The sequence below is a fragment of the Martinezella rhizogenes genome (assembly GCF_027460065.1).
In the GTDB taxonomy this organism is placed as follows: Bacteria; Pseudomonadota; Alphaproteobacteria; order Rhizobiales; family Rhizobiaceae; genus Agrobacterium; species Agrobacterium rhizogenes_C.
The window spans coordinates 114996-171548 of sequence record NZ_JAPYZZ010000011.1 but is presented as its reverse complement, the minus strand read 5'-3'; the positions used below and the strand labels follow the sequence as shown (position 1 = coordinate 171548).

The 56553-nt window shown below is 60.2% G+C and carries 51 protein-coding genes (1 of these 51 cut by a window edge); 19 read left to right on the top strand and 32 right to left on the bottom strand.

What is annotated here, in order from left to right:
• A protein-coding gene (locus tag O8B93_RS17845) for a LysR family transcriptional regulator (RefSeq protein ID WP_269711257.1) crosses the window boundary here: on the bottom strand, positions 1–866 show its 5' portion. 46 nt of this gene lie to the left of the window's left edge; only the first 866 of its 912 coding nucleotides appear in the window; it begins with the start codon at positions 864–866; its stop codon lies beyond the left edge, outside the window.
• Positions 867–1038: 172 nt separating this feature from the next.
• Between O8B93_RS17845 and O8B93_RS17840 the strand changes: the two genes are divergently transcribed.
• The 6 genes from O8B93_RS17840 (at position 1039) to O8B93_RS17815 (ending at position 8192) form a co-directional block, all read left to right on the top strand.
• Positions 1039–3186 carry a TonB-dependent siderophore receptor gene (locus O8B93_RS17840; protein WP_269711269.1) on the top strand — a complete coding sequence of 716 codons (2148 nt, stop codon included), beginning with the start codon at positions 1039–1041 and terminating at the stop codon, positions 3184–3186.
• 28 nt (positions 3187–3214) lie between these two features.
• On the top strand, positions 3215–4117 hold the full coding sequence (locus O8B93_RS17835) for an iron-siderophore ABC transporter substrate-binding protein (RefSeq protein ID WP_269711256.1): 903 nt from the start codon (positions 3215–3217) through the stop codon (positions 4115–4117).
• Positions 4114–6078, top strand: coding sequence for a Fe(3+)-hydroxamate ABC transporter permease FhuB (fhuB, locus tag O8B93_RS17830; RefSeq protein WP_269711255.1), 1965 nt, complete (start codon positions 4114–4116; stop codon positions 6076–6078). The genes O8B93_RS17835 and fhuB overlap by 4 nt, the downstream gene beginning before the upstream one ends.
• 34 nt (positions 6079–6112) lie before the next feature.
• Positions 6113–6922 (top strand): ATP-binding cassette domain-containing protein, encoded by an 810-nt coding sequence (locus O8B93_RS17825; RefSeq protein ID WP_269711254.1) that lies wholly within the window; start codon positions 6113–6115, stop codon positions 6920–6922.
• 246 nt (positions 6923–7168) lie between these two features.
• Positions 7169–7696: a DUF992 domain-containing protein gene (locus O8B93_RS17820; protein WP_045015650.1), complete on the top strand. Its 528-nt coding sequence runs from the start codon at positions 7169–7171 to the stop codon at positions 7694–7696.
• Positions 7697–7793: 97 nt separating this feature from the next.
• Positions 7794–8192, top strand: a complete 399-nt coding sequence (locus O8B93_RS17815) for a c-type cytochrome (protein ID WP_269711253.1) — start codon at positions 7794–7796, stop codon at positions 8190–8192.
• A 3-nt stretch (positions 8193–8195) separates the two neighbouring features.
• On the opposite strand, the gene recX is transcribed toward O8B93_RS17815, so the two are convergent.
• From recX to O8B93_RS17785, 6 genes are all read right to left on the bottom strand, one after another.
• Positions 8196–8786, bottom strand: a complete 591-nt coding sequence (gene recX, locus O8B93_RS17810; RefSeq protein ID WP_269711252.1) for a recombination regulator RecX — start codon at positions 8784–8786, stop codon at positions 8196–8198.
• Between the two features lie 71 nt (positions 8787–8857).
• Positions 8858–9778 carry an SMP-30/gluconolactonase/LRE family protein gene (locus O8B93_RS17805; protein WP_269344860.1) on the bottom strand — a complete coding sequence of 307 codons (921 nt, stop codon included), beginning with the start codon at positions 9776–9778 and terminating at the stop codon, positions 8858–8860.
• A 34-nt stretch (positions 9779–9812) separates the two neighbouring features.
• A complete protein-coding gene (locus O8B93_RS17800; protein ID WP_269711251.1) occupies positions 9813–10760 on the bottom strand; it encodes an ABC transporter permease in 948 nt (315 codons plus the stop codon).
• Positions 10757–11698 (bottom strand): ABC transporter permease, encoded by a 942-nt coding sequence (locus tag O8B93_RS17795; protein ID WP_269711250.1) that lies wholly within the window; start codon positions 11696–11698, stop codon positions 10757–10759. The genes O8B93_RS17800 and O8B93_RS17795 overlap by 4 nt, the downstream gene beginning before the upstream one ends.
• On the bottom strand, positions 11695–13158 hold the full coding sequence (locus O8B93_RS17790; protein ID WP_269711249.1) for an ATP-binding cassette domain-containing protein: 1464 nt from the start codon (positions 13156–13158) through the stop codon (positions 11695–11697). Before O8B93_RS17790 ends, O8B93_RS17795 begins: the two co-directional genes overlap by 4 nt.
• Before the next feature lie 102 nt (positions 13159–13260).
• The gene (locus O8B93_RS17785) at positions 13261–14277 is read right to left on the bottom strand and encodes an ABC transporter substrate-binding protein (RefSeq protein WP_269711248.1); all 1017 of its coding nucleotides are present in this window, start codon (positions 14275–14277) and stop codon (positions 13261–13263) included.
• Between the two features lie 308 nt (positions 14278–14585).
• Here O8B93_RS17785 and O8B93_RS17780 point away from each other — a divergent pair, with 308 nt between their 5' ends.
• Positions 14586–15821: a GAF domain-containing sensor histidine kinase gene (locus tag O8B93_RS17780; RefSeq protein WP_269711246.1), complete on the top strand. Its 1236-nt coding sequence runs from the start codon at positions 14586–14588 to the stop codon at positions 15819–15821.
• A 1-nt stretch (position 15822) separates the two neighbouring features.
• A complete protein-coding gene (locus O8B93_RS17775) occupies positions 15823–16545 on the top strand; it encodes a response regulator transcription factor (RefSeq protein ID WP_269711245.1) in 723 nt (240 codons plus the stop codon).
• A gap of 60 nt (positions 16546–16605) precedes the next feature.
• On the opposite strand, the gene O8B93_RS17770 is transcribed toward O8B93_RS17775, so the two are convergent.
• Positions 16606–17622, bottom strand: coding sequence for a DNA topoisomerase IB (locus tag O8B93_RS17770; RefSeq protein ID WP_269711244.1), 1017 nt, complete (start codon positions 17620–17622; stop codon positions 16606–16608).
• A gap of 87 nt (positions 17623–17709) precedes the next feature.
• Positions 17710–18939, bottom strand: coding sequence for a PQQ-dependent sugar dehydrogenase (locus O8B93_RS17765; protein WP_269711243.1), 1230 nt, complete (start codon positions 18937–18939; stop codon positions 17710–17712).
• A 184-nt stretch (positions 18940–19123) separates the two neighbouring features.
• Between O8B93_RS17765 and O8B93_RS17760 the strand changes: the two genes are divergently transcribed.
• Complete coding sequence (locus O8B93_RS17760) at positions 19124–19309, top strand: hypothetical protein (RefSeq protein ID WP_269711242.1); 186 nt, start codon at positions 19124–19126, stop codon at positions 19307–19309.
• Here O8B93_RS17760 and O8B93_RS17755 read toward each other — a convergent pair whose 3' ends face one another.
• Genes O8B93_RS17755 through O8B93_RS17745 form a run of 3 tightly spaced genes read right to left on the bottom strand, consistent with a single transcriptional unit; the run spans position 19310 to position 21250 of the window.
• Entirely contained in the window at positions 19310–19936 is a 627-nt protein-coding gene (locus tag O8B93_RS17755) for a class I SAM-dependent methyltransferase (protein ID WP_269711241.1), read from the bottom strand.
• Between the two features lie 8 nt (positions 19937–19944).
• Positions 19945–20613: a pseudouridine synthase gene (locus O8B93_RS17750; protein ID WP_269711240.1), complete on the bottom strand. Its 669-nt coding sequence runs from the start codon at positions 20611–20613 to the stop codon at positions 19945–19947.
• A gap of 49 nt (positions 20614–20662) precedes the next feature.
• On the bottom strand, positions 20663–21250 hold the full coding sequence (locus O8B93_RS17745; RefSeq protein ID WP_269711239.1) for an IMPACT family protein: 588 nt from the start codon (positions 21248–21250) through the stop codon (positions 20663–20665).
• Between the two features lie 61 nt (positions 21251–21311).
• On the opposite strand from O8B93_RS17745, the gene O8B93_RS17740 reads away from it, so the two are divergent.
• Positions 21312–22547, top strand: a complete 1236-nt coding sequence (locus tag O8B93_RS17740) for an NAD(P)/FAD-dependent oxidoreductase (RefSeq protein ID WP_269711237.1) — start codon at positions 21312–21314, stop codon at positions 22545–22547.
• On the opposite strand, the gene O8B93_RS17735 is transcribed toward O8B93_RS17740, so the two are convergent.
• The 3 genes from O8B93_RS17735 to O8B93_RS17725 form a co-directional block, all read right to left on the bottom strand.
• Complete coding sequence (locus O8B93_RS17735) at positions 22539–23600, bottom strand: quaternary amine ABC transporter ATP-binding protein (protein WP_269711236.1); 1062 nt, start codon at positions 23598–23600, stop codon at positions 22539–22541. The genes O8B93_RS17740 and O8B93_RS17735 overlap by 9 nt on opposite strands.
• Positions 23593–24480 (bottom strand): ABC transporter permease, encoded by an 888-nt coding sequence (locus O8B93_RS17730; protein WP_080828532.1) that lies wholly within the window; start codon positions 24478–24480, stop codon positions 23593–23595. Before O8B93_RS17730 ends, O8B93_RS17735 begins: the two co-directional genes overlap by 8 nt.
• Before the next feature lie 218 nt (positions 24481–24698).
• Positions 24699–25697 (bottom strand): ABC transporter substrate-binding protein, encoded by a 999-nt coding sequence (locus tag O8B93_RS17725; RefSeq protein ID WP_269711235.1) that lies wholly within the window; start codon positions 25695–25697, stop codon positions 24699–24701.
• Positions 25698–26061: 364 nt separating this feature from the next.
• Here O8B93_RS17725 and O8B93_RS17720 point away from each other — a divergent pair, with 364 nt between their 5' ends.
• Entirely contained in the window at positions 26062–29037 is a 2976-nt protein-coding gene (locus O8B93_RS17720; protein ID WP_269711234.1) for a PAS domain-containing protein, read from the top strand.
• A 24-nt stretch (positions 29038–29061) separates the two neighbouring features.
• Here the strand turns inward: O8B93_RS17720 and O8B93_RS17715 are convergent, their stop codons facing one another.
• From O8B93_RS17715 to O8B93_RS17670, 10 genes are all read right to left on the bottom strand, one after another.
• Positions 29062–30006, bottom strand: a complete 945-nt coding sequence (locus O8B93_RS17715; protein ID WP_269711232.1) for a 2-hydroxyacid dehydrogenase — start codon at positions 30004–30006, stop codon at positions 29062–29064.
• Between the two features lie 125 nt (positions 30007–30131).
• Positions 30132–32480 carry a polysaccharide biosynthesis tyrosine autokinase gene (locus O8B93_RS17710; RefSeq protein WP_269711231.1) on the bottom strand — a complete coding sequence of 783 codons (2349 nt, stop codon included), beginning with the start codon at positions 32478–32480 and terminating at the stop codon, positions 30132–30134.
• A gap of 107 nt (positions 32481–32587) precedes the next feature.
• Positions 32588–33493 carry a UTP--glucose-1-phosphate uridylyltransferase gene (locus O8B93_RS17705; protein WP_269711229.1) on the bottom strand — a complete coding sequence of 302 codons (906 nt, stop codon included), beginning with the start codon at positions 33491–33493 and terminating at the stop codon, positions 32588–32590.
• 84 nt (positions 33494–33577) lie between these two features.
• Positions 33578–34558 (bottom strand): glycosyltransferase family 2 protein, encoded by a 981-nt coding sequence (locus O8B93_RS17700; RefSeq protein WP_269711228.1) that lies wholly within the window; start codon positions 34556–34558, stop codon positions 33578–33580.
• Positions 34558–35502, bottom strand: coding sequence for a glycosyltransferase family 2 protein (locus tag O8B93_RS17695; protein ID WP_269711227.1), 945 nt, complete (start codon positions 35500–35502; stop codon positions 34558–34560). Before O8B93_RS17695 ends, O8B93_RS17700 begins: the two co-directional genes overlap by 1 nt.
• Complete coding sequence (locus tag O8B93_RS17690) at positions 35499–36497, bottom strand: glycosyltransferase family 2 protein (protein WP_269711226.1); 999 nt, start codon at positions 36495–36497, stop codon at positions 35499–35501. The genes O8B93_RS17695 and O8B93_RS17690 overlap by 4 nt, the downstream gene beginning before the upstream one ends.
• A 17-nt stretch (positions 36498–36514) precedes the next feature.
• Complete coding sequence (locus O8B93_RS17685) at positions 36515–37696, bottom strand: glycosyltransferase family protein (RefSeq protein ID WP_269711225.1); 1182 nt, start codon at positions 37694–37696, stop codon at positions 36515–36517.
• A 61-nt stretch (positions 37697–37757) separates the two neighbouring features.
• The gene (gene exoK, locus O8B93_RS17680) at positions 37758–38549 is read right to left on the bottom strand and encodes an endo-1,3-1,4-beta-glycanase ExoK (RefSeq protein ID WP_269711224.1); all 792 of its coding nucleotides are present in this window, start codon (positions 38547–38549) and stop codon (positions 37758–37760) included.
• A 4-nt stretch (positions 38550–38553) separates the two neighbouring features.
• Positions 38554–39702, bottom strand: coding sequence for an acyltransferase family protein (locus O8B93_RS17675; protein WP_269711223.1), 1149 nt, complete (start codon positions 39700–39702; stop codon positions 38554–38556).
• Between the two features lie 371 nt (positions 39703–40073).
• A complete protein-coding gene (locus tag O8B93_RS17670) occupies positions 40074–41552 on the bottom strand; it encodes a lipopolysaccharide biosynthesis protein (RefSeq protein WP_269711222.1) in 1479 nt (492 codons plus the stop codon).
• A 117-nt stretch (positions 41553–41669) separates the two neighbouring features.
• Here O8B93_RS17670 and O8B93_RS17665 point away from each other — a divergent pair, with 117 nt between their 5' ends.
• Together O8B93_RS17665 and O8B93_RS17660 are read left to right on the top strand one after the other, a co-directional pair.
• Positions 41670–42635, top strand: a complete 966-nt coding sequence (locus O8B93_RS17665; protein WP_269711221.1) for a glycosyltransferase family A protein — start codon at positions 41670–41672, stop codon at positions 42633–42635.
• 51 nt (positions 42636–42686) lie between these two features.
• A complete protein-coding gene (locus O8B93_RS17660) occupies positions 42687–43640 on the top strand; it encodes a polysaccharide pyruvyl transferase family protein (protein ID WP_269711220.1) in 954 nt (317 codons plus the stop codon).
• A gap of 190 nt (positions 43641–43830) precedes the next feature.
• Here O8B93_RS17660 and O8B93_RS17655 read toward each other — a convergent pair whose 3' ends face one another.
• A complete protein-coding gene (locus tag O8B93_RS17655) occupies positions 43831–44820 on the bottom strand; it encodes a glycosyltransferase family 2 protein (RefSeq protein ID WP_269711218.1) in 990 nt (329 codons plus the stop codon).
• Positions 44821–44929: 109 nt separating this feature from the next.
• Complete coding sequence (locus tag O8B93_RS17650; RefSeq protein ID WP_269711268.1) at positions 44930–45208, bottom strand: exopolysaccharide production repressor protein; 279 nt, start codon at positions 45206–45208, stop codon at positions 44930–44932.
• A gap of 343 nt (positions 45209–45551) precedes the next feature.
• On the opposite strand from O8B93_RS17650, the gene O8B93_RS17645 reads away from it, so the two are divergent.
• Complete coding sequence (locus tag O8B93_RS17645) at positions 45552–45818, top strand: DUF6074 family protein (protein WP_269711217.1); 267 nt, start codon at positions 45552–45554, stop codon at positions 45816–45818.
• A gap of 72 nt (positions 45819–45890) precedes the next feature.
• Here the strand turns inward: O8B93_RS17645 and O8B93_RS17640 are convergent, their stop codons facing one another.
• The gene (locus tag O8B93_RS17640) at positions 45891–46787 is read right to left on the bottom strand and encodes a tetratricopeptide repeat protein (RefSeq protein ID WP_174011070.1); all 897 of its coding nucleotides are present in this window, start codon (positions 46785–46787) and stop codon (positions 45891–45893) included.
• A gap of 135 nt (positions 46788–46922) precedes the next feature.
• Positions 46923–47150 carry a 30S ribosomal protein S21 gene (gene rpsU, locus O8B93_RS17635; protein ID WP_006313768.1) on the bottom strand — a complete coding sequence of 76 codons (228 nt, stop codon included), beginning with the start codon at positions 47148–47150 and terminating at the stop codon, positions 46923–46925.
• Between the two features lie 316 nt (positions 47151–47466).
• Here rpsU and O8B93_RS17630 point away from each other — a divergent pair, with 316 nt between their 5' ends.
• Genes O8B93_RS17630 through O8B93_RS17610 form a run of 5 tightly spaced genes read left to right on the top strand, consistent with a single transcriptional unit; the run spans position 47467 to position 52960 of the window.
• Entirely contained in the window at positions 47467–48720 is a 1254-nt protein-coding gene (locus tag O8B93_RS17630; RefSeq protein ID WP_003522141.1) for a sarcosine oxidase subunit beta family protein, read from the top strand.
• On the top strand, positions 48720–49130 hold the full coding sequence (locus tag O8B93_RS17625) for a hypothetical protein (RefSeq protein ID WP_269711214.1): 411 nt from the start codon (positions 48720–48722) through the stop codon (positions 49128–49130). Before O8B93_RS17630 ends, O8B93_RS17625 begins: the two co-directional genes overlap by 1 nt.
• Before the next feature lie 11 nt (positions 49131–49141).
• On the top strand, positions 49142–49456 hold the full coding sequence (locus O8B93_RS17620) for a sarcosine oxidase subunit delta (protein ID WP_003508553.1): 315 nt from the start codon (positions 49142–49144) through the stop codon (positions 49454–49456).
• The gene (locus O8B93_RS17615) at positions 49453–52413 is read left to right on the top strand and encodes a sarcosine oxidase subunit alpha (RefSeq protein WP_269711212.1); all 2961 of its coding nucleotides are present in this window, start codon (positions 49453–49455) and stop codon (positions 52411–52413) included. Before O8B93_RS17620 ends, O8B93_RS17615 begins: the two co-directional genes overlap by 4 nt.
• Positions 52406–52960, top strand: a complete 555-nt coding sequence (locus O8B93_RS17610; protein ID WP_269711211.1) for a sarcosine oxidase subunit gamma — start codon at positions 52406–52408, stop codon at positions 52958–52960. The genes O8B93_RS17615 and O8B93_RS17610 overlap by 8 nt, the downstream gene beginning before the upstream one ends.
• On the opposite strand, the gene O8B93_RS17605 is transcribed toward O8B93_RS17610, so the two are convergent.
• The 3 genes from O8B93_RS17605 to glgX are packed head-to-tail and all read right to left on the bottom strand — an operon-like array spanning position 52957 to position 56518.
• Positions 52957–53997, bottom strand: coding sequence for a DUF2332 domain-containing protein (locus O8B93_RS17605; protein WP_269711210.1), 1041 nt, complete (start codon positions 53995–53997; stop codon positions 52957–52959). The two genes, O8B93_RS17610 and O8B93_RS17605, sit on opposite strands and share 4 nt — an antisense overlap.
• 22 nt (positions 53998–54019) lie before the next feature.
• Positions 54020–54508, bottom strand: coding sequence for a MaoC family dehydratase (locus tag O8B93_RS17600; RefSeq protein ID WP_269711209.1), 489 nt, complete (start codon positions 54506–54508; stop codon positions 54020–54022).
• A gap of 54 nt (positions 54509–54562) precedes the next feature.
• Positions 54563–56518 (bottom strand): glycogen debranching protein GlgX, encoded by a 1956-nt coding sequence (gene glgX, locus O8B93_RS17595; RefSeq protein ID WP_269711208.1) that lies wholly within the window; start codon positions 56516–56518, stop codon positions 54563–54565.
• Positions 56519–56553 lie beyond the last annotated feature (35 nt).

Sequence of the window (56553 nt, the reverse complement as noted above, 5' to 3'; positions counted from 1 at the left end):
TCCGTTTTCCGGTGGGCTATGGCGAGGTCGGACGTGGTAGCGCTTGCCGCAAGCGGCACGTAGCGCACACCGGGCAGCCTCAGGCAATCGAGTGAGCGTGGCACCAAAGCGACGCCGAGGCCGATAGCCACCATGCTGGTAATGGTGGTGTAGTCCCGGCCTTCCGGGCTGATCATCGGCTGGAAACCGGCCTCGTTGCAGGCCTCTATCGTATTGTAGTGAAAGCCGACATCCGGCGGCTGTCTCGGTGTGATGAAGGTTTCCGCGGCGAGGTTCTTGAGATCGAGTTGCAGCGCATAGGCCAAGGGATGATTCTCCGGCAGGGCGGCCATCAGGGGTTCGCGCAGAACCACATGGGTGGTAACCCCTTCCGGGATCGGCGAGGGCGGCCGGATGAAGGCGAAATCCAGATTGCCATCGGCGATCTTGGCCAGTTGCAGCCGCATTTCCATCTCGATGAGTTGCAGCTCCACATCCGGATGCGAGGCGCGGAAACTGGCGATCGACTGGATCAGCAGGCCGGAATAGGCAGCGGAGGCGACATAACCGATGGAGATGCGGCCCGTCTCGCCACGGCCGACACGTCTGAGTGCGGCAAGTGCGGCCTCGGCATTGGCAAGGATCTTCCGGGCATCCTCATAGAGCAGCTGGCCCGGCGTCGTCAGCTTCACCGACCGGCGCGTCCGGTCGAGCAGAGGCATGCCGACAATATCCTCGAGTGCCATGATCTGCTGGCTCAAACCCGGCTGGGCAATGCCGAGGCGGGCGGCGGCACGCTCGAAATTGCGTTCATCCACCAGCGTGGTGAAATAGCGCAGGTGCCGCAGCTCGAATGTATCGGCGCGACCCGCCGGCTTCCTGCCCATCGTTACCGCCTCCCGCGCTAGATTTGAATAATTCCAAGCTATTATCGATGCGATTTTTCATAATCAATAGTTATGAAAAAAACCGGTGTCACTTATTGGATCACGATTTGCACCTTGCGTAATAAGATGACTTAAATTCTCCAGAAAAAACCGCTTTACGGCGGCGCGGGTGATGAAGGGTATTGGCGTGCAGGGAAAATCCAAACACATTTCCATTCTGGCTGGTGGTTGTGCCGCCATTGCCTATATGGCGTTCCTGGCTCCCGCTGCTGCCGTTGCTCAGCAAGCCGGAACAACGGTGCTGCAAACCATCACCGTGGAAGGCAGCAAAAACCAGGATCCCAAGGCACCGGTGAAAGGTTATGTGGCGAAAACCAGCGCCAGCGCCACCAAGACGGGCCGCTCGCTGGTCGAGACTCCGCAATCGGTCTCCGTCATTACCAAAGACCAGATGGATGCGCAGAATGTCCGCACTCTCAGCGAGGCGCTGAATTATGTGCCCGGCGTCGTCGCGCAGCCGTTCGGTGCCGATCCGCGTTTCGATGCGCCGCGTATTCGCGGCTTTCAGGGGAACCAGCTGCAGTTTCTCAACGGCCTGCGGCTGATGCGCACGGCCGGTGCGCCTTCTTATGAGGTCTATGGTCTGGAGCGAGTGGAAGTCATTCGCGGGCCGGCTTCGGTGCTGTATGGTCAGGGCAATCCCGGCGGTCTCATCAATCTCGTCAGCAAGCGGCCGACCTTCGAGCGTTTCGGCGAAGTGGGCGCACAGATCGGCAGCTTCGATTATTACCAGTCGATGTTCGATATCGGCGGACCGGTCGCGGGCACCGACAGTTTCGCCTATCGCCTGACCGGCCTTGCCCGCAACGCCCACACCCAGACGGACAATCTGCAGAACGACCGCTATTTCATCGCTCCGGCGCTGACATGGCAGCCGGATGAGGACACGAAGCTCACGGTTCTTGCCTCCTATCAGCACGATAATCCCAGTTCGCCCTCCGGCCTGCCGGCGGCGCTGACTTATTCGCGACCGGGCTACATGCTGGATCGCAGCTTTTATGTCGGCGATCCCTCCTTTGATACGTCAAACCGCAAATTCACCAATATCGGCTATGAATTCGAGCACCGTTTCGACGAGACCTTCACCTTCCGGCAGAATGCGCGTTATTCCAACTTCGACTGGTCCTACCGGGCGCTCGGCATGTCTTCGACCAGCGGCGGCATGATCGGCAATTTCATCCGCCGGAACGCCACGTTTCAGGACGAGTTGCTGAACACCTTCAACATCGACAACAGCCTGCAGGCGGATTTTTCCACAGGGCCAATCGACCACACCCTGCTCGTCGGGCTGGACTACCGTTATTTCGACAATAACGTCAAAACCGAATTCTGGGCCGCGACGCCGCTCAACCCCGTCAACCCTATCTATGGCGGGCCTATCAGCCTGACCTCGCGCACGCTTTATGCCGATGTGAAGACGGATATTTCCCAGATCGGCCTTTATGCGCAGGACGAGATGGCGATCGAGAACTGGCGCATCACCGCCGGCCTGCGGCAAGACTGGGCAAGTACGGGCGGCACCACATTCAACGGCACGACCTACCGCGCGCTTGACAAGGACGACCACAAGCTGACGGGCCGCGTCGGGGTCAGTTACCTTTTCGATGGCGGCTTCGCGCCCTATGTCAGCTACGCCACCTCCTTCGAGCCGGTGCCGCAGCCGGCTGTCGGCGATGCGCCGAAGCCCACCACCGGGGAGCAGTGGGAGGCGGGCATCAAATACCAGCCAGACGGCTTCGACGGTTTCTTCTCCGCCGCGATCTACGATCTGAAGCAGAAGAACGTCACCACGACGGTGGGCGGGGTGACGCAGCAGATGGATGAGGCACATGTGAAGGGCCTCGAGCTGGAAGGCGTCGCAAGCCTTGCCGACGGGCTCGACCTGCGCGCGGCCTATACCTATATGGACAGCGAGGTTTCCGGCCGTGTGAATAACGGCAAGGAGCTTGATAGCACGCCCCGGCACGCCGCAAGCCTCTGGCTGGATTACACCTTTGCCGAAGACACCGCGCTTGAGGGTTTCGGCATCGGAGGCGGTGTCCGTTATGTCGGCAAGCGTTACGGCGACGCCGCCAATGCCTTCGAAATGAAGGGCCTCGCTTTGCTCGATCTCGGTGTGCATTACGAGAAAAACGGCTACCGCGCCTCGCTTCTGGTACAAAACTTGACTGATAAAGAATATATTTCTAGTTGCTCCACTTTCGGATGCTATTACGGTGACGGAAGAACGGTTATGGGCAAGCTGACCTATCGTTGGTGACGCCATATCAAAGTGAAGCAGCAGGGGCATGACGCGCAAGGATCGATGGATGTCCCCCCTCTGGGGGCGGCGGGAGTTTTTGGCGCTGCTCGCTGCTTCGGCCTTTGCCGGCAATGTGCGGGCAAAGGCAACCCCGCGCATAGCCGCCATCGACTGGGCGATGCTCGAAACCTCTGTGGCACTCGGTATCATGCCGGTGGCGGCGACCGAGCTCATCCAGTTCCGGGCCGGTGCGGTCGAGCCGGAAATCCCCGAAAGCGTCGCCGATCTCGGTCTGCGCGGCGCGCCGAATTTCGAGCTTCTGCAACTCACCCGGCCCGATCTCATCCTGATTTCGCCGTTCTACACGCGCTACACCGGCAGGCTGGAAGCGATCGCCCCGGTGTTTTCGCTGCCCTTTTACGTGAAGGGTGAGCCGCCTTTCGGAAAGGCGCTGGCGGCGGTCACTGCGCTTGGTGAAAAGCTCGGGCGCACCGACGAGGCGCGCAAGGTTCTCATCGAAACCGACGCTGCCATGCAAGCCATGCGGACCCGCCTTGCCGGTTTTTCCGCACGCCCGACCTATGTCATCAATATCGGCGATGCCCGGCATTTTCGTGCTTTTGGTGCGGACAGTATGTTCGGCGATGTCCTTGGTAGGCTGGGCCTTGCCAATGCCTGGGTGGACCGGTCGCAATTCACCTTTGCGGCGCCGGTGCCGCTCGAAAATCTCGCCGCCTCGCCCGAGGCACGTATCGTCATCGTTTCCGATATTCCGGTGGAAGCCCGCGAAAGCCTGCGCAACAGCGCCATCTGGCGCGCGCTCCCGGCGGTGCGGCAAGGCCGGGTGGTGACGCTGGGCAATGTCGGCCCCTATGGCGGCATTACCGCCGGCATGCGGTTTGTGCGGCTTCTGACCGAGGCGCTGACGGCGCAGGGAGAAGCCCTGTGACGGCACGGCCTCTCCAGTTTTTCTTCGGGCTTCTGTTCCTTTTCGCCTGCGGCCTTTCCCTGCATGCCGGCCTGCAGCGGCTGCCTTTCGGCACATGGCCAGGCCTGCCATTCGATATCGCATCCATGTCCATGGATCAGATCATCTTCGCCTTCAGCCTGCTGCCGCGCGTAGTGGTCGCCATCCTTGCGGGTGCGATGCTCGGCCTGTCAGGTGCGCTTTTCCAGCAATTGCTGCGCAATCCGATTGCCGACCCTTCGACGCTCGGCATCTCGGCCGGTGCGCAGCTCGCCATCGTCATCGCCACCCTATTTTTTCCTTCGCTGCTGGATGGCAACCGCGCATGGGTGGCGCTCACCGGCGCGGCGGCTGCGGCCGGCATCGTCTTCCTTCTCGGCTGGCGACGCTCTTTCGAGCCGGTGACCATGGTGGTGTCAGGGCTGTTGGTTGGCATCACAGCGGCTTCCATTTCGGCGGCGCTGACGCTGGCGCAGGGCGAATATCTGATGTCCCTCGTGGTCTGGAACGGCGGCTCGCTCAGCCAACAGGACTGGTCGAATGCCGTTATGCTCGCTTTCCAGCTTCTCGCAGGGCTCGCCCTGACCGGCTTGCTGATAAGGCCATTGACGGTTCTCGGTCTTGGCGATTCCGGTGCGCGATCGCTTGGCGTATCGTTGTTCTCGATCAGGTTGGCGGTCGCATCCGTTGCGGTCGCGCTGGCTGCCTTCGTTGCCTCAGCGGTCGGCCTCGTCAGCTTCATCGGCCTTGCCGCACCGGCGCTCACCCGGGCGCTCGGCGTGCGGCGCTCGTCTTCCGTGCTGTTCGTCTCGCCCCTGCTGGGCGGTCTGCTCCTCTGGTTTTGCGACGGCCTCGTGCAGCTTTTCGCGAGTACGACGGCGGAAGTCTTCCCGACGGGTGCGGTGACGGCGCTGATCGGCGGACCGCTGCTTTTATGGCTGCTGCCGAAAATCCGGCCGACCGACGTTCATCGTGGCGAAGGCGTCGATCTCGTCACAAGACGCCGGCTTGCGGCCCTGTTGCCGGTGCTCGTCATCATGGCGGTGCTGGTGTTTTCTGCGCTCGCCATCGGCAAGGGGCCTGAGGGCTGGACAATGCTCAAGGCCAGTGACCTGCAAACTCTTCTGCCCTTCCGCTGGCCGCGGCTGGTGGCCGCGATAGCCGCGGGCGGTCTTCTCGCCATGGCGGGCGCGCTTTTGCAGCGGCTCACCGGCAATCCCATGGCAAGCCCGGAGGTGATCGGCGTTAGCGGTGGTGCCGGCCTCGGTTTTGCCGCCGCCATCACGGTTTTTCCGGCGGCAGGCCTGTTCGAACTGTTCTGCGGTGCCGGCATCGGCTCGGCGGCCGTCATGATCCTCGTGCTGTTCTTCGCCGTGCGCCGGCATCTGGCTCCGGAAAAAATCCTGCTGGCGGGCATTGCCGTCAGTTCACTCTGCTCGGCGGTGCTTTCGGCGCTGCTTGCCATCGGCGATCAGCGGGCATGGCAGATTCTCGCCTGGCTCAGCGGCTCCGGTTCGACGGCGACCCCGGCTTCGGCGATCTTTCTCGCCATCCTTTCCGTCGTGCTTCTGGTCGTGGCCCTCTCGGTGACCCGCTGGCTGACGATCCTGCCGCTCGGGCGGGACGTGCCGCTTTCCCTCGGTCTGCCGCTCAGTGCCGCGCGCATCGCCGTCATTGCGGTGGCGGGTATTGCCACAGGGGCCGCTTCGCTGCTTGTTGGCCCCTTGAGTTTCGTCGGGTTGATGGCACCGCATATTGCGCTGCGCGCCGGTTTCACCACGCCGCGCGACCACCTGCTCGCCTCTTTCCTGTTCGGCGCGGCGCTGATGGCGCTTTCCGATCTTGGAGCGCGGACGGTCACGTTTCCCTATGAACTGCCGCTCGGGCTTTTTGCGGCTCTGGCCGGCGCGCCTTACCTGATCTGGCTGTCAGGCAGGCGATGATGTTTTTTCCAGTCGATTTACGGAGATGAGAACCATGGGCCAGGCAGCGAATGCGGTCGCTCACGACGATATGCCGCTTTTTTCTCTTGATGGCGTCACCATGGAAGTGCCGGGCAGGACTTTGTTGCAGCCGCTGACGGCACGTTTTGCGACCGGCAAGACTATCGGCCTTATCGGCCATAACGGTTCGGGAAAATCGACGCTGCTCAAGATTTTGGCGCGCATGCAGGAGCCGACCGCGGGACGGGTTTCGTTCGAGGGCAAGCCGTTAAATGCCTGGGGCAACCGCGAATTCGCGCGCAAGCTCGCCTATCTGCCGCAATATACGCCGGCCGCCTCTGGCATGCTGGCGAGCGAACTGGTGGCGCTTGGCCGTTATCCCTGGCATGGCGCGCTCGGGCAATTCAGCAAGGCGGATCAGGAGAGGGTGGACGAGGCGATCGAACTCACCGATACCGTCGCTTTCCGCGACCGGCTGGTGGACACGCTGTCCGGCGGCGAGCGCCAGCGCGTGTGGCTTGCCATGCTGGTGGCCCAGAATGCCGAAAGCCTGCTCCTCGATGAACCCATCTCCGCGCTCGACATGGCGCACCAGCTCGAGGTGCTGTCACTGGTGCAGAGACTGTCGCGTGAAAAGGGCCTCGGCGTCATCGTGGTGCTGCACGATGTCAACATGGCGGCACGTTTCTGCGACGAGATCGTCGCGCTGCATTCCGGCCAGCTGATTGCGCGGGGAACGCCGCAGGAGATCATGACACCGGAGACGCTGGAGCGCATCTATGGCGTGCGCATGGATGTCATGACCCATGCCGCCACCGGCCTTCCCGTTGCCTTGCCGCTTTGAGATGTTGCAGCAAAACAACGGCCAGAAACGCTTGTTGTTGATGGTGATTCCGGGCGCATTTCCCGCCCTAACAATGTCTTAATGCCAGCCTACCGCCATTAGACATTGTTAACTGTTCCGCTTTCATCGCTTCCAATTAAGTTGTTTTGGATCGATTTTTCGGAACAAACGTTAACAGTGCGGAATTCAATATCCGGAGAGGGCAAGAAGGGCTGCTGCGGGTAGGATAAAACAGGAGAAAACAAGATGAAAAAGGCTGTTGCCGTAACTTTTGCCGCATTGACGATGGGCCTTAGCGGAACCGTTTCCGCACTCGCTGCCGACCTTGCAAGATATGAGCCGGCTCCGCAGGAGCAGGACGATCGCAACGGCGTCAAGATCGGTTACCTCACCTGCGATATCGGCGGTGGCGTCGGTTACGTGATCGGCTCGGCCAAGGAACTGGATTGCACCTTCCAGTCCACCATGGGCGCGCGTCGCACGGACCATTACACCGGCGCCATCCGCAAGATGGGCGTTGACCTCGGTTTCACCACGCAGGGCCGTCTGGTCTGGGCCGTTTTCGCCCCGACCGCCGGTTACCACCGCGGTTCGCTGGGCGGCCTCTATCAGGGCGCAACGGCTGAAGTCACCGTTGGTCTCGGCGTCGGCACTAACGTTCTCGTTGGCGGCACGTCCGGCTCCATCCAGCTGCAGACGGTCAGCGTGACCGGTCAGGTTGGCCTCAATCTCGCAGCGACCGGTACGTCCGTGACGCTGACCGCCATGAACTGATCGGCGAAGTGCCCGGTGTTTTGACCGGGCATTCTGTCGCATGTCAAAACACGCCCTCTTCGTTGTCAGACGGAGAGGGCGTTGTATTATCCGGGCCATGATTTTCGTGTCCAAACAAGCCGCAACCACAGCCGCGGTTTTCCTCCAGCTTGCTGCAAGCGCCTTTGCCGAGGGCGATGCGGCGCATGGCGAGAAGGTTTTTAGCCGCTGTTCCACCTGCCATAGCGTGGATGCGCCGCGCACCCGCATGGGGCCGCATCTGATGGGTGTGGTCGGCAGGCCGATGGCTTCCGTGGCCGATTACGGCCATTATTCGCAGGCGCTGAAGGATGCCGGCGCAGCTGGCCGGGTCTGGACGGAGGAGGAACTGCAGAAATTTATCGCCAGCCCGAAGAAGGCGATACCCGGAAATGCAATGCGTTTTTTCGGGCTGTGGAGCGAAACCGATATTGCCGATCTGATCGAATATCTGAAGACTCATCCCCTGCCGCAATAAATGTCAGAGGGGCGCGTCGGAGAGGATGTCTTCCGCCTCTTCCGCCGTCATCGCCATCACCTTCGTGCCGATTTCGAAGCTGAAGCCGTTGCGGGCAAAAGCGGAAAACTCCTTGGCCTTGCGTTTTTCGTCCGGCTCGACACGGCGATAAGGCCCGAAGGCGCGTTTGCGTGCGAAGATGACGGCGGCGATGAGATCGTTGGTCTCCTGCAACGCGGCCGTTGCGGTTTCCCGGGCGACGCCCTTGATCTGGAGTTTTTGCGCCAGACCACGTTTTGACTTGCCGCTGCGCTGGCCGCTTCGCACGGTAATCTCGGCATAGGCCGTATCGTCGAGCGCCTTGATGCCATAAGCGAAAGTCACGGCAAATTCGCCGAGCGCCTTCACCTGCGCCGGGCCGATATCCTCGAATTTTTCCCGGGCCTTGCGCATGATGGCGTCGCGCAGCTGCTTTTCCGTCATCATGCGCTGTTGCAGCCGGTAAAGAGCGGAATTGCGCGCCCAGGACAGCATACGGCTTGTGGGCTCAACGGCCGGCACTTCGCCGTCGAACTCCATATCGTCAGTCAGGAAGGGGCTGGAATCGTCACTCATGGCGCATTTATAGCGCGCTTGAGCCGTCTTGCCAGTTCCCTGCCGGTCTGAATTCTCCTGATATCAGCGTTTCAGGGCGTCTGTGCGCCGGTGGCGGCGACATAAACCGAATAGAGCGATTTCGTTGCGGTGATGAACAGGCGGTTCTTCTTCGGGCCGCCGAAGGTGAGGTTCGCCACCGTCTGCGGCACCTTGATCTTGCCGATCAGCGTACCGTCAGGCGCAAAGCAGTGAACGCCATCGCCGGCGCTGGTCCAGAGGTTGCCGGCGGTATCCAGGCGGAAGCCGTCCGGCAGGCCATTGTCGAGGTTGCAGAATTCCCGGCCGTTGGCGAGCTTCACGCCATCCACCACGTCGAAAACGCGGATGTGGCGCGGGCGGGATATATCGTGGCTATAGGAGCTGTCGGCGACATAAAGCTTCGTCTCGTCGGGCGAGAAGGCAAGGCCGTTCGGCTGCACGAAGTCGTCGATGGCGATGTCGATCTTTCCGGTTGCGGGGTCGAGCCTGTAGACATTGCGGGTCTTCTGCTCCGGTTCGGCCTTGTAGCCCTCGTAGTCGGAAAGAATGCCGTAGGTCGGGTCGGTGAACCAGACGCTGCCGTCGGATTTGACGACGACATCATTGGGTGAGTTCAATCTTTTGCCGCCGTAGCTGTCGGCAAGAACGGTGATCGAGCCGTCGACCTCGGTGCGGGTCACACGGCGGCCGCCATGTTCGCAGGAGACAAGTCGCCCCTGCCGGTCGCGGGTATTGCCGTTGGTGAAGTTGGAGGGCTGACGGAATACGGAAATGCCGCCATCAGGCACCCAGCGCAACATGCGTTCATTGGGAATATCGCTGAACAGCAGGCAGTTGAGATCGGCAAACCACACCGGGCCTTCGGCCCAGCGGCAGCCGGAATAAAGCTCTTCCAGCTCCGCATTGCCAACGATCAGATGGCGGAAGCGGTCGTCGTGGATTTCGTAAGGGGAGGTCTTGTCTGTGGTCATGAGCGTGGTCCGCTTGTGGGCTTGTCGTTTGGGTTCAGCGCGTGGCCTTGCGGCCGCTTGCCAGAAGAATGACGGAAATGATGATGAGGCCGGTGAGGATGAGGCGGATGCCGGCGCCGAAACCATAGGTGTTCAGCATCGATACCACCAGGAACATGAAAAGCGAGGCGCCCCATATGCCGGGAACATTGGAATCCCCGCCTGCTACCGCCGTACCGCCAATGACAACGACGGCGATGGACATCAGCAGATATTCCGATCCCATGTTGAGTGCCGCACCGCCGGAGAAGCTGGCGAGAAGATAACCGGCAATCGCCGCCAGCACTGCGCAGAGCACATAGGTGATGAAGCGTGTTCCATCCACGGGAATGCCGGTCATGCGGGCAGCGAAGGTGCTCTGGCCGATGGCGGCAATCCAGCGACCGTAAAATGTGCGGTCAAGCAGCAGCCAGGCGACGACCGAGAGCAGCAGCGCGACAAGCGCCACATTCGGAATGCCGAAAGAGCTTGATATCGCGAATGTCGCCAATGTTTCCGGCGGCTTGATGCGCAGGCCGCGGTTCGACCAGATGGCGATGGATTGTACGATGAAGCTCATCGACAGCGTCGCGATGATCGGCGGAATGCGCAGGAGCTTGATCAGCGCATAATTGCCGATGCCGATGGCAATGCCGATCAGGATGGCGATCACGAGTCCGGGCAGGATGAGGCTGTCGGACACATCCATGAATTTCAGGGCCAGAGTGCCTGACAAAGTCATCGTCGCGGGAACGCAGAGATCGATATTACCCGGCCCGAGCGTGATGACGAACATCTGGCCGATGCCGACGATGACTGAAAAGGCCGCAAAGGTGAGCGCCGCATGCGACAGCCCGAAGGAGCTGGCGCCGCCGGTGAAGAGCACGGTGACGATCCACACCGCAACCGTTGCGGCAAAAGACCATATCCATGGTTTTCTGGTGAGGGAAGAGAGCCGGCTCATTGGTTTTTCTCCCGCTTTTCGAGACGGTTGAGCAGGATGCGCAGCGCCAGCACGATGATGAGGATCGCCCCCTGAGCACCGATCTGCCAGTCCGGCGAAATGCGCATGAAGGAGAGGAAGGAACCCGCCAGCGTCAGCGTCAGTGCGCCGATGACGGCGCCGATGGGCGACACCCTGCCGCCGACGAATTCACCACCGCCGAGGATGACGCCGGCAATCGACAGCAGCGTGTAACGCAGGGCGATATTGGCATCGGCTGCGGTTGTCAGCCCTACAAGGGCGATGCCCGAAAGCACCGCGAAGAAACCGGCGAGCGCAAAGGTTGCGGCGCGAATGCCGACGACCGACCAGCCGGAGCGCTCGACCGAGCGGAAATTGCCGCCGACGCCGCGCATCAGCACACCGAAGGAGGAGCGCATGACGATGTAATGGGCGACGACCGCAATCAGGATGCTGGCGACGATGGCGATCGGCACGAAAGGCGGTTTCGCCGTCATCAGCGTGCGGATGAAGGCGGGCGCCTGACCGCCGGGCGAGGGCAGGATCAGCACCGCAAGGCCGCCCCAGACGAAACTCATGCCAAGGGTGACGACGATGGAAGGCAGGTTGCGAATGTGGATCACGGCGCCCAGCACGGCGTAAACCGCAATCGCCCCGGCGAAAATCGCAATACCTGTCAGCGGCGAGGTTTGCAGGAAGGTGGCGGTGACGCAGGCGCAGAAGCTGACGAAGGTGCCCATCGACAGGTCGAGATCGTTGACCGACATGATCAGCATCTGCGCAATGGTGGCGAGCGCTATCGGCACCGCCAGATTGAACAGCAGGTTCATGCCGGTATAGCTCATGGCGCGCGGCTGCATGTAGAAAACGGCGGCGAGCAGGAAAGCGAGCGAGGTGGCGGGAATGATGAGACGAAGGGCACTTGCCGAGAGTTTCATGCGTGGTCCTCTCCGGCAAAGGAGGCGGCCAGCACATTCTGCTCGGTAATGTCGTCGCCGACGAGTTCGGCCTGGATGGCGCCGTCGCGGAAGACATAGACCCGGTCGCAGAGACGGATTTCATCCATTTCGGTGGAATACCAGATGAAAGTACGGCCATGGGAGGCTTCGGTTCTCAAGATGTCATAGACCTCCTGTTTGGTGCCGATATCAACGCCGCGCATCGGGTCGTCCATCAAAACGGTGCTGGCGGTGGTGGCGAGCGCGCGGGCAAAAAGCACCTTCTGCTGGTTGCCGCCGGAGAGGGACAGGATCTTGTTGCCCATATCAGGCGTGCGGATTTCGATGCGCTTTTTCCACTCATCGCCGCGTTCGGTTTCCTTCGTCCTGTCCACCATGCCTGCGGATGAAATATCCCTGAGCGAGGCGATGGACAGGTTTTTCAGAATGCTCCACAGCGGGAAGGTGCCGTTCAGGCTGCGGTCACCCGCCACAAAGGCGATATCGGTCTTGCGCGCTGGCAGCCAGCTGCTGTTGCGGGCAAGGTAAAGATCGAGAAGCGCTTCCGTCTGGCCATGGCCGCCTAGCCCGGCAAGGCCGATGATCTCACCGCGAAAGGCCTCGAAGGCAAGGCCTTCGCCGCGGCGCGCTGGCATGGACAGCACCTTTTCGCCCGCCTTGCGGTTTTCGCTTTTCTGCCTGTCCTGCGGTTTGACGACGCTGCCCATGGCCTCCACCAGCGTACGCGTTGTGAATTCGGCGGCTGGCCGGTTAGCCACCACACGGCCATCCTTCATCACGACGATGCGGGTAGCGGTCGAAAGAATTTCGCCGAGAATATGCGATATCAGCAGCACCGAACCCCCGGTGCGGACAAAACGGCGGACATAATCCATCAATTGTTCGGCAAGGCCGGCATCGAGCGAGGAGGTGGGTTCATCGAGGATCACCAGCCTCGGGGCCTGAGGCGTGCGGCAGAAATTGATGGCGATTTCCACCATCTGCCGCTCGGCAATGGAAAGTTCGGCAATCGTCAGCTCGCAATCGATGCCGTGGCCGGGAAAAATCTCGTCGAGCGTCTGCCTGATCATGGCGAGTGCCCGCCCGCGCCAATTTCGCCCGCTGATAGCGGCATGCATGATGCGGACATTTTCGCTGATCGTGAGGTTCGGGCAGAGCGACAGTTCCTGAAACACGCAGCGCACGCCGCTGGCACGCGCGGCCGCGATGCCGTGGCGGTTCTGGTCACCGCCGTAGGAAATGGAGCCTTCATGGGGCGTCAACCCGCCATTGATGACGTTGACGATGGTGGATTTGCCCGCGCCATTATGGCCGACGAGCCCGAGGCATTCCCCGGCACGGATAACGAGATCGGCCCCATCCAGCGCCTTGACCGCGCCGAACACGACCTTCACGCCGCGCGCGGCGACGACTTCTTCCGCCTCGATGATGTCATTCATGAGCAATTACGCCAGTGATCTGAAAAAGGATAATATCGGTGGCTGTTGCGGCGCCCGTTTTTTAGGAGCGCCGCAATCGGTCATATCGAGACTTGGCCGGCCTTATTTGGCCGAGGCGATGGCCTTCTGGGCGTCTTCCTGCGAATATTCCACATTCGCGACGCCGCCCTTCTGGGTGTTCTTGAGGTTCTCCTCAAGATTGCCCTGGTCGATGCGCAGGAAAGGAACGGTCAGGTCCTTTTTCACATCCTTGCCGTCGAGGATTTGCTGCGCCACCCAGAAAGCCAGCGTCGAGACGCCGGGAGCGATGGAGACCGACATGGTCTCGTAGCCGCTCGCGTCCTTCTGCTGTTTCCACCATTGCAGCTCGTCTTCGCGGTTGCCCATCACGATGGTCGGTGTCGGGCGCTTGGCGGCGGCGAAGGCCTGTGCCGCACCATAACCGTCACCGCCCTGTGTCACCACGGCGGCGACTTCGGGAAGGCTCGGCAGAATGCCGGCGACGGCGCGCTGGGCAACGTCCTGCGCCCAGTCACCGTTGACCGAACCAACGATCTTGAACTGCGGGTTCTTGGCAACGGCATCGACTATACCGGCATGGATTTCGTCATCGACCGAAACCCCGGCGAGACCGCGGATTTCGAGCAGGTTGCCGCCCTTCGGCATAGCCTTGGCGAGATAATCGATCTGGCTTGCACCCATCGCCTTGAAATCCACGGCAATGCGCCAGGCGCATGGCTCGGTGACAATGCCATCGAAGGACACGACGGTGATGCCGGCATCACAGGCTTCCTTCACCGCGCCGTTAAGCGCGGTCGGCGAAGCGGCGTTGATGACGATGGCGTCATAACCCTGCAGGATGAGGTTCTGGATCTGCGCGGCCTGCTCGGTTGCCTGGTTTTCGGCTGTCGTGAAGGCGTCAGCGGCGGCAACGTGCTTGTCGGCAACCGCCTGCTTGGTGATCTTGTCCCAGCTGGTCAGCATCGCCTGACGCCAGGAGTTGCCTGCGTAATTGTTTGAAAGTGCAATTTTTTTTGCCGACGTATCGGCGTGAGCGGTGATCGGCAGAGCTGCGCATGCGACAGCGGCCGATGCCAGAAGCATCTTTCTGAAAGCCATTGATTTCCTCCCTGGTGGCTTGCCCTTTCGGGGTCCGGAACCCTCATCTGCCGCAAATCTCCTCGGCGGCAGACGAAATCCCGTTGCACTGGAGCTCCGTTCCCCAGTACAAGCGAGAATGACCAAGAAGATTTGGCTTGTATAGGCGGATCACGGCAATCTTCCTGCGGGTTTCCGCAGAAAGCATGCGGGAACCCGCAGGACGAAACGGCATTGCCGGGCGCAGAATGAATGATGCGGCGTTCTGATGTGTTTAAAACTGCGCCGCCTGATGTCGATTAGGCAGGCGCTTGGGAGGGCGTCCGCACATGCTGGATACGCCGAAAAGCGCTCTTTTCCACCACTATATGGGCATTTCGCGGCTGCTTGCCGGGCAGCTGGAGTTTAACGCCATCATTCAGGCCGTCGCCACCGAGATCACCCATATCATTCCGCACGTCCACCTTGATGTCTGCATCAAGCAGCTGGATGACAAGTACCACATTGCCTATGAAAGCGGTCTCGTCAGCGCCTGGAGCCGCCAGCCGCCGGCACTTCTGAGCGGCAGTCCGATCCGTTCTCTGCTGTCAGGCGAGGTTGAATATCTCCTGAGCGGGGATGCCTGTGCTGATCCGCGGTTTCATTTCGAAGGGTCGTTTTCAAGCCCGATCATCGAACTCAACCTGCATAGCCGCCTGCATGTGCCGATGAAGGTGCATGGCGATATTATCGGCGCGCTGAGTTGCTCCTCCCACCAGTCGGACGCCTATACGATGGAGGATGTGGCGAATGCCCGCGCGGTCGCCGATTTGCTGGCGCCCTATTTTTATGCCATCCGCGCCGCCGAACAGGCCAAACGCTCAGCCATTGAGGAGGCGCGTGCCAATGCCCGCGAAGAGGGTCTGCGGCTCGGCGCGCTGCAATTGACGGAGGCGCTGGAGGCGGAGCGGCAACGCATCGGCATGGACCTGCACGACCAGACGCTGGCCGATCTGACGCGGCTTGCGCGGCGTATCGAGCGCATGAGCCATTCGGCCGATGTTTCCGGCGAGATGCTGGAGCCGGTGGTGCGCAGCCTGCAGCATTGCATGCAGGATCTGCGCGAGATCATCGAGGAGGCAAAACCCTCGATCCTGCAATTGTTCGGCCTCGTTGAGGCGATCGAGACCTATGTGGACCGTTCCGTGCGTGACAGCGGCTCGGTTATAGAGTGGTCGGTTACTGATGAGACGGACGGGCTGGTGGAGAGGCTCGACAAGACGGTGGCTATCTCGCTGTTCCGCATCGTGCAGGAGGCGGCCAATAACGCCATTCGCCATGCCCAGCCGGAAACCATTGCCGTGAACCTCATCGCCGTCGATGGCGGGCTCAGGGTGACGGTCAGCGATGACGGCAATGGCCGCGGTGACGGCGCGGCCTCCGGCGGTCTCGGCATCGGCAACATGAAGACACGGGCGCGGCTGATTTCGGCGAGATTCGATATCGGCGGCAATCGCAACGGGGCGGGCACATGCATCACCGTGACCCTGCCGGAAGGTGCTTTCGATCACCGGGAGGATGTGTGACATGGACGTGCTGATCGTCGAGGACGATGCGTTGCACCGCGCCTATTTGAACGAGGCTGTCAGAGCTGCCCTGCCGGAGTGCGACAAGGTTCTCGAAGCCGCGAATGGCAGGACGGGGGAAAAGCTCGCGCGGGAAAACCGGGCAGCCCATATCGTCATGGATTTGCAGATGAACGAGCGCAACGGCATCGAGGCGGCGCGCACCATCTGGAAGGAGCGGCCGGATACCCGCATCCTGTTCTGGTCGAACTATTCGGATGAGGCCTATGTGCGCGGTGTCTCGCGCATCGTGCCCGAAGGTGCGGCCTATGGCTACGTGCTGAAATCGGCCTCCGATGACCGCCTGCGGCTGGCGCTGCGCAGCATCTTCATCGAGGCGCAATGCGTGATCGACCGGGAAGTGCGCGGGTTGCAGGAAAAGAGCCTCGGCAAGGCGCACGGCTTTACCGATTCCGAATATGAAATCCTCGTCGATGTCGCGCTCGGCCTCACGGACAAAGCGATTGCGCGGCGCCGCAACCTGTCGCTGCGCAGTGTTCAGAACCGGCTGCAGAGCCTTTATGAGAAACTGAACGTGCATCAGGCGCCGGGCGACGATGAAGCGGAAGGCCGGTATAATCTGCGGACCCGCGCCGTGACCGTGGCTTTCTTGCGCAAGCTCCTGAATTACAGCGCTCTCGAAAGAGCCGAGCGAGACTTGGCGGAGTGGGCTGCTAGCCGCTGACTTTTTGTTTTATCGCATTATCCGGACGTAAAACCGCTACGCACTTTTACTGGAAATGCTCTAAGGCAGGAAGGCCAGCAGCCGTCTTTCATCGGCCCTGAGGCCGGAGACGGGTTTTGCACCGACCTTCAGGATGCGGCCGAGTTTTTTCCTGGCTTTTTCTTCTGTGGCGATATCGAGAACGGCCGGGTGCACATAGCTCTTGCGGCAGATGGCGGGCGTGTTGGAAAGTTCGGCTGCCGCCGCCTGGCACATGCCTTTTATGCTCGGTTTTTCACCCGCAGCCACGTGCTCCATCGCGTTGCAGAAGGCCGCTAGCGTTCCGCCCCAGGTGCGGAAGGTCTTTGCTGAAATGCCTTGGCCGCCAATGCCTGAGAGGTAAGCGTTGAGGTCGCTGGAATCGACGGAATGCACCCGGTTTTCGCTATCCTGCCAGACGAAGAGTTCCTTGCCGGGCAGATCGGCAATTTCCTCGAGGATTTTCTGAAGGCGCGGGTGGCGCAACTGCCGTTTCACTTTCTGCCCGCCCTTGGCGGCAAAACGCAGTTCGATGGTTTCACCGAAGGACACATGGCGCTTGAGCAGGGTCGTCGCGCCATAGGTGCCGTTGGTTTCAAGATAGGAGCGGTTGCCGACGCGCAGATAGGCGGCGTCAAGCAGCAGGGTAAGCGCCGCGAGCGTCATCTCCTGCCCATGATCCTGCTTGCCAATATCCGCCATCGCGCGGCGGCGGATGGCGGGCAGCGCCTTGCCGAAGCCCTTGAGCTGGAAGAACTTCGTCTCGCCTCTGAGCGCATGCCAGTCGGGATGATAGCGATATTGTTTTCGCCCGCGCGCATCGAAGCCGGTGGCCTGTAGATGGCCCGCCGGGTCTATGCAGATCCACACATCCCTGTAGGCAGGTGGCACGCCAAGCGATTTGATACGCTTCAGTTCGACGCTATCGGAGAGGAGATCGCCGCCCGGCAGCCGGTAACAGAAACCGCGCCCGCGCTTTTCGCGGGCAATACCCGGCTCCTGATCATTGACATAGGCAAGTCCGATTTTGGCAAGAAGGCGGGTCGGCGGTTGTGACATTGTTTTTCCCGGCAGGTTTCACGCTGCGGCAAACGAAAAACAGGCCGCCTTCGTTCCGGCGGCCTGTCGTTCAGCTCTTGAGTTTTCTCAACCGGCCTTCGCGATCCGCAGAATCTGCGATTCACCACCGCCGCGCTCTTCCGTCACAGCATAGACTGCGCCATCAGGCCCGATCTTCACGTCGCGGATACGCGCCTCAAGCGGTAGGCGGCTTTCGGTCGCGACCTTGTCACCATCGATGTGCAGGATAACGAGACCCTGGCTCACCAGACCACCGACGATGAAGGCGCCTTTCCATTCGGGAATCTGATCGCCGTCATAATAGGCCATGCCGGAGGGACCGATGACCGGGTCCCAATAATAGACCGGTTGCTCCATGCCCTGCCTGGCGGTGACGCCCTCACCAACGGACCGGCCGCTATATTCGACCCCATAGGTGATGACAGGCCAGCCGTAATTCAGTCCCGCTTTCGGCAGGTTCAGCTCATCACCGCCCTTCGGGCCATGCTCCACCGTCCACAGCCTGCCCTGACCGTCCAGTGCTGCCGCTTGCATGTTGCGGTGGCCGTAACTCCAGATTTCAGGAAGCGCATTCTGCTGGCTGGCGAAGGGATTGCCCTCAAAGGCCTTGCCTTCGGTATCGATGCGGAAGACCTTGCCGAGACCGCTCGACAGATCCTGCGCCTGCACGCGCGGTTTTGCGTCCGAACGTTCGCCAACGGTGACGTAAAGCTCCTTGTTCGGACCGAAAACGAGGCGGGAGCCGAAATGTTTGTCGCCGTCATAGGTCGGCATCTGGCGGAAGATCACCGAGACGTTTTCCAGCTTCGCCGCGCCGCCCTCTTCGGTCAATTTCGCGGCGGCCACGGAGGTGCCGTTGCCGCCCTCACGCGGTTCGGAGAAGGAGAAGAATATCTTGCGCGATGTCTCGAAATCCGGCGCCAGCGCTATGTCGAGAAGACCGCCCTGCCCATCGGAGGCGACCGCAGGCACGCCTTCCAGCGCAGGACCGGCCTTGCCGTCAGCGACGATATGCATGGCGCCTTCCTTGGCGGCGACGATCATGCGGCCATCGGGCAGGAATTCCATGGACCACAGATGCGGCAGGCCCTTGGCGACAACGGTTTTTTCAACGCTCGGCTGGGTGGCGGCTTGCGGCGCCCGGGTCTGGCCCTCAAAAGCCGGTTTCTGATCCGGCGCATTCGGCCGTTTGGTTTCGGCGGCCGGGGCGGTCTGGGCGTGGGCGGCGCCGGCCAGCGGCACGGCGAGCAGCGCGCACAGGATCGTCGAACTCAGAAATCGGTTGTTGTGGAACATGGGTCTCCCTTCCATCGTTAAGGTCACGCAGGAAACCATTTGGGGAGGATTTCGTTTCCTTCGAGAGTTTCAAGAAAACTTGATCATTGCGTGTGCAGACGCCACGCTCTTTTCTCACCCGTGCGAATTCATAGGGAACCGCGACGCGTGAGAGACGTTTGGCCTCTGTTACACGGAGGGCGCCATGCAGATCATAGACAACAAGACGATAGACGGGAACAGACCGAAGCCGATCCTCAACGTAGCGGAATTCTGCCGCCGCTACCGGCTGGATAAGGCTGAGGAAGTCAGGCTCAGAAAGCTGTTCGGCGAGTTTGCGTCGCGGCACGAGCTTCTGATGAATGCGCAGCGCAAGCCCAGCTTCCGCTGATCATTCTTCCAGATCGAGAGATTTTCCGAAGATCATGAAAACATCATAACGGGTATTCTTGCCCATTATCTGATGCGAGGGCTTGCGAATGCCCGGCATCGGCTCGGCCCGCAGCGGCCATTTCAGCACCACCCGTTTCGTAGCATGTTCAAGCGCCACCTGCATCAGCTCTACCTGATCGGGATCGGACCCCACCAGTTCCCGCAGCACCCGCATTTCCTTTTTCACCAGCGCCGTATTGTGGCGGGGTGGATGCATGGGGTCGATGACTACCACCTCGGGTGAAAGCTCTTTCAGCAACTGACGGGAATCGCCCTGTAGCAGCGTCATGCGCGACGCTGCCTCGGCATAAGCGCCGCCCGCTTCCAGGGCGCGGCTGATACCATCGGCGAGATGGGCATGCATGGCCGGCGAACGTTCGATAAGGATAACGTCAGCCCCGAGTGATGCGAGCAGGAACGCATCCCGCCCCAGCCCGGCTGTGGCATCGACGATTTTTGGCGTGCGGCCTTTGGTGAAACCGGCGGCTTTCGGCAGAGCCTGTCCGCGTCCTTCGCCGGAGCGGAAACGATGGCCGACCGCGCCGCCGACAAAATCCACCACGAAACTTTCGTTTTCTTCCTTCATTTGCGACCTCAGAACGGGCAGGGCACGGTATAGGCGACGTCACGGCCATCCGGATGGCGGAAGCCTACCTCCTGCGCATGCAGCATCAGACGTGGTGCGGCGGCGAGTGCTTCACCTTCGGCATAAAATTCATCGCCGAGAATCGGGTGGCCAAGCGTCTTCATATGCACCCGCAATTGGTGGGTGCGGCCGGTGAGGGGCGTAAGCGCCAACCTTGTCGCAGGAAGCGGCAATCGCTCCAATACGCGCCAAAGGCTTTGCGCCGGCTTGCCATTTTCATGGTCCACCCGGTGGCGGGGTTTGTTGTCGGGATCGATCGCCAGTGGCAGGTCCACTTCGCCTTCTTCGCCCGCGACCGTGCCCCAGACGATGGCAACATAGGATTTGCGCGTTTCACGCTTCTCGAACTGGGCGGCGATCGCCGCATGCGCCTTGCCGTTCAGCGACATCAGCACGATGCCTGACGTGTCCTTGTCCAGCCGGTTGATCATCAGTGCTTTCGGGAACTGTTGCTGCACCCGCGTCATGAGGCTGTCGGAAAGCGCCGGATCGCGCCCCGGCACGGACAGAAGCCCGCTCGGCTTGTCCAAAACCAGCAAATCGTCATCGCGGTGCACGATGGTGAGCCAGGGGTCGAGCGGCGGATTGTAGATGGGGTTGGAAAGCTTAAGTGACATATAGCTTCCTTAGCACGAATTGCGCATTCGGACAGTCGCTGGAAAATCTCTAGTCCGGAATGTGAAGACTGACGCGCCCGCTGGTCAGGTCGCTCAGAAGCCGGGTCAGCCGTTCGGCTTCTTCGGCCGGAACGAAAAGCAGCATATCCGCGCCGGTGCCGGTGAAATCCTCCTTCTCCAGCCGCAGGTTCGGTGTGGCGGAGAGCCGCGATTTCACCAGCGCCAGATCGGAGAAGGGGCAGCTCAAGGTCGCGCTGACATAGGCGATGACGGGTGAAGTCTCGCCGAGCCGGAGGCAGGCCGCCGCCGTGCCGCCATAGGCGCGCATCAGCCCGCCGCTGCCGAGCAGGATGCCGCCGAACCAGCGGATGACGAGAACTGCGACATTATCCAGCGCCTGACCGTCTATCGCCTGAAGGATTGGCTTTCCCGCCGTGCCGGAAGGCTCGCCGTCGTCGCTGAAACGATAGGTCTGACCCGTTCGCCAGGCCCAGCAATTATGGTTGGCATCGGGGTCTGAATGCGCCGCCAGAAAGTTCTTCGCATCCTCCTCGCCGGTAACCGGTGCGGCGAAGGCGATAAAGCGGCTTTTTTTGATATCCTGCGAAAAGGTAACGGGGCGGTCGAGCGTGAACATCCGCGTTCAATATCGCATATATTCGCGCCCGGAAATCGGTATAAGGCTCCCAACGGCAAAGATGGCTAAGGAGAGGGTTTTGAGCGAGGCGAGGCAGGTCGCGATTATCGGCGGCGGGCCGGCGGGGCTGATGGCGGCCGAGATGCTCTCGTCCGCGGGCCATGCCGTGACGGTGTTCGAGGCGATGCCGACCGTGGCGCGCAAATTGCTGATGGCCGGAAAATCCGGCCTCAACATCACCCATGCCGAAGATTACGACAATTTCTGCCACCGTTTTGGCGAGGCGGAACCGAGGTTGCGTGCGGCTCTCGATGATTTCACGCCTGAGATGCTGCGCAACTGGGCGCAAGGGCTGGGGCAGGACACCTTCGTCGGCACCTCCGGCCGGGTGTTTCCCAAGGTGATGAAGGCGTCGCCGCTGTTGCGCGCCTGGCTTGCGCGACTGGAAGCGCAGGGCGTCACCATCCGGACGCGGCATCGCTGGGTGGGTTTTTCTGGCGACCGGCTGGTGTTTGCGACGCCGGACGGCGAGGTCACCATCAAGGCCGATGCCGTGTTACTGGCGCTCGGTGGCGCGAGCTGGCCACGGCTCGGCTCCGATGCCGCCTGGGTGCCGGTGCTGACGCAGAAGGGCGTGGAAGTTTCCCCGTTCCGCCCCGCCAATTGCGGCTTCGACGTCGATTGGAGCGATATTTTCCGCCAGCGTTTTGCCGGAGAGGCCGTCAAATCCACGGTGACCATGTCTTTGGCCGGAGCCTTTCAGGGCGAGTTCGTGATCACGAAACACGGCATCGAGGGCAGCGTGGTCTATGCCCATTCCGCCGCACTGCGCGACCGGCTGGAACAGGTGGGCGGCGCGTCGCTTGCGGTTGATCTTGCGCCCGGACGTACGGTGGAGCGGCTCAGCCGCGACCTGGCAAAGCTCGGTCGGAAGGAGAGTTTCGCAAACCGCATGCGCAAGGCCGCCGGCCTCTCCGCCGTCAAGATCGGGCTGCTGCGGGAGATATTCCCCGACATTGCGGCTATGCCGGATGATTTTGTCGCAGCGAGACTGAAACACATGGAGATACCGCTCCTGCGGCCGCGGCCGATTGCCGAGGCGATTTCGGCAGCCGGGGGCGTCGCGTGGAGCGGTGTCGATGAGAACTACATGCTGGAAAGCATCCCCGGCATATTCGTTGCCGGAGAAATGCTGGACTGGGAAGCGCCAACCGGCGGTTATCTGCTGACCGCCTGTTTCGCCACCGGCAAGGCGGCGGCGAAGGGCATGGTCGGGTGGCTTGAAGGTTCAGCCTGACAGCCGCTCCGCCATGCCGCCTTCCTCTCCATGCGCCGTCCTGACGAGGCAGCGCATGATGGCGTCGGTGGTAACGGCGCCGAGCACCTTGCCATTTTCTCCGACAACCGTGGCGCTGCTGACATTTTCACGGACCAGCGCACGTAGGCCTTCTTCGACCGTCATATCTCCATCGAGCTGAAGGCGGGACTGGCCGGAGAATTCCGGCTGCACGATGGCGCCGAGGCGAATGACCCTGCCGCGATTGACCTCTTCCACGAAGGCCTCGATATAGCTGTCGGCTGGCGACATGACGATCTCGGCGGCCGTGCCCTGCTGGATGATCTCACCGTCACGCAGGATGGCGATCTTGTCTCCGAGCCGCAGCGCCTCGTCGAGATCATGGGTGATGAAGACCACGGTCTTCTTCAACTCCTTCTGCAATTCCAGCAGCACCGTCTGCATGTCGACGCGGATGAGTGGGTCGAGCGCCGAATAGGCCTCGTCCATCAAGAGAATTTCGGCATTGTTGGTCAGAGCGCGGGCGAGGCCGACGCGCTGCTGCATGCCGCCGGAAAGCTGGTTGGGATAATGGTTGGAAAAGCCCTCGAGCCCCACGCGCCTGATCCAGACTTCGGCCCGCTCCTCGCGTTCGCGTTTGTCGACGCCCTGCACCTCAAGCCCGTAGACGACATTCTGCAGCACGTTTCGATGCGGCAGCAGGCCGAATTTCTGGAATACCATCGCCGTCTTGTGGCGGCGGAATTCCAGAAGGTCCGCTTCGTTGAGGCGACAGACATCGGTGCCGCCATAGAGGATTTCGCCGGCGGTCGGGTCGATCAGCCGGTTGACGTGGCGGATCAGCGTCGATTTGCCGGAGCCGGAAAGGCCCATGATGACGGTGATCTGTCCGCCCGGCATGGTGATGTTGATGTCGCGCAGGCCAAGCACGTGACCATTCGTGGCGTTGAGCTCGGCCTTGGACATGCCGGCCTTCACGGCTTCGACATGATTTGCCGCCTTGGAGCCGAAAATCTTGTAGAGGCTGCGAATTTCGATCGATTGACTAGCCATGCGCCACTTCCCGGTGTTTTTGCAGACGAAGGCCATAGGCCTGGCTGATGCGGTCGAAGATGATGGCGATGCCGACGATGGCAAGCCCGTTGAACACGCCGAGCGTGAAATACTGGTTGGCGATGGCCTTCAGCACCGGCTGGCCAAGACCCTGCACGCCGATCATGGAGGCGATGACGACCATGGCGAGCGCCATCATGATGGTCTGGTTGATACCGGCCATGATGGTGGGGAGTGCAAGCGGCAGCTGCACCTTGAACAGCTTCTGGCGCTTCGAGGATCCGAAAGCGTCGGCTGCCTCCAGCACGTCGTGGTCGACCATGCGGATACCGAGATTGGTCAGCCGGATCATGGGCGGTATGGCGTAAATGATGACGGCGATGACGCCAGGCACGCGGCCGATGCCGAGCAGCATGACGACGGGAATGAGATAAACGAAGCTCGGCATCGTCTGCATCACGTCGAGGACGGGATTGACCACGTTCTGCAGGCGGTTCGACCGCGCCATGGCGATGCCGATCGGCAATCCGATGACGATGGACATCACCGCGCAGACGAAAATCATCGAGACCGTCTTCATCGTGTCTTCCCACATGCCGAACCAGCCGATGGCGAAGAGAATACCGCAACACAGTGAAACGATGGTGGCGCTGCGGCTGCCAAACCAGGCGAGCGCGCCGACAATAAGAATAACGACCGGCCAGGGTGCGCCGATCAAAAGCCTTTCCGCCCAGATGAGAAAACTCTGCAGGGGTGTAAACAGCCCCTCTATCGCGCCGCCATAGGTTCGGGTGAATCCCCGGAATCCCTCGTCGATGACTTTTTTCAGCGCGCGCAGAGCATCGTCATTCATGGTCGGAAATTTGAAAAGCCATTCCATATCCTGTTCTCCATGAAGAACCGGAGGCGGGGATCGATATCCTCCGCACTCCGGGAGTAAAATCGCCAGAGCGCCGCGCGTCCTTCAGGACGCAGGGCGGAACGCTCTGTTGAACCGGCGCATCTCACCCGGAAGCCGACAGGCATTCCGGAGCCGATGCGGCGCGGCGTCGCCATTGGCGAACGCCGGTTGCCGGGCAGATATGTGAGGACGCACTTTTAAAGGGCGGCCTTGACCTTTTCCGCGACTTCAGGAGAGACCCAGCCCTTCCAGAGGGCTTCGTTTTCCTTCAGGAATTGCTTGGCGCCGTCTTCACCGGTTGCCTGGTTATCGGTCATCCAGGCGATCAGCTTGTTGACGGTTGCGTTGGTCCAGGCGCGCTTGTTGAGGTAGTCCATGGCCGGGCCTGCACGGTCGGCAAAGCTCTTGCTGACGAGCGTCTGCACGTCATCCACCTGCCATGCATTTGGCTTCGGGTCCGGACAATCGGCAATCGACGTGCAGCGCTTCCATTCGGCAGCATCATATTCGGTGCCGAAACCGAGCTTCACCATCTCATATTTGCCGAGCAACGACGTGGGAGCCCAATAATAGCCGACCCATGGCTGCTTGGCTTCGTAAGCCTTGGCGATGGAACCGTCGAGGCCTGCGGCGGAACCCGTATCGACGAGGGTGAAACCAGCCTTTTCACCGCCGAAAGCTTTGAAGAGCTGTGCGGTGACAACGGTGCCGCCCCAGCCCTGCGGGCCGTTAAACACGGCGCCCTTGGACTTGTCTTCCGGTGCGGGGAACAGTTCGGGGTGTTTGAAAAGGTCAGGAATGGTCTTGAGATCGGGATTGGCATCGGCGAGATATTTCGGAATCCACCAACCCTGGACGGCGCCGTCCGAGAGGATCTTGGCGGCTGCGACGACCTTGCCGCCTTCCAGTCCCTGCTTGACGATTTCCGGCTGCAGGCTGACCCAGGCCTCGGGGGCGATATCCGGCTGGCCCTTTTCGGACATGGAGGTCAGTGTCGGCACGGTGTCGCCGGTCACGATTTCGGCGGAACAACCATAGCCTTTTTCAAGAATGAATTTATCGAGATTGGCGGCGACTTCGGCGGATTGCCAGTTCATGCTGGCGATTGTCACGTTTCCGCAGTCGGCGGCATAGGCCGCGCCGCCTGAAAAGGCGAAGCCGGCAGAAAGAATTGTGGCACCCAAAAGTATTTTCATTTTTGTTCCCTCTGGTCGCGGTGTGGCGAAGACCCGGGCGCTGACGGCACCGCGACCGCCAGCACCCTTATTGAGGCTTAATAATTCCTTTGTGGCCATTCCGTTTGCGGCAATTTCTGGCGTATTGAGGATGCCAATCGTCAAGTAAACCGGCACCATAGGACATATCTTTGCGAAAATCCTGGTGTGAAGCTACTGAAATCTCAAGTTCTTTAGCACTTGCGTCACGATATTTCGGGACCGATGGAACTTTTCGAATTTTTGAAAAATGTCGGGAACAATAAGCGGAAGTTTCTGTTTTCTTGGACTTTTCTCTCGTCGTGTATTACGGGAGGTTTCCTCTCGATTTTTGTGGTGATGTTGAATGACCAATCTTCGTGCTGCCCCGGTATGGCCGATCGGTGGCGGTGAAACGGGTGAGCTTGTGCGCCGCTTCGACTGGTCGAAGACATCGCTCGGTCCTATTTGCGACTGGCCGCAAAATCTGAGGCAGAAGGCCAATTCCGTCGTCAATTCTCCCATTCCGCAGGTGCTGATGTGGGGGAGCGATCATGTGATGATCTACAATGACGGTTATGCCGAGATCGCCGGTAATTATCACCCGCAGGCACTGGGCGGAACGGTGCCCGGCATCTGGCCGGAAATATGGGACTGGAACAGCCGCATCCTGGAAGCAGGTTTCCGCGGCGAGGTCATGGCCTATCGCGACCAGCCAATGACGCTGATGCGACATGGCGTGCCGGAAGAGGTGATCTTCGATCTGTTCTACACGCCGATCTATAACGAGGGCGGCACGGTGGACGGCGTTTTATGCACCGTGCTCGAAAACACCGAAAAAGTGAAGGCGATCGAGGCGCTGGAGCAGAGTCGCATGGAGCTTAGCCGGCTGACCAATGCGCTCCCGATTCTGGTCGGATATGTCGATCGTGATTACATCTATAAATTCGCCAATGACGGCTATCTGGAATGGTTCGGCCGCGGCGCTGACGAGGTGATCGGTCACAGCGTGCCAGACATCGTGGGCGAAGCGTTTTTCGCTGCCCGAAAACCCTATCTCGATCGCGCACTTGGCGGCGAGAACATCGTGTCCGACACGGTCATTCGCAGGCCTGACGGCAGCATGCGTGCCGCGGAAATCCGCTACGTGCCGCGCTATGTGACTGACGGTTCGATCGATGGCATCTATGTGCTCATCATTGACATAGAACAGCGCAAGCGCTCTGAGCAGGAAATCCTCATCAGCAACAACCGTTTCCGGGCGGCGGTGGAGGCTGTGCATGGCGTGTTGTGGACCAATAGCGCCGAGGGCAGGATGCTGGGTGATCAGCCCGCCTGGGCCGCGTTGACAGGACAAGCCCCTGAAGAATATCAAGATTTTGGCTGGGCGGACGCGGTTCACCCGGACGATAGGCAGGGGTCCGTCGATAGCTGGAACAGGGCGGTCGCGGAAAAGTCGACCTATATCTGGGAACATCGGGTACGTCGTTACGACGGTGTTTATCGCACTTTTGCCATCCGTGGCGTGCCTATCTTCAACAAGGAAGGCGCCATTGCCGAGTGGGTCGGGGTTCACACGGACATCACCGAGCAGCGGCAAGCCGAAGACACCCTCAAGGAACATGCCAGCAATCTCGAGCGCGAGATTCGTCACCGCATCCGGGCGGAAGAGCAGCTTCGGCAATTGAACGAAGGCCTGGAAGCGCGTGTCGAGATGGAAATGGCGGAGCGCCGCCAGACCGAAAAGGCCTTGCAGCAGGCGCAGAAGATGGAATCCATCGGCCAGCTGACGGGCGGCGTGGCGCATGATTTCAACAATCTTCTGCAGGTGATCGCGGGTAATCTGCAATTGCTGTCGAAGGATGTGATCGGCAATGAACGCGCCGAAAGGAGGCTGGAAAATGCGCTTGCCGGTGTCCATCGTGGTGCAAAGCTCGCCAGCCAGCTGCTGGCCTTCGGCCGCCGGCAGGCGCTGGAGCCGCGCGTCATCAATATCGCCCGTTTCGTGACCGGCATGGACGATCTCTTGCGCCGCTCGCTCGGCGAGGCGATCGAGGTGGAGGTTATTACGTCAGGCGGTCTCTGGAACACCTATGCCGATCCCAACCAGGTGGAGAATGCGCTGCTCAATCTCGCCATCAATGCGCGCGACGCCATGGAAGGGCACGGCAAGCTGACCATCGAAGTGGGCAATGCGGTGCTCGACCGCGATTATGCCCGCAAGCATTCCGAGGTTTCGGCGGGGCAATATGTGATGCTCGCCGTCACCGATACGGGCTCGGGCATGTCGCCGGAGATTCTCGAAAAGGTCTTCGAACCGTTCTTCTCGACAAAACCGGAGGGCAAGGGCACCGGTCTCGGTCTTTCGATGGTCTATGGTTTCGCGAAACAATCGAGCGGCCACGTCAACATCTATAGCGAGGTGGGGCAGGGCACGACGGTGAAGATGTATCTGCCACGCTCCGCTGCCGATGAGGACAGGGAAGTGGTGATGCCGACCGGTCCCGTCGAGGGCGGAACGGAAACCATTCTGGTGGTGGAGGATGACGAGGAGGTGCGCAACACTGTCGTCGAGACGCTTGGCGATCTTGGCTACCGGGTGCTGACCGCCCGTGATGCGCAGGCCGGACTGACGGTGGTGGAAAGCGGCATTCCGATCGATGTCATCTTTACCGATGTGGTGATGCCCGGGCCTTTGAAAAGCCGGGAAATGGCACGCCGCGCGCAGGGGCGGCTTCCCAATCTCGCCGTTCTCTTCACGTCCGGTTACACGGAAAACTCCATCGTGCACGGCGGCAAGCTGGATGCCGGGGTGGAGCTGCTGTCCAAGCCCTACACGCGCGAAGCGCTGGCACGGCGTATTCGCCATGTGATCGCCAATCGCAAGCAGGTATCGCTGTCGAGCGCACGGCCGGCGGCCACAGCGGGCTATTCGAAACCTTCCGAAACCGTGAGCGCGGTCGACAGTGAAAACAGGTCGATCCGCGTCCTTCTGGTCGAGGACGATGAGCTGATCCGGATGAATTCGACGGAGATGCTGTCGGAAAGCGGCTTTGCCGTCGTCGAAGCGGGAAATGCCGCGCAGGCGCTGAAAGTTATCGAGGCCGACCGGATAGACGTTCTCGTTACCGATCTCGGCTTGCCCGACATGAAGGGCGGCGAGCTGGCGGTGGAGGCCCTGCGTCGCAAGCCGGGGCTCGCAATCGTATTTGCGACGGGCGATAGCCATCTGCCGGAAGGGGCGCCTGAAAGCGCGGTGCTGCTGACCAAGCCCTATGACGAGCAGCAGATCGTCGCGGCCGTCGAACGGGCCCATACGGCAAAGGCGACGGGGGCGGAATAGGCCGCCCGCCGTCTTGTTGCCGGCTCAATAACCGCGGATCATGTCGACCGTTTCCGGCAAGCTGCCGGTCTGCCGCCAAGCGCGAACATTGCCCGCCACGATGCGGGCCGAACTCTCCCGGCTTGTCGGGGCGGAAATATGCGGCAGGACGGTGGCTTTCGGGTGCCGCCAGAATGGTGAAGCCGTGGGCAGCGGCTCCTGTTCGAAGACATCGAGAACGGCGTGGGAAATCCGTCCGGAATCGAACGCAGCGAGCAGGTCGTCGGCAACGATGACGGCGCCACGGGCGAAATTGATGAGTGCAGCGCCGTGTTTCATCATGGCAAGACGGCCGGCATCGAGAAGACCGCGCGTCGCATCGGTGAGCGGCACAAGGCAGACGAGAATGTCGCTTTTTTCGAGCAATGCCCGTAGCCCGTCCTCCCCCTTCAGTGTTTCCACTCCCGCGATTGCCTTTTCCGAGCGGCTCCAGCCGGCGACGTTGAAGCCGGCTTGGGTGAGGCGCTCCGCCGCCGCCGTTCCGAGCGCCCCAAGGCCGAGCAGGCCGATGGTCATCTCGCCGGGGTGACGGTAGTCCAGCTCCTGCCAGAGCGCCTTTTCCTGGTTCTCGCGATAGGCTGGCATGTTGCGCTGCAGATAATAGGTCCATGCCAGCACGGCCTCCGCCATCACGCGGGAAAGCTCGGGATCCTTCAGGCGAACGATGGGCGGAGCCTTCTCACCCAGTTCCAGCACCAGCCGTTCGACACCAGCCCACAGGCTGTGGATCCATGTGAGGCCTGGAAGTGCGGCAATATCGGCCGGATCGGGATTGGCGACGATGGCGAAATCTACCGCTTGTTTCTGGCTGTCTGACAATTCGGAAAAGGAAAGAATTTCCTCTTGCGGCATGGCGGCGCGCAGCGCCTGTTTCCAGACGGCTTCCGTTTCCACAGTCATCCGCGAAACAAAGGCGATGGGTGATGGCATGAGATTGGGTCCTGCTTGCGATTTGGCTTTCCGCCATCAATGCGCATTTCGTCGGGCAATGCCATCGGTTTGTCGATGGAACCCTCGCAGAAAAAAGGCCCGGTTTTCACCGGGCCGTTTCATGATCAGGCATCTTCCTTTACCGGCGGCTTGGCGTCGCCGTAATAGGCCGAGAATTTCTCGTGATAATGCTCCGAACCGCCGGGGCCGGCATAACGCTGCAATTCCGTCATGTCGGTCTTGTTAAGCACGATGCCCAGCGTCTTGTTGGCGATCTGCGGTTCGTTGGCCATCAGGTTCTGCACCATCTGGATCGGCGTCTTGCCCCATTCGGTCACGAAGACAAAGCCGTCCACCTGCGGTGCAAAAGCCTTGGCGTCGATGACGGGAACGACGGGCGCAAGGTCAACGATGATGTAATCGCAGGCTTCGCGGGCAGAATCGATGAATTTGCGCATGCCGGAGGACGAGAGCAACTCGCTCGAATGGGCAAACTGGTTGCTGGTGGAAACCGGCAGGATGCCCATCTTCGTGCGCGTATCTACCTTCACCGCCTGCGTCCACGGAACTTCATCGAGCACGACTTCAACGAGGCCGGCGGACTGGCGTGTCGTCAGCATGCGGCTGAGGCCGGGATTGCGGATATCGGCGTCCACGACAAGCGTGCGTTTGCCTGTCGAGGCGATGAGCCCGGCGAGGTTGAGTGCCACGACCGACTTGCCTTCGTTCGGCAGGCAGGAAATGACGCCGATAACCCGGCACTGGCGTTCCTGAATGACGACATCCGCCGTCAGTTTCACGTTGCGCAGCGTTTCGGCGAAACTGGAGCGCGGGCTGTCGACGGCAAGGCGCAGCATTTTCTGGAAGGAGACCTGCCCGCTGTCGTCAAGCGTGGCGTTCTCGCCGCCGGGGGTGGCGGCGCTGTTGCCGGTCTTGGCATTTTCCACGCCTCTTTCACCGATGAAGGGCAGGTAGCCCAGGAAACGCATGCGCAGATTGTCCCGCACGTCATTGCCGGTGTGGAAGAAGCGATCGCGGAATTCCAGAAGTGCGGCGATACCGCCACCCAGCATCAGGCCGAGGATGACCGAAAGCGCCATGGTCATGGTCTTTTTCGGGCTGGAAGGCGATGTCGGCAGGCCGGCTTCGGAGATGATGCGGGCCTTGGCGATCGGCAGCGACTGCTTCTGCGAAGCCTCTTCGAAACGGCCAAGATACGACTGGTAGAGAGTGCGCAAGGCGGTTGCCCGCTGCTCGAGTTCGCGTAGTTGCACCATGGTGATATTGGCTTGCGAATTGCGGCCAGCCACCTTGTCGATATTGTCGCGCAACGACTGCACGCGGGAATTGGCGACGTCATATTCGTTCTTGAAGCTGCCAGTCAGCTGCTGCAATTCCTGGAAGATTTGCTGCGACAGCTCTTTTTTCTCGGCGTCGAGCGCGGTCGCCTGCGGGTGATCTGCACCGAACTGCTGGACGATACCCCGCTGCCGGTCGGAAATGGTGATGTAGCGCTTGCGTAAATCCTGAATGACCGAATTGTCGGTGTCACGAGCAGATACGACGGCGTTGTCGACAGCCGTTTCCGGTCCACGATCGATGATCGACTTATACTGGCTGTAACGGGCGGATGCCGTAGCGGCATCGGCCTGCGCGGCGATCAGCTGGCCGTTGAGATCGGCAAGCTGGCTTTCCGACATCAGTTCGCCGCGTGAGGACACGATATTATTGTCGGACCGGAATTTCTGAACCGCAAGCTCCGCCGCCTGGGCGCGCTGATTGAGGTCCGTCAGGCGCTCCTGCAACCATACCGAGGCGCGCTCGCTGGCGTCGAAATTGGCGTTCAGCTGTTCGGTGAGGTAAGCCTGCGCATAGGTCTTGGCGATCTGCGCGGCGAGCTGCCGGTCGGTGGAGCGGGTGGAGATGGCGATGACCGAGCTGCGGCCGACACGTTCCACCGTCAGCGATTGCTGCAGCACGGCAGCGGCCTTTTCGCGGCGTCCGGCGCGGATGGCGGCTTCGGAGACCGGTGGATCGCCCGGCAGGACAAGATCGAGGATACCGCGCACGGAAGATTTGACGAGTTCGACCGGCGACATCGGCGGATTGACGATGGTGTCGTTCTCGTCAAGCTTGGCCTTGTCGACCACCGTCAGCGCCATTTCCTTGGATTTGAGGATTTCCACGGCGCTGGCGATGCGGTTGTCGACGATCTGCGCGGCCGGCACCGGAGATTCCTCTTCCGCATAACGGGAAAGGCTTTCATCGAGCAGCACCTGCGTCATCGCGGTATAAACGGGGGTCGCGAGCACCAGATAAAGGCCGGCGAGGATGACGGCGGCAATGACGGAGGCGGCAATGACATTGGCACGGCGCACCACGGCGGCCCACAGGCGGTCGAGGTCGATGAACGTGTCGGAATCCTTGCCGGATTCCGGAAAACCGATGTTGGATTTAAAGGTCTTGTGGTGCATGGACCTACCTTGTGAATTAAAAATGGTACGCGGGAAGCCGAGCATCGCTCGCCTTCCCGCCTCCCGTTATCGGTGCGCCGGCCGCCTCCCCGGTGGCGCGATGAACGTCAGGCCGCCTGGACGCGGCTTTCGTGATTTGCGATCAGTTCCTTCACCGAAGCGAGGACCTGGGCCTCCATATCCGAACGCATCAGCGAGAAGGCGACGTTGGCGGCAATGAAGCCCTGTTTGCTGCCGCAATCAAAGGTGCGACCCGAATATTTCTGTGCGTGGAACGGCTGCTTTTCGGCAAGTCGCTTCATGCCATCGGTCAACTGAATCTCATTGCCCGCGCCGCGTTCCTGCCTGGCGAGAATATCGAAGATTTCCGGCTGCAGGATGTAGCGACCGTTCAGGTAATAATTCGAAGGCGCCTTCGAGGGTTCCGGCTTTTCGACCATTTCGGTGACGGAAAAGCCGTGATTGACCTTCTGGCCGACGCCGACGACGCCATAGGACGAGACTTCTTCCGGCAGGCATTCCTCGACACCGAGAATATTGCCGCCAACCTCGTCGTAAAGTTCCATCAGCCCGGCAATGCAGCCGCGTGCGCCATAGGACACCATGTCAGGCAGAAGCAGGGCGAAGGGTTCCTTGCCCACCAGTTCGCGCGCACACCAGACGGCGTGGCCGAGACCGAGTGGCACCTGCTGGCGCGTATAGCTGACGGTGCCGGCAACCGGCAGCATCTTTTCCAGCTGCAGCACCTGCACGGTCTTGCCGGAGCGAGTGAGCGTGTTGATGAGTTCGGGTGCGCTGTCGAAATAGTCCTCGATGGCGGTCTTGTTGCGGCTCGTGACAAAAATAATGTGTTCGATGCCGGCCTGCATGGCCTCGTCAACGGCATATTGCACAACGGGACGATCCACGATCGTCAGCATTTCCTTTGGCGTCGCCTTGGTGGCGGGCAAAAACCGCGTGCCGTTACCGGCTACCGGAATGACGGCTTTTCTGACAGTTCTGTTCAGGTCCATCGCGTTCTCCTTCATCAAGGTTTGATCTGTCCCCAGTCCCCGCGCAGATTTCGTCCACGCGCAAATTTCACGAAATCTGCCTTCTCACCCCTGTATTTTTGCCGCAGGCGCAAACATCGCGTCCCGCAGCCTCCTCAGCCGCACTGCAATGGGCATTCGCAAATGCCCCAGTACGGCAGGATCCCTGATCGTGGTCTTCAAGGCGCCGAGTACCGAGCGGCTCTTGATGTTTTCCACCAATGTCAAAAAATTATGCGCCAGCCGCAGGCTGCGGGCTCTCGCCTGCTGCGCATCCATGGCGGCCGGCAGCAATGTGTAGTGGCTCAGGAATTCCTGATCTGCCCGCATCATCGCCTCGACGTGATGAAGTTCGAGCACGCGCGAAATCGAGCCTTCGCGGATATTGTAGATATAACCCGGCTTCGGTTCGATGACGCAGAGACCGCCGGCAGCGAGCGCCGAGGCGAGCAGGATATAGTCCTCGCCGATGCGGATATCCTCGCGGAAGCGCAGCCCCTCGCCATTGAGGAAATCGCGTCGGAACATCGGTTTCATGTAACCGAAATTGAAGGTTGAACGGAACAGGATGTTGGAGGAAATGAAGTCCTCAAGCGTGAGAACCGCTCGTTCCTCCAGAAATCCTTCCGGGAACATCGTCTCCATCGGCCTGCCGTCGGTGTAGACGACATCGAGATTGTCGACCGCGACGACGGCATTGGCTGCTTCCGCCCGGCACATCATGCAGGCGGAGCGCTCGGGACGTATGACATCGTCGGAATCGAGCACGGCGATCCAGCGTCCGGTCGCGGCTTCGATGCCTGCATTGCGCGCACCGCCCGGACCGAGGTTTTCTTCGAGCGCAAGCAGGCGGACGCGCGGATCGATGGCGGCAATCGCCTCCACGAACGGGATGGTATCGTCGGCGGAACGGTCATCCACGACAATCACCTCCAGCGTCACGCCCCGCTGGTCGAGCGCGCTGTGAACGGCGGCTTCGATCGTATCGGCGGCATTATAGGCGGCGATGACGAAGCTGATATCGGGCGGTGAGGTGAGATTCTCCATCAGGTCGCCTCCACCGCACCATATTGGCGGATTTCACGCACGCCGAAGGCGCCGCTCATCGAACCCATATGCAACGCGCCGCGCAGCGCATAACGGTTGCGGCGCACGGCGTTGAAACCGTTCAGCGCGGCAAAGACACCGCAATAAAGTACCTTTGCGCCAGCCTTGATGACCTGCACCACGCGGCGTGCACCGGGCTTTTTCTCGGCCAGCACGCGGCCATGGGTCTGGCCGGACCGGAAGCGGCGCTTGGCAAGCCATATGAAGCTCGCGCGGTTTTCCGGAACCGGCTCCGACAGCACGGCATCTTCCGCAAAGACGATACGGCCGCCGGCGGCGTGAAGATGCGAGAAGAAATGCGTGTCTTCACCGCCGCTCTGGCCGAGCGCCAGGGCGAAGCGCCGGCCCTTCACCGCGGGCGCTTCCATCCTGAGCAGCGTATTGCAGGTATAACCGGTGATGATCTCGCCATTGACCCAGACCGGAACGGTCGAGTGGAAATCGCCGCGTTTCATCCAGCCCGGTGCATTGTCCCGGTAGACAGCCGTCACCGGGCCGAGAACGGTTTCCGCACCGGTTTCATCGGCCTTTTCCAGAAGGGCAGCCAGCCAATGCGGCGGGGCGGTTTCGTCATCATCGATAAAGGCCAGATAATCCGCCTTGCATTCCGACAGGCAGGCATTGCGGGCAATCGAAATATTGGATTTCGGGCAATGCACATAGGTAATCTCGAAGGGCGCGCTTTCGCGCAGGCGATCGACGCTCGCTTTGGCACTCGGCTGCTCGTCATTATCCGCAACAATCAGGCGAACTTTCACGCCTTCCGGCACGTCGAGCTCGAAGAGTGACAGAAGTGTGGCAACCAGCGCCGGGCGTCTGTAGGTGCAGATGCCGATATCGACGGTTTTCGAATCATGTGGGCGGGTGACGGTGTTGTCGGTCATGAGACAGCCTTTCTTCCCCGGAATTTCAGGAGTTCCAGCCAGAAGCCGGTGGACCAGGCCAGATGCATCACCATTGCCGAAAAGGCGGCGAGCGGGCCGTATGGATTTTTCTGACCTATTGCCATCCACAAGCCATAACCCACACATGCGGCGATCCAGAGGCCAAGCGGAATAAGCGCCACCCAATGCACGAGCGACAGCAGTGCAAGCACGAAGACCGGCAGGACCGCGAGCGGAATCATCTGACGGATTTTCGGGATGGAGCGATGTTTCAGCAAATTCTTCGCCCGGCCGCGACCATAGGCGAGATATTGCCGGAACAGCGGCATGACACTGGCGCGCGGGTAATAGGTCATGCGGGTCTTGTCGGTCATCCAGATGCGGAAACCGGATTTGCGCAGGCGGAAATCCAGTTCGGCATCCTCATTATGGCTGAAGCTCTCGTCATAACCGCCGACCGCATCGAAGGCGGCAATCCGCATCAATGCGTGATGGCCATGGTCGATCCAGTGGCCTTTGGCACCTTCACGGTGCTTGGAGCCGCCATTGCCGAGCTTGGAATTCTGGGCGATGGCCGTTGCCTTCTGAAACAGGCCGTGGCCGACCGTATCCATGGCCACGACGACGGAATCGGCGCCGGTGCGCTCCGCATCCTCGATCAGCCGCTGGCAATAATCATCGGGATAATCGCCGTGAGCGTCGATGCGGATGAGGTAGTCGAAATCCTCGCCGAAGGTGGCGACCGCAAGATTGATGCCGGCGCTCTGAATGCGCTTCGGATTGGCGAGAAGCGTGACGCGGTCGTCCGTCGCCGCGAAGGCGGAAACGATATTGCGGGTTCCGTCCGTGCTGCCGCCATCGGCAACGACGATGCGGAAAAGACGCCCCTGCATCGCGCCGGTGAATTTGACAAGCAGCCCCTCGATCGTCTTTGCCTCATTGAGGCAGGGAATGACGATCAGCGTTCTGATGCCGGAATGACCAAGACCTTCCATGATTTGCCCCCTACGCACTACACGGGTGAAAACTGCGCTTCACGGGCATGGCCGGAAGCGGATTTGGAAAGCGAGGACAAGTGCTGCACCAGCTGACGGCAATCGTCGCGGTCCGTCAGCCATTGTTTCCTGTCGAGGGCCGAAAGGGTGTTAAAGGCGTCCGCATAGGTTTGCGGCGTCATCTGGCCGAACAGAGCGGCGAGTTCGTCCGGGCGTGCATTTTGCAGGACAAAACCGATATCGCGTTTTTCAATGAAACGGGAGGTTTCCGTGCCGGCAAGCGCAATCGGCAGGGTGCCATAAAGGCAGCCCTCATAAAGCCGGTTGGGCAGCAGCCAGCTGGAATTCTGGCCCTCCTCGAAAAAATCGATCGCCCAGGTGAACTGCACCTCGTTGTAGATGGCGGCGAGATCCTCGGGGTTCTTGTAAGGCCCATGGAAATGCAGATGCGGGGCGGCGGCCAAGAAACCGTCGAAGTCCGCAAACTCCGAATAGGCCGGCCGGCCGCGCAGGATGATTTCGACCCCGCCTTCCATGCGGCGGGCAAAGTCGGCGAGGATTTCGAGCGATTTGCGGCAACGAAGCGCGCCGAACCAGCCGATTTTCCACGGCTCGCCGGGGGCGGGTGCGCGTGGTTGCGGCGTGACAGTAAAGGTGGCGTCGAGCGCCAGCACCTTGTTTTCCTGCAAAAGGACGGGAAGGCCGAGGCCGGAGACGGGCTTGAAATAATGCTCGACGAAGGCCGGAGAACTCGTCATCAGCAGCTTGGCGTCGCGGGCGAAATAACGCTGCGCTGCATTGAGCATCTGCCCGGGTTTGCCTTCGTTCAGAAGCAGGCGGTGAATGTCGAGACATTCGTAAACCAGCGCCGGCTGCCCGGAGTAGATCGACATGGCGCGCTTTGCCAGAGCCAGCATTTCGAGGTTTCTGGCAAGAATGACATCGGGGGTGGGGATGCCGCTCAATGTTTTGCCGAGCGAAAGGCTGGCTTTCGCCACCGCCGCCATGCGCTGCAGAAACTGCCCGTCGGCGGTCTCCCCGAGTACAACGGGTACGACGCCTTCGATCTCCGCCAGCCGGTTCTGCCCACGCCGGAAACCCGCCAGTGTGACCCGCGCCCCGCCCGCAAGCAGGGTCAGCACCCGCCGGCGAATGGCGGGGTCCGACAGATCATGCGCGAGATATACAACATGGGTCATGCAAGGGTCCGGTTGGTTCATGCGTCAGAGACGCCGCGAATGACGTTTTGGTTCAAAAAAATCAGTTGAGGGCGCAGGCGATGGATTCCGGGAACTGGCACTTGTCGCCGAGCGCCGTGAAGGCAAAACGATCAACGATCATCTGTGATGGTCCGGCGTAAGAAAACTTACCCATCCAGTCTTTCAGCGTGTCGGTGCCCCACAGGCTGAAGAAAATCTTCTGGGCGTTTTGCGGGATTTTCGACTCGTCCGTCACCTCATGGACGAGCTTGCCGTTGACGTAATAACGCAGGCGCTGCGGCTCCCAGACGAAAGCGTAGTCGTTAAAGCCGGCATCGGCGCCGCCTTCCACAGGCACCAGCTTCTCATTGCCGCCCTTGGCGGAAATATACTGGTTGAGCTGCACCTTACCGGTATTTTTGCCCAGAACCTCGAAGTCGATTTCATCGTGCGGTTTCTTGTCGGTCGGGCCGATATAGGTGAAGAACGCGGAGTTCAGGCCAGAGCCGGTGGCGGCCTTCATGCGGGCTTCATAGGTGCCGTAACGATAACGCCCCTTGGTCTGGATTTCACCGCAGGCGAAATTGCGCTCGCCGGCCTTGGCCTCCTCGAAACCGAGCGTCAGCTGGCCGTTTTCCACGGTCGCCAGTTTCTTCGACCAGGTACAATTTTGATGCGCGCCGTTGTTCCAGCCGTCGGAAACATACCAGAAGCTTCTGTCCATCTGATCGAAGTTCTCGATGAAGGACGTGCCGTTGCCTTCCTGCGCGTGCATCGGTGTTGCGAAAGCCGTGGCCGAAAGGGCTGCGGCAAGAAAAATGCGTGTCTGAACGCGGGTGACAAATGTTGTCATTGGTTCACCTCTGTCGTTGCGAATAAAGCGTTTCGGATGTGGGCGGGCCGATGATGGAACTCCGTTTGGCTGCAAAATCGGCTTGCGTTTTGCGTTTGCTGTTACGGCTTCCCGTCAGTACGCCATAAATGGCTGGCAGGTATTTGCGGATCTGGGCGTTGCTGATCACCAGAATGACGAAGGCGGAAAGTGTCGCGCTGATATAGAAGGCGGGATAGAAATCCGGTCCGCCCTTGTTCCAAACCATCCACATGATGACGAGCAACGGATAGTGGGCGCAGAAAATCCAGAAACTCAGGCTGCCGGTGTCGGCAAGCCGCTGGCCAAGCCGGCTGCGGATCAGGAGGGAGGAAGAGACCCAGAAACCGAGCGCGCCGAAGACCGCGAGCAGATTGCGCGACATGTTGAGCCAGAAGGTGAATTCCGGGCCGGTGAAATAAAGGCAGGTCGCCAGCATGGCGGAGGCGGCGAAGGTCAGCACCATGATCGGCAGGGCATAGGGATCGAGCGCCTTGACATCGACCCGGTGCAGCGCGAGCGCAATGCCGAGCGAAAAGCTGAAGAGGATGGATTTTTTCTGGACGATAAAGATCGTGAGATCTGGCATGGCGGTGATGATGAGCAGGATCGCCAGCGTCGGCAGCGCGAAACGGCGCATCAGAAAGGCGAGCACCGGCGACAGCAGGATACAGACGAAAAGATCACGCAGGAAATACAGCGGCACATTCACCGGCAGCTCCTCGAGCGCCGTTCCGTGGCTGATGATTTCACGCGGGCTGGCGTTCCAGAGATCGGGGAAATAACCCACGCCGACATCGAACAGCTGTACCAGCAGCACAACGGCAAACAGCGCACCATTCCACAGCAGGAAGGGTAAAAGCACGGTTTTAGACTTGGAACGGATCGTCGCCGGATAATCGAAACTGCTCATGCCGCGACGAAACAGCAGGTAACCGGAAATGGCGCTGAGACAGGGCACGCCGATGCGGAACAGCGCATCGCCGAGGAAAACCCGCAGCCAGTCGAAGAAGCCGTATAGGCCGAGAAACGGGCTGGTTTCGGCATCGTGCGGCACATGAACGAACACGATCCCCGATATCAGCAATATGCGCATCAAATTGATACGGGAGGATAGGTTCTGATCGACAGTCACATCAGTCACCCCTATTGGGCGGCGTCTCCCCACGCCGCGTTGCAACCAGAGCGAACTTAAGCCCGCACTGGAAAGTCTGGTTTCGACTTTGGGATAAAATGTGGCGACGCGGGAAAAACACAAGCTTAGATTTTGCGGGTGAATGTCTGGCGTTTTAGCCATTTTTGTCGTCATGAAAAGTCAAGTAAATGAAATTAAATGATTTTTTTGAAATTTAGCCGTCGTTAAAAATCTCTGAACTGTGTGGAATTGTCATTTGCCGTGATGCTGCGCTGCAAAAACAGCGGTGTCCGGCCTTGCCGCGGCGGAGGGGGTTGCCGCGGTAAGGACCGGTTAACGGCGGAAATGAGGCGTATTTTCCGAGTAAATTTCTAACCTTGGGTTGCGGTGTCGCGCATGCGCCGTGACTTCACCATTCCAAGGATTTTTCCAAGCAGCGCCCGTTCGGTCAGCAGGATCAGGACGCCATAGATGACGCCACCCACGGCAGCGCCGACGAGGACCTGGAGGCTGGCGCTCGGGATATGACCGGAAAGGGCGTGAAGCAGATAACGCACCGCAACGGCCATGATCAGCGCCGCGATCATCGGCCTGCTGCTGACATAGAGGCCGCGGAAAAACGGCGTGTCGCTTGCCTTGAATACGGCCCAGGAATAGGCGACCAGCGTCACCGCATTGACGATGCAGAGCCACACCATGGCGTCGATCAGCGTGCCATAAAGGGCGGCGAGCCACACCGCAACCGTGGTGACGATAGCGCGGACCGTCGCCGACCAGAAAAGCACGCGGCCGTAACCAGCCCCTTTGAGATAGGGGATGAAGGTACTGCAGGGTGTGAGAATGGCCTTGGAAAGGGCAAGAAGACCGAGAACCGGCCAGGCATAGGCCCAGTTCTGCCCGAAGATGACAAGCATGGCCGGTTCGGCCACGGCCCAGAGGCCGAACATCATCGGCGCGAGCAGCACGGTCAGCACCTGCGTGCTGAACATCAGGGCATCGCGGCGGCGCTGGGGATCGTCCATCATGCGGCTGAAGGCCGGAAACAGAACACCCATGACGGCCGACAGAACCACCTGATTGGGGATGCTCGCAAAACGGTTGGAGGCGGAATAGGCGCCGGCATCGGCAAGGCCGAGATGCCGGGCGATCACCACCATCGGTGACTGGAAGGTAACGAAATTGGCGATTTCCGAGCCCATCAGCCCGGAGCTGAAGCCGAGAAGCGGCACCAGCCGGCGCGGTTTCATGACGAAACGCGGGCAATAGCGCGAGACGGCATAAAGACCGATAAGCCGGATGAGGGCCGCGGCAAAAAGCTGGATGATGAGCGCCCAGACGCCGAAGCCGAGAAGCGCCAGAGCCACGGCAACGACTGCCGCAATGCTTTCCGAAGCCATGCTCCACACGGCGTCCTTGCTGAAATTCATGCGCCGGGCCAAGAGCGAATAGGCGACATCGCCGGCCAGCTGCAGCGGAATGAGGAAGGCCATGATGCGCAGCAGGTAAGCGCTTTCCACCGCTCCCAGCAGCCCGCCGAAAAATTCCGCGAAGATGTAGAGCACGGCGGCCATGGTGCAGGAAATCGCCAGATTGGCCCAGAAGACGGTATGGATCGTCTCCATATCCTCTTCCTTCTCGACGATCAGCGCCGAGGTCAGTCCCGCGCCGGCGATCATGGTCAGGAACTGTACAACCGTTAGTCCTACCGCCACCACCCCGAATTCTTCCGGAGAGAGGAGACGTGCGAGGATGGGGACCGTGACAAACTTAAGCCCGAATGTCCCTGTTTTTGATAAAACGCTCCAGCCGACATTCGTGGTGATGGTCTTTACATTTGGCGCTGGGGGCATACAAGCATCCTGTTTCTGGAGGCCGGCGGGAGGAAGCCGGTTGGGAGTTGCCGATACCATCGGGGCCGCTTTTAGGATCGGGCCCGACACTTCTTGATCAACGCAAGGGGCGAAACAATGGCAAGATTTACTGTCGTCATTCCCTATTACCAAAAGCAGCACGGTGTCTTGGGACGTGCACTCGCATCGGTTTTTGCGCAGACTTACCAAGACTTCGATCTTGTCATCGTCGATGACGAATCGCCATACCCGATCGACAAGGAACTTGCGGAACTTTCGCAAGAACAGAAAGACCGGATTATCGTCATTAAACAGGCCAATGCCGGCCCGGGCGGTGCGCGCAACACCGGTCTCGACCATGTGCCTGATGGCACCGACTATGTCGCCTTTCTCGATTCCGACGATATGTGGACACCCGACCATCTGCGCAATGCGGCCTTCTCTCTCAAGACCTATGGCGGCGAGTGCTACTGGGCATCCATGCAGGCAAGTGACGAATTTTATTATCATTTCGCCATTTCCGAGCTGGAGAAGAATGAGGGTGCGGCAAGGCTTTCCGAGAAGCCGCTGGTGATCGAACTGCCGGATCTCGCCAGCGTCATGCTGCGCAACTGGAGCTTCCTGCATCTCTCCTGCATGGTGATCGGACGGCCTCTTTTTGAAAAGATCCGCTTCGATCCGGCGCTTCGTCTGGCGGCGGAAGATGTTCTGTTTTTCTGTGATTGCATCCTTGCATCGAAGCGCACGCTTCTATGTGACGATGCCGGTGCAATGCGCGGGATGGGCGTCAATATCTTCCACAGCATCGACAATACCTCGCCGGAATTCCTGCGCCAGCAGTTCAATACCTGGGTGGCGCTCGATACGCTGGAGGGGCGTTTTTCACGCCGACCGGCCGATGTGGCGTCTATCGCTTCCTATAAAAACACGGCCCGTAAACAGGCGCTGTGGAGTCAGGCGGGCAATCTGAAACGGCGCAGGGCACCCCAATTCGGGCTGCTGTTCAAATGGGCGATGCGTGATCCCGCACTGCTGCGCGCCGCTTTCGAACTCGGTGCGGGAAAAATCGTCCGCTCGAGATGAGCGAATTCTCGCCCGCAAGAATTTATATGTTTTTTACCCAGGAGTGACCTCATGAAACCTTACCACTGGGAATCTCATCATGGAAATTTTGGTGACGATCTCAACCTGTGGCTGTGGGATTTTCTGCTCCCCGGCCTTCGCGATGTGCATGACGACGTCATGCTGGTCGGCGTCGGCACTGTCCTGAACGATGTTCTTCTGCCCGGAAAACAGCGCAAGCTGGTGATCGGCAGCGGTTATGGTTATGGCGCGGTGCCGGATACCAGCACCGAGTTCTGGGATATCCGTTGCGTGCGTGGCGAAAAAACCGCGGCCAAGCTGGGGCTTGCGCCCGAAAAGGGCATCGTCGATCCGGCCGTCATGGTCACCGAGATGCCAGACTTCAAAGGTCTGCCCAAGCTTTACAAGAAGACCTTCGTTCCCCATTGGGAATCGGCGGAATTCGGCATGTGGGAAACCGTGTGCGAACCGGCGGGGTTGACCTATCTCGACCCGCGTGGCGAGGCGAAAGCGGTTATCCGCGCCATCGCCCAGTCGGAATTCATCGTGGCCGAATCCATGCACGGCGCAATCCTTGCCGATGCCTTCCGCGTGCCGTGGGTCGCGGTCAGCACCTCGCCGTCGATCAACAGCTTCAAATGGAGCGACTGGGCCGGCAGCGTGGGTGTAGACTATCAGCCGCGTTATGTTCCGGTCTCCACCCGCGCCGAGGCCGCGAAAAAGGGGTCGCGTTTCTGGGGCATGAGTTTCCCGTCGCCGTCAGCCCCTGTCATTGCCGAGACCGGTTCCGTCCCGGCGCATGAGGGTGATGTACTGGTGCGGCCGCAGGAAACCCAGTCCCGGTCGTTGCGCAAACTGGCCAAGCAGGTGCTGGCCGCACCTTCCACGCTGGCACTCTGGCAGGCAAGCCGCGCAGAACCGCGCCTCAGCCCGGATGGCCGGTTGGAGGAGCGCAAAGAGCGTTTCGCCGCCGTTCTGGAAACGGTGAAGCGGGATTATCTGTGAGGGTGAAGAGTGGATGCGGCAGGGAGTTTTCTGCCGCCTTCTCTTGAGGATGGCCATCCTCTAGGGTCTCTATCGTCATGCTCGGGCCTGTCCCGAGCATCTGCAACCGACCGATCATACGATACGTGAGTAGATCCTCGGGACAAGCCCGAGGATGACGGTGAGAAATTGGCGGAGGTCGCCTTTTCCCTCACGAAACCAGCGTGCCATCCAGCAGATAACGCACATCCCGCACCGGCGGCGTTTTCCGGAAGCGGGCAGTCTTGTCGCTCCAGATGCCGCGCGTGATGGCGGGCAGGGCCGGCAGTCGCGTAAGCGCATGGCTCAGCGCGCCGCCCATGCCTTTCTGCTTTTTTGCATCGAGAAAATGGCGAAGCTCGAATTTGGCGCGGATGTGTTTTTCATGCTCGCGCAGGATCGCCTTTTCCTCGGCGGATAGCTGGCAGCCGGCCAGAATGGCCTTATCCGCCTCGTATAAACGACGAAGATCTTCCGTGCGATGGCGGCCGCTCAGGGAGTTGCCGCGAACGATTGCGCCGTAACCGCAATGGCGGATAACCTTGTAACGCGCGCCGGCGGCAAGAGCCCGCACGTAAAGTTCGTAATCCTCGCCGAGTCGCAGGCCCTCATCATAACGCAGCGCATGTTTGTCCAGAAAAGCGCGGCGTATCACCGGTTTCAGAAACCCGGTTTCTCCGCGTTCCACACCGGGTCTGGAAATATTGCCCTCCACGAATTCCGTGAGCGACAGATACCTTGCCTGCGGTTCGAAGCGGGCCGGCTGCATGGAGGATGCGCCGGGAACCGATTGCTGGATGAAGGCAATATTATCGGCCACCAGGTCCCATTCGTCATCGGCCAGCATGGCGGCAAAACGACCGCGGAAAAAGAAATCGTCCGCATCGAGAATGCTGATGAGCGGGGCAGAGGAAATCGAGATTGCATGGTTGCGCGCAGCCGAAGGACCACGATTGACGTCGAATCGCACAACCCGGAGCCGCCCCGTGCCGTCATCCGCAGCATGGGCCACATCGCTTGTCGTATCGGTCGAACCGTCGTCGATCACCACGACCTCGCCGACTTCAGGTTCCACAAGTGCGGAGCGAATGGCGATATCGATTGTTTCGGATGCGTTTTTCGCAGCGATGATGACGCAAATGGGCTGTGAACCACTCACCATGTGTTGTCCTTCTGCTTTGACCAACCGTCAGGATTTGGCCAGCAGAAAGTGTCATGGGTGTGGATGCAAGCGATTTTTTGCGACGCAATAAATGAATCTTCTTAAAAGCTCACATATCGGTCAGTTTGGCACCGTGCGGCGGGGCGCTTTTGACCGTGTCCGTCGTCATTGTCTCGGCGTTACGATCCAGCGAGAAGGTTTCTCGCATCCGCCGTTTTTCCCTGCTGACAAGAACCAGAATACCAATAAAATAACCGACTTGCAGAATGACGGCACAGATGAGGGTCTGGATGAAGGCCGTATAGAACGATCCGTGGATGAAGTATGTGGCAACCGCAAAAGCAAGCAATGCACCGATCATGCTGAAAAAAACACGAGGTGCATACATGGTGCTCTCCTCCCGAGAACGATTTCTCCGTTTTTGGCTGCGCTGCGGCATTTTTTTTCTTTGCAAGAAATATACGATGAGACCGGTGTTGTTTCAACACACATATATACTTCTTCTAACTCCAGCCGCATGAAATTTCGGTAATCTGGATTGGTAAATTCCTTGGTAATCGGTGACTTCCCCCCAATCGGGGCTGCCGCATAACGTGGTTTCATGCTTCTGAGGGGCATGAAATCGTTCTCATGCAGCGATTACCGGCTGTCTTACGCCCTCTGCAGACTTCGTTAACCATCTCGCCTTTAAAAAGTCGGTATTGATTCCTCAGCAAGAGCAAGGTGCCCGCGTGACAACGAGTTCAGAAGTAATCGCCTTTCCGGCAAAGAACCGCATTGCCGACGTAAAACGATGTGCAACCATGCTCGACCGGCTGCATGGTGTGGAGGCGAATGATTTCTGGCGTACGGAGTGCCGTGAGCTGGCCGCCCGCCTGATGGCGCTTGGTTATGAGGACGCCGCCATGCGGCGCGAGGTCATGGAGTTTCAAAACGCGGTGCAGGCGGAATTGTGGGCGGGCGACGCCACACACGAAGCGCGCCGCGACAGCCATTGAAGGCGCTTTCGGTGCCATTAAAAAAGCCGGCGGGTGAGACACCCGCCGGCTTTTTTATTCGTGCCTGTTTGATCAGGACGCGCTGGCGCCGCGCGTGCGTGCAACGCCGTCAAGCGCCGGCTTGTATTTCGGGTCCAGCCGCGCTGCGTGCGAATAGGACTTTGCGGCCTTGGCCATGTCACCGCGGCGCTCATAGACCAGCGCCTGATTGGCCCAGGATTCCGCCACCTTGTCGTCAAGCGAAATGGCGTGGTTGAAATCGGCAAAGGCATTTTCGTCGTCGTTCAGCGCGACATAAGAAAGGCCGCGGCCATTATAGGGCTCGGGCGATGTCGACGACAGCGAGATTGCCTTGGAGAAGTCCTCGATCGCCTGGGCGTGCTGGTTGCGCAGCTGGTAGATCAGGCCGCGATTGTGCCATGCGCGTCCATCGGTGGTTTCCAGCTCGATGGCGCGGGAGAAATCGTTGAAGGCTTCGTTGACGCGGCCGGACTGGCGGTAAAGATTACCGCGGCCGATCAATGCCACATCATAGCTCGCATTGATCTGCAGGGCAGCGTTGTAGTCCTGCAGGGCCTGCTGCTGCTGTCCGCTATTGCGGTAAACGAGCGCGCGGTTGGCATAGGCCTGGTAAAAGCGCGGGTTCAGCTGCAGCGCCTTGTTGAAGTCCTCGATGGCGCGGCGCGAATCGCCGGCGCGGCCATAAGCCGAGCCACGGACATTGTAACCTTCCGGATCCTGCGGATTGGCGTTGATGACCGAGGTGAGCGAGGCGATGTTTTCCTGCGAGCCCTGGGCGCGGTCGATCCTGAACACATCTTCCGTTTGGTTGGATGTCGCACAGCCGGAAAGGCCGGCAAGCACGGTGCAGATGACCAGAGAAGCGCGAAACCCTCTGTTGTTTTTCAATGGCACCCGGCGCGTGGAGGCATCGGAGTTTTTCACAACACAGGCGTCGACAGCGATCATTCGGTGTGGGTTCCCTCGCAGGCCGGTCTCATAATCGTTGTCCCACGATTTGTCTCCGGCCACAAACACAAAGAGCGGTGGCGAATTGATCGCCCCCGCCCAACAAGCATTCAAAAACGTCCAAAAGACGGCCTATTAACGGCTCGCGCGCGGGGCCGCAATCAGACCTTCGCGCTGCGCACGCTTGCGTGCCAGCTTGCGAACGCGGCGAACGGCTTCAGCCTTTTCGCGAGCGCGCTTCTGGGAGGGCTTTTCGTAATAATCGCGCATCTTCATTTCACGGAAAATGCCTTCGCGCTGCATCTTTTTCTTCAGGGCGCGGAGCGCCTGATCAACGTTATTGTCGCGGACTAGTACCTGCACGTTAAACCCGTTCCTTTAGTTTGGTTATCTTGCTGTGCGAATAAAGGCATTCGCACGCAAACAAAAATGGTCCGTCCAGCTGGCGAGCCGGGCGATTGGTGACGTGCAATATCAGATCATTTGCAGCAAGTCCAGCGGGTCGCGCATAATCCACCGGCAAAATGCGGCGTGTCCAGCATTCTTCCCGCAATGTCGAAACAAAATCATTGCGACGTCGCAAAATGAATATTGCCTCCCATCCCGATTTGCCATGTGTATGATACGGGCCGGGCGTATGTTTACGGCCTCTGGCCGGTTCTTGAGGAGCAGACTGCGAATGCGCAAATATTCCGTTTTTGCCGTGGCGCGTGAGGCGCTCAGGGGTCATAAGGGGTGGGATGCGCAATGGGCCTCACCCGAGCCGCGCAAGGATTATGATGTCATCATCATCGGCGGCGGCGGCCACGGGCTGGGCGCTGCCTATTATCTGGCCAAGGAACACGGCATCACCAATGTCGCGGTTCTGGAAAAAGGCTGGCTTGGCGGCGGCAATACCGGCCGCAACACCACCATCATCCGCTCCAACTATCTCTATGAAGAGAGCATGGATATTTACGAGCATTCCCTGAAACTGTGGGAAGGCCTGAGCCAGGATCTCAATTATAACGTCATGTATTCGGCGCGCGGCGTGATGATGCTGTCGCACAATATTCACGACCGGCAATCCTTCAGCCGCCATATCAATGCCAACCGTCTTTACGGCATCGACAATGAGTGGCTGACGCCGGAGCAGGCGAAAGCCTATTGCCCGCCGCTCGATATATCAGGCAATGCGCGTTATCCGATCAACGGTGCAGCACTCCAGCGCCGCGGCGGCACGGCGCGCCACGATGCGGTGGCCTGGGGTTATGCGCGCGCGGCCTCCGACCGCGGCGTGCACATCATCCAGAACTGCGAGGTCACGGGCATTCGTCGTGGACCTGACGGGGCAGTGACGGGCGTCGAGACCAATCGCGGTTTCATAGGCGCGAAGAAAATCGGCGTTTCCGCCGCCGGCCACTCCTCCGTCATCATGAAAATGGCTGACGTGCGCGTTCCCCTGCATTCCAATCCGTTGCAGGCGCTGGTGTCGGAACCGCTGAAGCCGATCTTCCCATGCGTTGTCATGTCCAACACGGTACATGCCTATATTTCGCAGTCCGACAAGGGCGAGCTGGTGATTGGTGCCGGCACGGACCAGTATAATTCCTATTCCCAGACTGGCGGTCTGCAGATCATCACCCATACGCTCGACGCCATCTGCGAGCTCTTCCCGATTTTCCGGCGCGTGAAGATGATGCGCCAATGGGGCGGCATCACCGACAACACACCTGATCGTTCCGCCATCCAGAGCGTGACGCCGGTGCCGAACCTCTTTGTCAATTGCGGCTGGGGTACGGGCGGCTTCAAGGCAACGCCGGGTTCGGCCAATCTCTTTGCGCATCTCATCGCCCGCGGCGAACCGCATCGCCTGGCAGCTGGCCTGACGCTCGACCGGTTCCGCACCGGCAGGCTGATCGACGAGGCTGCCGCTGCCGCGGTAGCGCATTGATGCTGGCGGCGGCCATGCTTGCGATCAACATATCAGGCGCGGCCGCGGCCGTGCCCGTCGGCAGCGTCATTCCCGAGGTACAGGATTTTCGCAGCCAGAAAATCCAGAAGATGCAGGGCGAGAAAGACTGGCCTTTCATGGCGGAAAAAGGCCTGCTTCTTTGTGCTCCAAGTCTCGCGAACAAGATGGTTTATTTTGTCGGCGAGAAGGAGGATGGCGAGCAGGACTATCCCTTCGCGATAGACACCGACATGATGGCGGTTGCCATCGTTAATATGGGCCGGGCCTCGGCGCTGCGCCCCTTCGATAATTTCGAGCAGCTTTTAAAGCGGCTTTCCCCCTTCGTAGCCATGGGGAAGCGGCTATGTGACCAACCCGCCGGAACGATACTTCCGGAAAATTCTCTCTAGGTGGAGCGACGATGCTTCTGATCCATTGCCCCTATTGCGGGGAAGACCGTTCCGAACTGGAATTCCGCTGGGCGGGCGAAGCCCATATCGCCCGGCCGGAAAACATCGCCGATATTTCCGACGAGGCCTTCGCGGAGTATTTCTTCATTCGCGACAATGACAAGGGCCTCGTTTTCGAGCGCTGGCGTCACATTCACGGCTGCGGCCGTTTCTTCAACGCCGCCCGCGATTCCGTCAGCGATAAATTCCTGATGACCTACAAGGCCGGCGAACCCAAACCGGATACTGAGACGGTCCTTTCCGCAGAAAAGGGAGCCGGACAATGAGCGGCGACTATCGTATCAAGGGCGCCGGCCGCCTCACCCCGGCCAGAACCGCGCGTTTCACCTTCGACGGCAAGATTTATCCGGCGCTGGAGGGCGATACCGTTGCGTCAGCGCTTCTGGCCAATGGCGTGCATCTGGTCGGCCGCTCGTTCAAATATCACCGTCCGCGTGGTTTCCTGTCCGCCGGACCGGAAGAGCCGAACGCGCTGATCGACGTGTCACGAGACAGCCTGCGCAAGCAGCCCAATGTACGCGCCACGGTGCAGGAAGTGTTCGACGGCGCCATCATTGCCTCGCAGAACCGTTTCCCGTCGTTGTCCTTCGATCTGAGCGCCATCAACGACCTCCTGTCGCCGATGTTCGCGGCCGGTTTTTATTATAAGACCTTCATGTGGCCAAAGGCCGCCTGGCACAAGATTTACGAACCGCTGATCCGCCGTGCCGCCGGTCTCGGCAAGGCGCCGAGCGAACCGGATGCGGATCATTATTCCGGCCGTTATGCCCATTGCGACGTTCTGGTCGCCGGTGCCGGCGTTGCCGGCCTGACGGCGGCGCTGTCGGCGGCGAAAACCGGCGCCAGCGTCATTCTGGTGGATGAGAATGCCGAAGTCGGCGGCGCGCTGCGCTTCGATACCGGCGCGGTGATCGACGGTCTGCCCGGTTACGAATGGGCGCAGAAGGTTCTCGCCGAGCTGCAAGCGATGCCCAATGTGCGGGTTCTGACACGCACGACGGCCTTTGGTTATTACAACCACAATTTCGTGGCGCTGGCGGAGCGCGTTACCGATCATCTCGCCACGCCGGCCAGACACCAGCCGCGCGAGCGGCTGTGGCAGGTGCGCGCGAAAAAGGTCGTGCTTGCGGCGGGCGCAATCGAGCGCCATATGGTCTTTGCTAACAACGACCGGCCGGGCATCATGCTGGCTGCTGCTGCCCGCACCTATCTCAACCAGTACGGCGTCTCCGTCGGCCATAATGTCGGTGTCTACACCGCCCATGATTCGGCCTATGAGACAGCCTTCGACCTGAAAAAGGCCGGCGTGAAGATCGCCGCCATCGTCGATTGCCGCGAGCACCCGGATCAGCGCCTGCTGGACGAGGCGCGGGCGCGCGGCATCGAGGTGCTGGCAGGCCACAGCGTTTACAACACCGCCGGCCGCCTGCGCGTCTCTTCCATGACGGTTGGCCGCAATGGCGGGTCGAACAAGCGCAAGATCGCCATCGATGCGCTTGTGGTTTCCGCTGGATGGACGCCATCGGTGCATCTCTTCTCACAATCGCGCGGCAAGCTGAAGTTTGACGCGGCTAACCAGCGTTTCCTGCCTGATATCCATGTGCAGAACTGCGTTTCCATCGGCGCCTGCAACGGCACGGATGATCTTGCCGCGATCATTGCCGAAGCGGCCGCTGCCGGCGGCGGTTCGGTGGAATTCTCCGGCGAAAATACTCGGGCATGGACGGGTGGCATGATCGGTGCGGCCGAAGGCGCGGGTGAGGCCACCGGGGTCAAGGCCTTCATCGATTTCCAGCACGATGTCTGTGCCAAGGATATCCGCCTTGCCGTACGCGAGGGCATGCATTCCGTCGAGCACATCAAGCGCTTCACCACCAATGGCATGGCGTCCGATCAGGGCAAGATGTCGAACATGCATGGCCTTGCCATCGCCTCCGAAGCGCTCGGTCGGGATTTGCCCAAGGTCGGTCTCACCACCTTCCGCCAGCCCTATACGCCTGTTACCTTCGGCACGATCGTCAACCATTCGCGCGGTGCGTTGTTCGACCCGGCCCGCAAGACGCCGATGCATGAGGCAGAACTGGCGGCCGGCGCGGTATTCGAAGATGTCGGCAACTGGAAACGCGCCTGGTTCTTCCCCCGCGCTGGCGAGGACATGCATGAGGCGATCAACCGTGAATGCAAGACGGTGCGTGAGAGCGTCGGCGTGTTCGACGCCTCGACACTCGGCAAGATCGAAGTGGTCGGCCCGGACGCGGCGAAGTTCCTGAACCTCATCTACACCAATGCCTGGGATACGCTGAAACCCGGCCGCTGCCGTTATGGCATCATGACCCGCGAAGACGGCTTCGTTTACGATGACGGCGTTGTCGGGCGTCTGGCCGAGGACCGTTTCCATGTGACGACGACGACAGGCGGCGCGCCGCGTGTGCTCCAGCACATGGAAGATTATCTCCAGACCGAATTCCCCGATCTCAACGTCTGGCTCACCTCGGCGACCGAACAATGGGCAGTCATTGCCGTGCAGGGGCCGAAGGCACGCGAGGTGATCGCGCCCTTCGTCGAAGGTATCGATCTGTCGCCGGAAGCCTTCCCGCATATGGCGGTGGCCGAGGGTAAATTCTGCGGCGTGCCGACGCGGCTTTTCCGCGTCTCCTTCACCGGCGAACTCGGTTTCGAAATCAATGTGCCGGCCGATTACGGCACTGCCGTCTGGTCCGCTATCCGCGACAGGGCGGAAGCCGTGGGCGGTTGCCTTTACGGCACCGAGACCATGCATATCCTGCGTGCGGAAAAGGGCTATATCATCGTCGGTCAGGATACGGACGGCACGGTGACACCTGACGATGCCGGGCTCGCCTGGGCCGTTTCCAAGAAGAAGACGGATTTCGTCGGCATTCGCGGCCTGAAACGCATCGATCTTACAAGAAGCGGCCGCAAGCAGCTCGTCGGTCTGAAGACGAAGGATAGGCTGACCGTGCCAGACGAAGGCGGCCAGATCGTCGCCGATCCGAACCAGCCGAAGCCGATGACCATGCTCGGCCATGTCACCTCGGCCTATTGGTCGGAAAATCTCGGCCATTCCATTGCTTTTGCGCTGGTGGCAGATGGCAGGGCGCGCATGGGCGAAACGCTCTATATTCCGCTTGCCGACAAAACCATTGCCGTCGAAGTGACCGACATGGTCTTCCTCGACAAGGAAGGAGCCCGTCTCAATGGCTGACATGCTGCACGCAAAACGCAAATCCGTGCTCGAGGATTTCCACGGCGGCTCGCCTTTCGTTTCGCTGAAACCCGCCGCTTCCGCCTCGCGGCTGTCGTTGCGGGCGCGGGAAAGCGCCGTGCCGGCCCTCTCGGAAGCACTCGGCCTTGCGCTCCCCACCAGCCCGAAAGGCTCCGTCACGTCGGGCCTGCGCTCCACTCTGTGGCTCGGCCCGGATGAGTGGCTGGTGATCGATCAGGGCGAAAGCGACCTGATGGCGGCGCTTGCCGGCGTCTCCGGGTTGTTTTCCGCAACCGATGTTTCCCACCGCAACACGGCGGTCATCGTTTCCGGCCCCGGCGCGGAAGCAGCACTCAATGCCGGCTGCCCGCAAGACCTGTCTCCGGCGCGGTTCCCGGTGGGCGCCTGCTCGCGCACGGTTTTCGGTAAGGCCGAAGTGGTGTTGTTGCGCACGGCGGATGATACGTTCCGGGTGGAATGCTGGCGCTCCTTTGCCGAATATGTCGGCGGGCTGCTGCAGGAAGCGGCGGCCGACGTGGCGGTTTAGCGCCTCCACCCCCGCCATTCGACCCATCGACCATGGAAATCGGCCCGGCCGATCTCCTGTTTCTCACCGGTCGGCCAGGTTTGCAGGGTAATGGCGGCACCACCGGGTGTCGCATCTGCCTCCATTTGCAGGCGGGCAAGCGGGGCCTCCGGCGTGGCGCGGGCGCCAGCCTCGGTAATCAATGCCTCGCCCGCCTGTTTCAGGGCATCCGGCAGATATTGCCAGGCGATGGAGTGATAGACCACATGGGTCGCACCAGTATATTGCATGAAAAGGCGGCGTTTCAGCCAGTCGATCGCATCGGCTTTTTCCACCTGCAGGCCGTTCTCCACCGCGATCCGTAACGCCGCCGCGGTGCGCTCCAACCTGTCGGTCTGGTCGGCCCAGATATAGGACATCAGCCGCAAGCGGTCTTCGGACGAAGAGGGGTCGAGCGGGTTGAGATCGCATCCGGCGCGTTCGATGACCTCGATCCGCCCATCCGGCGGTGCGCTGCCGCGCCATTCCGGCGACTGGAAGACATCGGATTGTTCCCCCCATGCAAAATCACCGAGACGATAGCGGTATCGGTCGAATTGCAGGTTGAGCCCGGCGCTCGCTCCCACCTCGGAGAGTACGAGCGGCTTGCCGGTGCGCTCGGCAATTGAAAGAAAGCCCGGCAACAGTACGGCTGAACGGCGGACTTCGTTGGTCTGCGGTGGTGATTTCAGCCTTTCGAGGATGAAGACCTGATGGAAACGCAGGGCGCTGGCACAGGCCTGCCACAGCGCATCCTGGTCATCGGGCGCAATATCGACAAGCGGCGCGATCTTTTCCTTGATGGCCAGCGCATGCAGCGCACCCGCCAGCCGCAGGGGAACGGAATCACCGGATGGGCCGACATCGCCGGGCCAGGACAGGATTGTCTCGCCGACTTCCGTCTGGCGGTCGAGCCTTGCGGCCACGGCGCGACAAAGCCGTGCGGTAAAGGGAGAGCCGAGGCTGTCACAGGCTTTTGCCTGCACGAGAAACGCATTCCTTACGGCTTCGTCATGCATGCGGTCTCTCCCTTGCCATATCTCAGGCGTCTTTCGGCCTGTCTTCCGGGTTGAACTGGCTGATGGTGATCCAGCGCGCGGTGAGCGCCGGCTTTTTCTCGTTTTCGATTTCCACCACCACATCATAGGTCGTCATCAGCATGGCAGCACCGCGAAAGCGCGCTTCCGCCAGCGTAAAACGGCCGCGCACACGCGCACCGCTTTTTACCGGCGTGACGAAACGGACGGTATCGAAGCCATAATTGATGCCCATGGTCTGCTCACGAATGCGCGGCAGGGCGTCGTAATTCAGCGCCGAAAGCAGGGAGAGCGTCAGGAACCCGTGAGCGATGGTGCCGCCGAAGGGGCTTTCCGCCTTGGCGCGCTCCGGGTCGGTGTGGATGAATTGCTCATCCAGCGTCGCTTTGCCGAAAGCGTTTATCATCGTCTGGTCGACGATGATCCAGTCGGAAACGCCCATTTCCGTGCCGACGCGATCCTTCATTTCGGCCAGCGCAATTTCTTTTGTCATGGTACCTCGTCCGCATTGTTTCCAGCGATTTATACGGCTCGTGACGCGAAGGGATCAACCGCGCAGATAAAACACCACGGAACGGGCGGGCAGGAAGGCGGGATTGCCGAAATCCGTGCCGATGGCGCTCCAGCCATCACCCGGCAAGGTGAAGGGAACGATTTCACGGCTACGATTGATGAGCACGGCAAGCTCGGCGGCTTTGCCGGTCTCCCGGTCCGGGGTGGAAAGCAGCATGGCGAAGGCCTGTCCATCCGGCCTTTCCCAGTCTGCAACCGTCATTGGTTCTCCGCCCGGGGCAAGCCATGTCACATCACCCTTGCCGGAGAAGAAGCCACTCTCAGAAAACACACCGAAACGTTTGCGCAGTGAGGCGAGAAACGCCGTGTGGTCGATCAACTCAGGGACAAGCGATGACCAATCGACCCAGTTGATCTCATTATCCTGGCAATAGGCATTGTTATTGCCCTGCTGGCTGCGTCCGCCCTCGTCGCCAGCCGTCAGCATCAGAGTGCCGCGGCTGACGAAAAGCGTGGAAAGCAATGCTTTCACATCCGCGAGGCGGGCGGCGACAATTGTGGGGTCGTCGGTCAGGCCTTCAAAACCATTGTTCCAGGAATGGTTGTCATTATGGCCATCGCGATTGTTTTCGCCGTTCTTTTCATTGTGCTTGTATTCGTGGCTGACGAGATCGAACAGGGTGAAACCGTCATGAGCGGCAAGGAAATTGACGCTGCGGCTTTTCAGCCGGCCATGGCGGGAGAAGATCGGCGAGGAGCCGGACAGCGCATTGGCCAGCGCCCCGGTCGTGCCGGCATCACCACGCCAGAACCGGCGCATGTCATCGCGGGCGCGGTCGTTCCACTCCAGAAAACTTTCGGGGAAATTGCCGAGCTGATAACCACCGGGGCCGATATCCCAGGGTTCGGCAATCAATACCCGGTCGTAAAGTACCGGGTCTGAATGCATGGCGGCAAGCGTTTCGCTCGCCATGTCGAAACCCGCAGCCGTTCTCCCGAGCACGGGCGCGAGATCGAAACGGAAGCCATCCACGCCGGCATGGAGAACGAAATGCTTGAGCGAATCGATGATGAGCTGGCGAATATAGGGATGGTCGCAGGCGACCGTATTGCCGGTGCCTGTGTCATTGACCAGCACGCCCGGCTTTCCCTGCGGGTGACGGAAGGCGGTGAGATTATCGAGGCCGCGCAGCGACAGGACAGAGCCTTCGATATCGCTTTCACCCGTATGGTTGAAGACCAGATCGAGAATGACGCCAATGCCTTCCGCATGCAGCGCCGCGACCGTATCGCGAAGTTCCCGCACACCGCCGGGGCAGAGGCGCGGATCGAGCGCCATGAAACCGACCGGATTGTAACCCCAGGCATTGGAAAGCCCGAGTGGCGGCAGGTGGCGTTCGTCGATCCAGGCGGTGATCGGCATCAGCTCCACAGCATCGACGCCAATTTTTTTCAAATGCGTGAGAATGGCGGGATGCGCCAGCGCCGCGACGGTGCCTCGGATATCTTCAGGCACATCAGGGTGTAGCTGGGTGAAGGATTTGACGGCTAACTCGTAAATCAGCCCGCCCCAGGCAAAACGAGGCGGCTGGCGCTTGACCGCCTCATGCTCGGAAAGGATCGCCTTCGGCATGATCGCACCGGTTTCCGCACCGAAGGCATAAAGCGAGGGATCATGACGGAAGGGGCGGTCGACCTCGGTGGCATAGGGGTCGAGCAACAGCTTTGCAGGATCAAACCACAGGCCATGTTCGGGGGCATAAATGCCGTGAGCACGGAAGCCGTATCGCGTGCCGGGCCCGGCCTCTCCATGTGTGAACCGATGAACGTCGTCCTCGCCGCGCATCATCGGCAGGCGCGCCGTCTCTTTCTCGCCAGCGTCATTGAACAGGCACAGATCGATTTGCGAGGCGTGGCGGGAATAGACAGTGAACTCCACTCCGTTTTCCGTTCGGGTTGCGCCTTTGGGAAAAACGGATGGTATCTGCATGGTCTGTCTCTCCGGGAGATGGTGTACCTCCTCCG

Excerpts from the sequence above, each read along its gene's own strand:
- O8B93_RS17840 (WP_269711269.1), top strand. The coding sequence starts at position 1,039 with ATGAAGGGTATTGGCGTGCAGGGAAAATCCAAACACATTTCCATTCTG.
- O8B93_RS17835 (WP_269711256.1), top strand. The coding sequence starts at position 3,215 with ATGACGCGCAAGGATCGATGGATGTCCCCCCTCTGGGGGCGGCGGGAG.
- O8B93_RS17825 (WP_269711254.1), top strand. The coding sequence starts at position 6,113 with ATGGGCCAGGCAGCGAATGCGGTCGCTCACGACGATATGCCGCTTTTT.
- O8B93_RS17820 (WP_045015650.1), top strand. The coding sequence starts at position 7,169 with ATGAAAAAGGCTGTTGCCGTAACTTTTGCCGCATTGACGATGGGCCTT.
- O8B93_RS17815 (WP_269711253.1), top strand. The coding sequence starts at position 7,794 with ATGATTTTCGTGTCCAAACAAGCCGCAACCACAGCCGCGGTTTTCCTC.
- recX (WP_269711252.1), bottom strand. The coding sequence starts at position 8,786 with ATGAGTGACGATTCCAGCCCCTTCCTGACTGACGATATGGAGTTCGAC.
- O8B93_RS17805 (WP_269344860.1), bottom strand. The coding sequence starts at position 9,778 with ATGACCACAGACAAGACCTCCCCTTACGAAATCCACGACGACCGCTTC.
- O8B93_RS17800 (WP_269711251.1), bottom strand. The coding sequence starts at position 10,760 with ATGAGCCGGCTCTCTTCCCTCACCAGAAAACCATGGATATGGTCTTTT.
- O8B93_RS17795 (WP_269711250.1), bottom strand. The coding sequence starts at position 11,698 with ATGAAACTCTCGGCAAGTGCCCTTCGTCTCATCATTCCCGCCACCTCG.
- O8B93_RS17790 (WP_269711249.1), bottom strand. The coding sequence starts at position 13,158 with ATGAATGACATCATCGAGGCGGAAGAAGTCGTCGCCGCGCGCGGCGTG.
- O8B93_RS17785 (WP_269711248.1), bottom strand. The coding sequence starts at position 14,277 with ATGGCTTTCAGAAAGATGCTTCTGGCATCGGCCGCTGTCGCATGCGCA.
- O8B93_RS17780 (WP_269711246.1), top strand. The coding sequence starts at position 14,586 with ATGCTGGATACGCCGAAAAGCGCTCTTTTCCACCACTATATGGGCATT.
- O8B93_RS17775 (WP_269711245.1), top strand. The coding sequence starts at position 15,823 with ATGGACGTGCTGATCGTCGAGGACGATGCGTTGCACCGCGCCTATTTG.
- O8B93_RS17770 (WP_269711244.1), bottom strand. The coding sequence starts at position 17,622 with ATGTCACAACCGCCGACCCGCCTTCTTGCCAAAATCGGACTTGCCTAT.
- O8B93_RS17765 (WP_269711243.1), bottom strand. The coding sequence starts at position 18,939 with ATGTTCCACAACAACCGATTTCTGAGTTCGACGATCCTGTGCGCGCTG.
- O8B93_RS17760 (WP_269711242.1), top strand. The coding sequence starts at position 19,124 with ATGCAGATCATAGACAACAAGACGATAGACGGGAACAGACCGAAGCCG.
- O8B93_RS17755 (WP_269711241.1), bottom strand. The coding sequence starts at position 19,936 with ATGAAGGAAGAAAACGAAAGTTTCGTGGTGGATTTTGTCGGCGGCGCG.
- O8B93_RS17750 (WP_269711240.1), bottom strand. The coding sequence starts at position 20,613 with ATGTCACTTAAGCTTTCCAACCCCATCTACAATCCGCCGCTCGACCCC.
- O8B93_RS17745 (WP_269711239.1), bottom strand. The coding sequence starts at position 21,250 with ATGTTCACGCTCGACCGCCCCGTTACCTTTTCGCAGGATATCAAAAAA.
- O8B93_RS17740 (WP_269711237.1), top strand. The coding sequence starts at position 21,312 with ATGGCTAAGGAGAGGGTTTTGAGCGAGGCGAGGCAGGTCGCGATTATC.
- O8B93_RS17735 (WP_269711236.1), bottom strand. The coding sequence starts at position 23,600 with ATGGCTAGTCAATCGATCGAAATTCGCAGCCTCTACAAGATTTTCGGC.
- O8B93_RS17730 (WP_080828532.1), bottom strand. The coding sequence starts at position 24,480 with ATGGAATGGCTTTTCAAATTTCCGACCATGAATGACGATGCTCTGCGC.
- O8B93_RS17725 (WP_269711235.1), bottom strand. The coding sequence starts at position 25,697 with ATGAAAATACTTTTGGGTGCCACAATTCTTTCTGCCGGCTTCGCCTTT.
- O8B93_RS17720 (WP_269711234.1), top strand. The coding sequence starts at position 26,062 with ATGACCAATCTTCGTGCTGCCCCGGTATGGCCGATCGGTGGCGGTGAA.
- O8B93_RS17715 (WP_269711232.1), bottom strand. The coding sequence starts at position 30,006 with ATGCCATCACCCATCGCCTTTGTTTCGCGGATGACTGTGGAAACGGAA.
- O8B93_RS17710 (WP_269711231.1), bottom strand. The coding sequence starts at position 32,480 with ATGCACCACAAGACCTTTAAATCCAACATCGGTTTTCCGGAATCCGGC.
- O8B93_RS17705 (WP_269711229.1), bottom strand. The coding sequence starts at position 33,493 with ATGGACCTGAACAGAACTGTCAGAAAAGCCGTCATTCCGGTAGCCGGT.
- O8B93_RS17700 (WP_269711228.1), bottom strand. The coding sequence starts at position 34,558 with ATGGAGAATCTCACCTCACCGCCCGATATCAGCTTCGTCATCGCCGCC.
- O8B93_RS17695 (WP_269711227.1), bottom strand. The coding sequence starts at position 35,502 with ATGACCGACAACACCGTCACCCGCCCACATGATTCGAAAACCGTCGAT.
- O8B93_RS17690 (WP_269711226.1), bottom strand. The coding sequence starts at position 36,497 with ATGGAAGGTCTTGGTCATTCCGGCATCAGAACGCTGATCGTCATTCCC.
- O8B93_RS17685 (WP_269711225.1), bottom strand. The coding sequence starts at position 37,696 with ATGACCCATGTTGTATATCTCGCGCATGATCTGTCGGACCCCGCCATT.
- exoK (WP_269711224.1), bottom strand. The coding sequence starts at position 38,549 with ATGACAACATTTGTCACCCGCGTTCAGACACGCATTTTTCTTGCCGCA.
- O8B93_RS17670 (WP_269711222.1), bottom strand. The coding sequence starts at position 41,552 with ATGCCCCCAGCGCCAAATGTAAAGACCATCACCACGAATGTCGGCTGG.
- O8B93_RS17665 (WP_269711221.1), top strand. The coding sequence starts at position 41,670 with ATGGCAAGATTTACTGTCGTCATTCCCTATTACCAAAAGCAGCACGGT.
- O8B93_RS17660 (WP_269711220.1), top strand. The coding sequence starts at position 42,687 with ATGAAACCTTACCACTGGGAATCTCATCATGGAAATTTTGGTGACGAT.
- O8B93_RS17655 (WP_269711218.1), bottom strand. The coding sequence starts at position 44,820 with ATGGTGAGTGGTTCACAGCCCATTTGCGTCATCATCGCTGCGAAAAAC.
- O8B93_RS17650 (WP_269711268.1), bottom strand. The coding sequence starts at position 45,208 with ATGTATGCACCTCGTGTTTTTTTCAGCATGATCGGTGCATTGCTTGCT.
- O8B93_RS17640 (WP_174011070.1), bottom strand. The coding sequence starts at position 46,787 with ATGATCGCTGTCGACGCCTGTGTTGTGAAAAACTCCGATGCCTCCACG.
- O8B93_RS17630 (WP_003522141.1), top strand. The coding sequence starts at position 47,467 with ATGCGCAAATATTCCGTTTTTGCCGTGGCGCGTGAGGCGCTCAGGGGT.
- O8B93_RS17625 (WP_269711214.1), top strand. The coding sequence starts at position 48,720 with ATGCTGGCGGCGGCCATGCTTGCGATCAACATATCAGGCGCGGCCGCG.
- O8B93_RS17620 (WP_003508553.1), top strand. The coding sequence starts at position 49,142 with ATGCTTCTGATCCATTGCCCCTATTGCGGGGAAGACCGTTCCGAACTG.
- O8B93_RS17615 (WP_269711212.1), top strand. The coding sequence starts at position 49,453 with ATGAGCGGCGACTATCGTATCAAGGGCGCCGGCCGCCTCACCCCGGCC.
- O8B93_RS17610 (WP_269711211.1), top strand. The coding sequence starts at position 52,406 with ATGGCTGACATGCTGCACGCAAAACGCAAATCCGTGCTCGAGGATTTC.
- O8B93_RS17605 (WP_269711210.1), bottom strand. The coding sequence starts at position 53,997 with ATGCATGACGAAGCCGTAAGGAATGCGTTTCTCGTGCAGGCAAAAGCC.
- O8B93_RS17600 (WP_269711209.1), bottom strand. The coding sequence starts at position 54,508 with ATGACAAAAGAAATTGCGCTGGCCGAAATGAAGGATCGCGTCGGCACG.
- glgX (WP_269711208.1), bottom strand. The coding sequence starts at position 56,518 with ATGCAGATACCATCCGTTTTTCCCAAAGGCGCAACCCGAACGGAAAAC.